The organism is Petrocella sp. (genome assembly GCF_059865615.1).
Genome location: NZ_JCBCDA010000001.1, coordinates 1 through 54815, shown reverse-complemented (window position 1 = coordinate 54815; position 54815 = coordinate 1). Strand labels below are relative to the sequence as shown.

The window sequence follows — 54815 nt, the reverse complement described above, 5'->3', positions numbered from 1 at the left end:
TCTTCTATAGTTATCAAAGTCACCTGGCTTTACATAGCCAAGCTCTATGGCTTTGTCGATGTGATGCTTGGCCCAGTAGCCTTCTTCATCTTGAAGAACATCATGGCCGGCTACGACCACCAAGCACTTGATAAACTGATCCACTTGAAGCGGGTTGGCCGGTTTGAATGTTCCGTCCGGATAGCCTTTTAGAATATCTCTTCCATCTTTTCCTATATGACTTAGATCTTCATTAAACCAATCCTTTTGACTCACATCCGAGTAGTTGGACGCCCCTTGTACCGAGTTACCCGCTAGACTGACGATCAAGATGATTATTGTTAACAAACTTAACATCATAAGTGTTTTCTTCATATACTTCTCCCCCATACTCAACTTTTTTGATTTTGCTATACCTATTTAGTATAGCTTTGATATGCGTGGGTGTAAAGCATTTTCTGGTATAATTGTGTATTTATATGGTTTATATTGTAATTATTTCCATTTATGGGAATTACTGTAAGGACATATTGTGTTTGTCATAAAGTTGTGACGTTAGAACAAAGAGGCTACGCCTCGCTTTGCAAAACAAATTGTTCCGGCAGGAAAGACTTCCTTGATAGTTACATAGCATAGACTTTCCTAGAGAACAAAAAAATAGTAATCTCAGACTTTCATCTTTGATTACTACCATCTTATAGTTTCTATTAAACTCTGCATATATTCAAGTGCAAAACTCTGTTACTACGCTTCCGGCATTACGATTGCTGCTATAAGATAAGCTAAGAAGCCGCCACCGGTCATCCAGAACAATACCATGACCAACCTCACCAAGGTTGGATCTACACTGAAATATTCAGCCAGACCACCACACACGCCAAAAAGCATTCTGTCTGTTCTCGAACGGTATAATTTTTTCTCCATATAATTCACCTCGCCTTAATATAATTATACTACATAATAAGTATAATCCAAAAAACTTAAAATAATCAATGAAAATGATTAGAGTATGATTAAGGCATCAAAACTATATAGTTGAACTTTCATAAATAAGATATAGTTACGAATGCTTTAACGTAATCTATATCTTGTTTATGAACTTAGTGAAACTTAGTTTTGAGGCTTTATTCTATGATTAAGGTGTTTTCTCAATCTCGTGAAGATGCAAACTCAGTTTTTTTGCTGTCTCAAGATAAAAATCATAAGTTTCTTGATCATACTTAAGGCGCTTTAAGGTCTCGCAAGGTATTAAAATACCTTCCTCTCGGTATGCAATTCCTTTCTTACTTAAATATACTTCAATCATACGGTCATCGTTACTGTTATGTTTGCGGTTAATCCAACCGTCCTTTTCAAGTCTTTTTAGTAAAGGACTTAAAGTACCTGTTTTTAGGTGGAGTTCTTCACTGATTTCCTTAAATGATAGACGATCATGCTCCCATAATAATACCATGACAATGTATTGTGGGTAAGTTAACTGATATGGTTTTAAAACCTCCTTGTACAATCGCGTCATTGCTCTTGAGGCTTGATATAATTGAAAACATAGATGTTCATTAAGTCCAAATTCTGACAAGGGAATTCCTTCTTTCATCTCAAGGCATATAAACTTATACAATACCATCTGCAGGATTTCTTAGCGATGAATAATCTTGTAGGCCAAGAGCTTAGAAATTCTATGAAAAGTTAAGTAACCAATCGTGCAAGATAGTTTTATTATATAGATATATGGTCCCCTTGTCAATAATGATTCTCATTTGTTGCTGCCTTGAACTATTTTAACTTATCAAGTAGCTCTTCTCTTAATGCTTCATAACCAGGTTTACCTAATAATGCGAATACATTTTTCTTATAGGCTTCAACACCTTCTTGGTCAAATGGGTTTACACCAAGTAAATATCCACTGATTCCACAAGCTTTTTCAAAGAAGTATATCATTTTCCCAAAGTAGAAGGGTGTTAACTCCGGTAAGCTGATGACCACATTGGGCACACCACCGTCAACATGTGCCAATAAGGTACCTTGGAAAGCTTTCTGGTTTACATAGTTGAAAGTTTCACCCGCTAAGTAATTCAAACCATCTAAATTTCCTTCATCTTCTTTTATTGTAACATCTTCTTGAGGCTTTTCTATGGTAACAACTGTTTCGAAAATATCTCTACGACCATCTTGAATGTATTGACCCATTGAATGTAGATCTGTTGAAAAATGTACAGCTGCAGGGAATATGCCTTTTTGGTCCTTACCTTCAGACTCGCCAAAAAGTTGCTTCCACCATTCTGCAACAAAGAACATAACCGGTTCATAATCCACTAATATTTCAGTGGTTTTTCCCTTATTATATAGTGCGTTGCGAACGGCTGCATACTGATAACATGGGTTTTTCCAAAGATTCGGATTACCATACTCTTCTCTTCCTGATAAAGCGCCTTCCATTAAGCCATCTATATCGATACCTGCTGCTGCAATCGGTAACAATCCAACCGGTGTGAGTACAGAGTACCTGCCTCCGACATCATCAGGAATAATGAATGTCTCATAACCTTCTGCTGTTGCTAGTTGACGAAGTGCGCCTCTAGACTGATCGGTAGTAGCAAAAATACGATTTTTGGCTTCTTCCTTACCATATTTATCTTCAATAAGACTTTTTAGTATTCTAAAGGCTATGGCCGGTTCTGTAGTTGTACCTGACTTACTGATTACATTGATACAGATTTGTTTGTTTTTTAAATAGTCAACCAGTTGACTTAAGTAAGTACCACTGATATTATGACCGGCAAAAACAATCTGTGGACCTTTACGATTTTGTTTGTCTTGAAGATTGTAAAATGCATTCGATAAGCCATCAATAACAGCTTTTGCACCTAAATAGGAGCCCCCTATACCTATGACAACTAATACCTCTGCCTTTTCTTGAATGGTTCTGGCTGCTTTTTTAATTCGGTTAAACTCCTCTTTATCATAATCTAAAGGTAAGTCAATCCAACCTAAAAATTCATTACCAAGTCCTGTTTTTTCATGAAGCACCTGATGTGCTGCTTCAACCATTTTTTCAAACCCCTTCAATTCATGATCCTTTACTGAACTTCTTGAATAATCTAATCCTAATTTCATGTTTTGTCCTCCTTTTATATCGTTTCATATGATGGTGTTTATCAGCATTTTGTATTAATTATAGTTGAACTTTCACATAGAATATCTCGTTAAAATTGTGTCCATGTATTCTAGCTTCTGTATGTAATCTAATGAAACTTAGTTTTGACTCTTTACCATTATATAGAATATATGATTCTATGTAAAGGCTTACATTAGACGCGTGGATGCTACCAAACATTATTATAAGTCATAACAATCCAAATAATTGCAATGGCCAAAACACAAATAATACCTGCTTTTAAAGTGGGATCAAGTTTTTTCTTTTTTCTATTGTTATTTTTCATAAGCATCTGTTTTTTCTTCCATCTAAGGTTAAAGTTTCAAAACTATAATAGAGACGTCAACACGTCTCTATTATAAAGCAATACTATTCATATGTAAATTGTCTGTACCGATTATACCTTCTATTAACCAAAGTGGTTTTGTCCAATAAAGAGAGTTCTTCAATTTTCTCAATTAATGCTTTTTTCATGACCTCTGCTGTTTGATCAAAATGAACCTCTATGCCTTCTTCAGGCTCGTCAATGATTTTTTCAATAACTTTTAGATTAAGCAAATCATTTGCTGTAATTTTCATTTCATCTACGATGAATGGGGCCTTAGATCCATCTTTATAAAGTATGCTGGCAAATCCCTCCGGTGATAAAATGGAATAGATGGCGTTCTCAAGCATCCAGACTTCATCAGATACCGCAAGTGCCAATGCGCCACCTGACCCACCTTCTCCAATAATAATGGATATAATAGGTACTTTAAGTGCTGACATCTCATAGAGATTCCTAGCAATCGCTTCACCTTGACCGCGTTCTTCCGCTTCAATACCACAAAAGGCACCCTGTGTATCTATTAGACAAATAATTGGGCGGTTAAACTTTTCTGCTTGTTTCATGAGTCTTAGCGCTTTTCTGTAGCCATCCGGAAGAGGGCTTCCAAAATGTCTCGCCATCTTATCTTTGAGCTTTTTACCCTTTTCTTGTGCTATAACGGTAACCTTTATATCACCGAGTTTTGCAAGCCCACCAACGATGGCCTTATCATCTGAGTATAAACGGTCACCATGTAGTTCTATAAAAGAATCAAATATGACATCCAAATATTCCAAAGATGTCGGACGATCTTTTTTTCTAGCTTTTAATACGCGATCCCATGCCTTCATTTTAAGATCCTCCTAACTATGCATTTTAAGAAGAACACTTAGAGTACTTCTCATATCTTCTCGGTGTACGATTTTATCTACAAAACCATGTTCCATTAAGAACTCCGCTGTCTGAAAACCATCAGGCAACTCTTGCTTAATAGTATCTCTAATGACTCTGGGGCCAGCAAATCCAATTAAACTTCCCGGTTCTGCCAAAATAATGTCACCTAGCATAGCAAAACTAGCCGTAACACCACCTGTCGTTGGATCTGTCAATACAGTTATATATAGCAAACCTGCATCTGAATGTCGTTTTATAGCTGCAGATGTTTTGGCCATCTGCATGAGCGATATGATTCCTTCTTGCATTCTAGCACCGCCTGATGCGGTATAGATGATAACCGGTAGCAAGGCCTCCGTCGCCATCTCAACCAATAATGTCACTTTTTCTCCTACAACCGCACCCATGCTACCCATTAAAAATCTTGAATCCATGACGCCTATGGCAACTTCTCTACCTTCAATCTTTCCTGTACCTGTCATTATGCCTTCATGAAGTTTTGTTTTGGTTTTTAAGGCCTTAATTTTTTCATCATATCCTTTAAAATTCAGTACATTGACTGTTTTAAGTTCTGTAAACATCTCTAAGAAAGTACCTTTATCAAGAATTGAATCCAGACGACTTTCGGCATCCATTCTAAAGTGTTTTTTACAGCTACCACATACAAAATCGCTGTCCTTTAATGCCTTTTTATAAATCAGTTCATGACAGTTCGGACATTTAATCCAAGAACCTGTTGGTACATTGGCTTCGTTTGTATTCTTTGGATTGGGTGTCAATTGAATATAATGGGGTTTTTTAAATATATTTTTCATAAATGCCACCTATCCTATTTTAAAAATTTGTCGCCTTGAATGTTCTCAATAAAACTTGTATTATAATTCCCAGAAATAAAATCCGGTTGATTAATAATTTCCATATGAAAGTCTATGTTGGTATCAATTCCAGACACCACAAATTCGCCAAGGGCGCTGTTCATCTTACGAATGGCATCCTCTCTCGTATCACCATGAACAATAAGCTTTGCCAACATTGAGTCATACAGTGGCGGTACTGCATAACCATTATAAATGGCCGAATCTATTCTTATACCATGACCACCCGGCATATGCAAATAATCTATGGTTCCCGGTGAAGGCCTAAATCCTTTTGAAGGGTTCTCTGCATTGATTCGGCATTCAATCGAATGTCCCCTTAATACGATATCCTTTTGTTTTAAGTTAAGTGGTTTTCCGCCTGCAATTTCTATTTGCTTCTTAATCAAGTCAATACCTGTGATCATCTCTGTAATCGGATGCTCTACTTGAATACGTGTGTTCATTTCCATAAAGAAAAATTCACCACTCTCTTCTAGTAAAAATTCAACCGTTCCGGCATTTCTATAGTTGATAGATTTCGCTGCCTTTACAGCAATGTCACCCATCGTTTTTCTAAGTTTTGGCGTAATTTTAGATGATGGTGCTTCTTCCACAATCTTCTGATGACGTCTTTGGATAGAGCAATCACGTTCACCAAGATGCACCGTATTACCATAATTATCTGCTAAGATCTGAAATTCAATATGGCTAGGATTAACAATATAACGTTCCATATACATAGCATCATCATCAAAGGATGCCTTTGCTTCCTTTTGTGCCATTATAAAATTTTTCTCAAGTTCGCCTTCATTTAATATAATGCGCATGCCTTTTCCGCCACCACCTGAAGATGCCTTGATAATCATGGGGTAGCCAATATCATTTGCTATTTTTTTAGCTTCTATTATACTTTTGACAATACCATCTGATCCCGGTACAACAGGAATACCTGCTTCAATCATGGTTTTTCTGGCTCTTGACTTATTGCCCATGGCTTCTATCATTTCTGATGAGGGACCTATGAGTATTATGTTAGAATCTTCACAAGCATGAGCAAAGGTCGGATTTTCCGATAAAAAACCAAAGCCAGGATGTATCGCGTTTGCCTTTGTTATAACTGCAGCGCTAATAACCCTTGTTATATCTAGGTAACTTTCTCTAGAATTAGCAGGTCCAATGCATATGGCTTCGTCTGCTAATTGTGTATGAAGCGCTTCTTTATCTGCTTCTGAATAAACTGCAACACTTTTTATGCCCATCTCACGACATGCTCTAATGATTCTAACAGCAATCTCACCTCGATTGGCAATTAATATTTTTTCAAACATGCAAGCCTCCTATTTTAACCGACAAAGAATTTAAGTTCACATTCCGTAGCAATTTTACCATCTACTGATGCCGTCGCCTTGCCGATACCGATGGGACCTTTAGATCTAATGATTTCTACTTCTAATTTCAGCACGTCACCCGGTACGACCTTTTGTTTGAATTTTGCTTTATCAATACCTGCAAAATACGCAATCTTACCTTTGTTTTCTTCTTTGGCTAATATAGCTACTGCGCCTGTTTGTGCTAAGGCTTCAATAATCAAGACACCTGGCATAACCGGTTCTGTCGGAAAATGTCCTTGAAAAAAATACTCGTTAAAAGTAACGTTTTTTGTAGCTATTGCACTTACACCAACCACCAATTCATCCACACGGTCAATCAATAAAAAGGGGGCTCTATGAGGAATGATTTCTTGTATTTGCTTAATATCTAACATATTATGCTCCTTATAAGGGTTTTATTTTAAAAAGTTGTTGGCCATATTCAACAGGAGACTCGTTTTGAACCATGATGGCAACAATCTCGCCATCTACTTCAGATTCGATCTCATTCATGAGCTTCATGGCCTCAATAATACATACGACATCACCTTTTTTAACACTATCTCCAACTTTTACATAAGTATTAGCTTCAGGGCTTGGCGCATTGTAATATGTTCCTACAATTGGTGAATCAATAGATAAAAAGTTCTCTTCTTCTTTTGATGTAGCCATTACCGTTTTTTCTTCATAATATGTATTACTAGATGTAACAGCTGATGTCTCTGCCATGTTCATATTGTTTTGCATAGGCGGTGTAGGATTAGTTGTTTCACTCAGTTGTCTTCCACCAATCTTATCAAATACCAAAAGGGTCCCTTCATGATTGATTTCTATATGAGCATATTCTGTTGTCTTTAAGCTTTCAATTAGATTAAATATTTCTTTCGTTTCCATAATAAACATAGCCTCCCAAACTTATTTATTCATATTTTTTAAACAGTAAAGTGGCGTTATGACCACCAAAGCCTAATGAATTGGATAAGGCCACATTCACCTTGGTGCTTCTTCCAACATTAGGTACATAATCGAGATCACATTCAGGATCCTTCGTCTCTTGATTGATTGTCGGATGTAGGTAATCCTCTTGAATAGATTTAATGCATACTACAGCTTCTATGCCGCCTGCTGCGCCTAGTAAATGCCCCGTCATTGATTTCGTTGAGTTAATCGCCACTTTATATGCGTGTTCACCTAGTGAAACTTTGATGGCTTCTGTCTCAAATTTATCGTTATAAGGGGTGCTCGTACCATGAGCATTGATATAATCAATATCTGTTGGTTTAAGTCCTGCCTCTTTAATTGCCAATGTCATGGCTTTCGCTCCGCCAATGCCTCCAGGCGCTGGAGATGTCATATGATATGCATCGGTTGTAGCTCCATATCCTGCAATTTCAGCCAAAATAGTCGCACCACGTTCCAAGGCATAGTCCAAAGCTTCAAGTACAAGTATGCCTGCACCTTCACCCATAACAAAACCATCTCGACCACCATCAAAAGGTCTGGATGCTTTTTGGGGGTCCGGATTAAGACTTAGTGCCGTTAGAGCACTAAATCCTGCAATACCCATTGGCGACAGACAACTTTCTGTACCCCCGGTTACGGCTACATCCATAATGCCAAACTTGATATTACGAAAGGCTTCACCAATGGAATGTGAACCTGAGGCACATGCTGACACGATACAGTGAGAAGGTCCTTTTAAACCATATTTTATAGCCACATTACCGGCTGCCATATTAACAATGATTTTGGGAATAATAAGTGGCGCTACTCTTTGGGGACCAAACTCCAACAAACGCTTTTCTTCTTCCTCAATCATGCCAAGGCTACCCATACCGGATCCAATAAATGTACCAATACGGTCACAATTATCTTCTGTCACTTTAAGGCCTGACATAGTAAGGGCTTCACCTGCTGCAATAACTGCAAACTGTGAAAATCGTTCCATGCGCTTGGCTTCTTTCCTATCTAAGAAGTCTTTCGGGTTATAATCTTTTAATTCAGCCGCTATTTTGACTGGATAGTCGGATGCATCAAATTGGGTGATCATACCCACACCTGAAATACCTTCTTTTAATGCTGACCAAAATTGGTCCACATTGTTTCCAATTGGTGTGATTGCACCTATACCTGTAACAACAACTCTTCTACTCATTCTTATACTCCTTCTCACATCTTTTTAATCTTGGTTAAAGGATCAAAACTAAGTTTCACTAAATCCACATAGAATATATAGATTACGTTAATACATTCGTAACAATATATTCTATGTGAGGGTTCAACTATTTAGTTTTGACACCTTAACCAATCTTCTATATATATAACCCACCATTGACACCAATAATCTGTCCTGTTATGTAATCCGCCTTATCTGATGCCAAAAATACAACCAAATCTGCAATATCCTTTGGCTCGCCAAGTCTGTTTAAAGGTATATTGGCAATCATTTCAGTCCTTGCTTGCTCAGGCATCTTATCCGTCATTGCCGTCTTAATAAACCCTGGTGCAATCGCATTTACTTTAATGCCCCTTGATGCAAATTCTCTTGCTAAAGTTTTTGTTAGACCAATAACACCAGCTTTTGAAGCCGAATAATTCACTTGACCCACATTACCCATAACACCAACAATAGATGCAATATTAATAATCTTACCTTCTTTTTGTTTAAGCATTTTTCTTGCTATATGCTTGCAACAATTGAAAGTTCCTTTTAAGTTGACATTAATAACTGCGTCGAACTCATCTTCGCTCATGCGCATAATCAGGTTATCTCTTGTTATACCTGCATTGTTAACCAAGACATCAATTCTACCAAAAATCTTAAACGCATCTTCCATCATTTTTTCCACGACGCCAAAATCACTGATATCACCATATAAAAGCTCACATCTGCTTCCAATAGTCTCAACTTGACTTTTCACTTCAAGTGCAGCTGCCTCATCAAAAATATAATTTAAAAGTATATCATGTCCTTCTTTAGCAAGTTCTAAGGCTATTACTTTACCAATACCGGTATTGCCCCCTGTTATAAGTGCTACTTTATAATCTGCCATTATTTAACCTCCATAAATGTTTTTAGTTTTTCTAGTCCATCTAGACCATTAACACTAATTATTTTTTTCTTGCGATCAATCTTCTTTATTAAGCCCGCCAAAGTGTTGCCCGGACCGATTTCTATGAAGGTGTCTACGCCAAGTGCAATCATTTCTTGCACATTGTTTTCCCATAAAACTGGTGACTTCACTTGTGTTATCAACAGATTTTTGATCTGACTTGTATCTGTAACCACTTTACCCGTCACATTACTGAGATACGGTGTTATATATTTATTGAAAACCACGGAATCAAGCCTTGATCTTAATTTGTCTGCAGCCCCAGCCATTAACTCACTATGAAAAGCTCCACTGACGTTTAAGGGTATGACTTTAATTCTTGCTGCTTCAAACAATGGATAACTTTTGTTTAGAGCATCCTTTTCACCAGCAATCACGATTTGATTACTGCTGTTGTAATTGGCTATGGTCAAATAACCCTCTACTTGATTAAAAACTTCTAATATGGCCTCCTGATTGGAGCCAATGATGGCAGCCATACCTCCATCTGTATCTAGAGCAGACTCTTGCATGTATTGACCTCTTTTTCTAACAATATCAATAGCTTCATCAAAACTCAATAACCCACTTGCCACGAGAGCACTATATTCACCTAGACTCAAGCCGGCAAGATAGTCCGCTTTGACACCCATGTCTTCTATGATTTTTAATGTAGCTATGGATACCGATAGCAATGCCACCTGGGTATAGGCTGTATCATTAATTTTTGTGTTTTCAGTGTTGCATAGCTCGTATAAGTCAAAATCTAATAAGTCATTGGCCTGGTCAAACACTTTCTTACTTTCAACGTAATTGGAAATAAACTCCTGACCCATGCCCATATGTTGAGCACCTTGGCCTGGAAAAATAAAAGCAATTTTACCCATTTTTATTCTCCTTGACACCTTTTTTTATTTAGGTAAAAAGAACCTCTATTTAAAATAAAAGTTCTTTTTACCTTTTTTGTCTATTGTTTAAGCATTTGCCTCAGCATAGTTAAGAACATCTTGAACGGTCTTAATATTAACCAATTCTTCATTTGGTATTGCAACACCGAATGCATCTTCAATACTCATTACTAATTCAAAAAGATCCAATGAATCCGCACCTAAGTCATCAATAAATGATGCTGTTGGCACTACCTTTGCTACATCTACATCTAATTCTTCTACAATGATTTCTACTAACGCTTCTAAAGTCATGTTATTGCCTCCTATAATCTATTATCTTAGTTTTTGTTATCAAAACACTTTATTTGAACCCTTTAATCAGGTTAAAGTGACAAAACTAATTAGTTGAACTTTTTCATTCAATATATCGTTATGAATGTATCAACATAATCTATATGTTGAATGAAATTTGGGAAACTTAGAAAACTTAGTTTTGATACTTTAACCAATCAAGGTATCCATTCATTAAAATTGTATCAAACTACAACCATATGTCAAACCTGCACCAAACCCTGCAATAAGAACCTTTTTTCCTGTCAGCATATTTTTTTCTGACATTTCAGATAATGCAATAGGTATTGATGCTGCAGATGTATTGCCATAAGCTTCCATGTTTATATAAAACTTGTCTATACTTATTTTCATGCGTTTTGCGATTTTAGTCACTATACGTACATTAGCCTGATGGAGTACAAAATAATCTACGTCTTCTTGATTGACTTGATTTTTTTCCATCATTTCATAAAGTACCTCAGGTACTTTTTTACAGGCAAACTGAAATACATCTTGTCCGTTCATCATTAGCTTATGCTCATTTTGCTCTTCATAAAAAGGTGTTTTATTACCAACATTCTTTGCATATAGGCATTCATATGCTTCGCCGATTGCATAATTAATAGAATCAATAATACCAACGTCATCTCCGGCTTCTAAAACAACTGCACCTGCACCGTCTCCAAATAATACACAAGTACTTCGATCTTCCCAATCGAGAATTTGAGATAGCTTCTCACTTCCAATGACTAAAGCATTTTTATATTTACCTGTTTTTATAAACTGATCTGCAACATCTATGCCATAAACAAAGCCTGAACATGCTGCATTTAAATCAAAACTCATAGCTTTAACAGCACCAATCGCTTTTTGAACAAGACACGCCATAGATGGTGTAGCATACTCCCCTGAAAAAGTTGCCACTATAATAAGATCAACATTTATAGGATCTAATCCTGCCTTTTCCAATGCTCTTAAAGCTGCGAAGCCCGCCATCTCATAAGAAGTTTCACTAACTGCAATATATCTATTTCTTATCCCTGTTCTCGAATAAATCCATTCATCATTCGTATCCATCAATTTAGAAAGATCGTTATTTGATACTTTGAGTTCTGGTACATAATGTCCAATGCCGGATATTTTAGCTGTTTTCATGATTGCTCCTTAAATCAAAAGTCTATACTTTTGTTATACATGTGATGTCTTATTATAGATATGTATTGATTTGAGTTTAGAATAGTTTGATAATCAAAGTATATCACTTTTTGGTTTTTTGTCAAGTTTTCTAACTAAATTCTAATCCTTTTATCTGGGTAAATGAATAAAACATTGGTATACTTACTTTATTAACAGAAGTATGAAAGGGGTCCTCTTATGACTCAATCAGAATTTTTAGCGTCCTTGGATGCTGCACTTATTAAGTATAATGTAAAAGATCGATTTCGTATTATTGCTCATTACAAAAATCAGCTGGAACAGGTCGAGTCCAATCCTGATGATTTAGAGAAAACCTTAGCACGTTTTGGTAATCCTGAACAATTAGCTGCCACCTACAGAAAAAAGGAAATGACTCAGCCTGTGGAGCCCCTTGGTATTAAGTTTTTAAAAAGCTTTTTCATTGGAATGGGACTACTGTTGTTTAATTTGATTTTCGTATTAGGCATCTATGCTGGTATATGGGGGGTCACCATAGGGTTTTTGGGTGGCGGTTTTGGTGCCTTTTTTTCTGGTATTGCGCTTTTATTTTCTACTTTTTTTCCCTTACCGAGTGTTTTTCGTTTGCCCTTATTCTTAATTGAACATCCCGTTTTGTTGGCGAATAGTGGTATTTTTTTAATAGGACTCGGTACTTTTTTTATGGTACTTTCCATATGGTTTATAAAATACTGGTGTATGTTAACTGTTAAGTATGTGAAATGGAATATTCAATTAATAAGAGGTGATCGTTATGAAAAATAGTTTTGATTCTATCATGGGGAAGGCACTATTGGCTTCTGTCGCTATTATAGCACTAGCTGCCCTAATAATAATTAGTTATATGGATAAGCACAATTTAAGTTTTAAGGAATTCTTTAATTCAAATATCATGGTTAGTCGGCTTGATAATATTACAATGAATATGGATTTTGATCTGGATGGTTTGAATTTTGATAGTAAGAACCCCTCAAGTCGGTTTAACACTAAACAAATATATGAGGAGAAAACCTTTGACGTCTTAGATAGGATAAAAATACTTGCAACAGCTGAAACCATCCTGTTTGTTCATGAAGATCGAGATGATATTAAAGTCATTTTTGATAGGGAGGTCCCAGATACCCCAAAATATAGAGTTGATTATAAAGCCACTCAAGTCAATCAAGAAATCTATATCAGCTCCAAATTAACTTTAAAGAATGTTTTTACAGATCGAACATACAATGGATCCATAACTTTATATGTACCTGAAGATTATCATTGTGATACTTTAATTATTGAAAAAACAATTTTTGAGTTAGGCGATTTAACCTTACCGAATCATCTAGATAACCTTAGTATTCGTTCGAATGTAGGTGAATTGAAGATAGATCTTGTACAACCCTTAGATCAATTAACGCTTAGCATCAATGCTGGTAACATTAACGTAAAGACCGAAGAGAGTCTAAATCAACTAGATTTGTCTATTAATACTGGGACATTACGACTTCATGCACTAAAAGAGATACAAAAATTTAAAGCATCTAATAATTTTGGCGATTTAGATTTTGTTTTTAGCCGTTCACCACTTGATGCAACGATAACCTCTAATGCAGGCGATATTCGGTTACAATTTATGGAACCTGTCCATCAGCTTGATGCGAAGGTAAATATCGGCAGTTTGGATTTGATACTACCTTTTAATGACGAAAGCAAAGTTTATAGCAATACTAAGCTAACTGAAATCTCTAGTAATATACCTGTGGTGTCAAATAGACCTGAGGCTAATATTTTCCTAAGTGTTGATGTGGGTAGTATTAGTATTAATAAAAAATCCTCATACTAGGGATTATCTTGTAATCTGTACATGTTAAATAATATCTCGTTTTTCTCTTAGATAGCAAAAAGCCATCACTTAAGTGATGGCTTTTTGCTATCTAAGTCTGCGAGCTTTATTAGTTTATTCGTAATCTGTGCATACTGATTAAGATTTAATGCTTCACCTCGAATTCTAACATCTAAATCCAAGGTCTCAAGTACATGTATAACTTGGTTTTTATCAAATTGAGGCTGGCTGTTAGTTAGACTATTAATCAATGTCTTTCTTCTTTGAGCAAACCCTCCCTTAATAATTTTGAAAAGAGTTGCTTCATCTATAACTGATACAGAAGGTGTCATGCGTCTTGTTAGTTTAATAACTGCCGAACTTACATTAGGTTTAGGCATAAAACAATCCGGTTTAACCATAGTAACCAATTCTGTTTGGGCATAATAGCTTGTTGCTAGAGACAGTGCACCATACGCCTTAGTCCCTGGAACCGCATCCATTCGTTCTGCCACTTCCTTTTGTATCATGACAGTAATGGAAGTTATTGGTAGCCTTTTTTCTAATAGATTCATAATAATGGGTGTTGTTATATAATATGGAAGATTCGCAACAACTTTAATCCGATTTACACCTTCTTCGGAAATTAGCTTATTAATATCTAACTTTAAAATATCCTCATTAATAATTCTTACGTTATCATAACCACTTAAAGTATCTTCTAGTACCGGTATTAACTTCTTATCTATCTCGATAGCTATTACTTTTTTGGCCGACTCTGCCATGGCTTGCGTTAGGCTACCTATTCCAGGACCAATTTCCAATACAACATCTTCTTTTGTAAGGGATGCACCTTGAATAATCTTATCTATAATATTGGAGTCAATTAAAAAATTCTGTCCAAATCTTTTTTGAAAATTAAATCCGTACTTTTCAATAATTGCCTTAGTTTCGCTTATATTTGCAATTCTTTTGATCAATTTATCCTCTTTCCTATGTCACCAAGATCTCTTAAAAATTGATTCTGGTTGTACTTACGACTTCTTTAAATACAGTCATGATTTTGGGGTCGAATTGGTCTTCTTCTTTTGACATGATTAAAATAGCCTCTTTTTTTGAATAGTCTTCCCTAAAAGGCCTTTTTTCAAGTAATGCATAGAAAACATCACATATCTTTAGTATTCTTGCACCTAAAGGTATTAATTCTCCTTTAAGTTTATCCGGATAACCTGAGCCATCATAATTCTCATGATGATGCATAATACTGCTTAAGACTTCATTGGATACATGACTTGCTTGTAAAAGCATTTGTGTACTTTTTATTGTATGTTGTTTTACATACTCATATTCATCATTGGTAAGGTCTCTTGAACTGCCGAAAACCTCGTTGTCCATAGATAGTTTACCCATATCAATAAATAAACCCGAAACCGCTACACTTTGACACATTTCTTCATCTAAGTCCATGCTATAGGCTAATTTTTCCGCTAGCTTACTTACTCTAATATTATGTTGAATAATTTCATAGGTTCCTTTTATGTTCATAAGACGCCTCCATTAAATTAGATCTCTTACAGCTAGGTCCTTCAGTATTACAGGCTTATTATAACAAACATATAATATTATTAACACTGTTATTTACATCGTCTGATTTATTTGATACAATTAAAATGTTCTATTTATTAGTATATTATGATATTTAAAAAATTTATATAAACTTTGATGAGGTGTTATTATGGAATTAGAAACATATAATGAAGTGGCTGAGTTATTAAAGGTTCTAGGTCATCCCGCAAGGCTATGCATAGTAGATGGTTTACTTGAGAATCCCGGATGTAATGTAACTTTTATGCAGAGTTGCCTAAGTATACCCCAATCGACTGTATCCCAACATCTAGCCAAGTTAAAAGCTGCACATATCATCGAAGGAAAACGTGAAGGACTGGAAATTAAGTATAAGGTCGTTAACCCTATGGCCATTGTTCTAGTAGAAGTCTTGCTTAAAAATCACCCACCATCACCCTTAAAGTAAAGGTTGATTTTTGTATCATTTAATGAATTTTTCATATACTTCCCATATAGCATTTTGATTATTTTCTGACTCTGTAATATAGTCCGCTGTAACCTTAACACCTTCATGGGCATTTTTTATGGCTATACCAAGACCAGCATATTTTATCATGGATACATCATTGAATCCATCACCAATAGCAACGACTTCTTCTTGTTTAATACCTAAGCTTTCAGCTAAATTTTTTACAGCCAAACCTTTATTTGCTTCCTTATGAAGAACTTCTATATAATGAGATTTGGAATAGAAAATATTAAATGTATCATCAAACTTTGCCATTAACTCAAGTCGTAATTCTTCTAGTGCCTCTCCAGCAACATGATTATAGAGCACTTTTATACTCTCTTTCACTTCCTTAAGATCACTTACTACCTTTACTTGCAATCCTGATAGCTTTTCATATTGTTGGGTTTTCTCTGTATATTTCTCAACCATAATCTCATCCATGTAAAGCTGTGTATCAATGTTATGTTGTCGACCAGCTTCTATTAATTCTTTTAGATCTTCTCCTGAAATTGGTTTATAGAATACTCTTTCACCATCAAGGCGGTCTATGACCGCACCATTATAAGAGATAATATAGTCTTCTTTTTCATGTACGCCGACGTCCTTAACATATTTCATCATAGAAGCCTTTGCTCTACCAGAGCAAAATACAACATGTATGCCCATCTTTTCCATTTCTATAATTGCTTTTTTATTGTCTTCACTAATTTCAAGATGATCATTTAATAATGTATCATCTAAGTCTATCGCCAGTAATTTATATTTCATAATATGCCTCTCTTAATCTCATTTATTAACACAGTCTAAATTTGTCAATAGCCATTTTAATAGTATCTTGTTCTTCTTTTGATAGTGCCTGCTCTGTCTTGCCTTTAATAATCTGTTTGGTAAAGAGATGACTACCCTCTCTTGTATTTATAGAATTTAATAAGAAACCATCTAAATTCTTATTTATTAGCACAATAACAGCGCTTAACTTACCTCCCATACCACCAAATGCATCGTATTTATGCATTGCAACACTTTCAAATGTCTTATTAAGGCTTTTATATATTTTTCTAATATCATCTTGAATAATCATCTTATCATTCATTAAGTTCTTAATACTTTCTTGATTGTTGATTAAGACATCTTCAATGTTAATTTCAGAGCTTAAAGATGTAAAACGTCTATACTTTTTCTTTAAGCGAGATATCGTAATAAATTGTATTAAAGTAGTTAATATTAGCAATGATGCAACGATGATTAAAATCGCAATAATATCTGTTGTATAGATGTTAATATATTGATATATTTCCATGTGCAATCTCCTATTAATCCTGTATTGTATGTATTAACTCTAATATTCTATTCAGTTCATCTTTGGAATAGTATTCTATCTCGATTTTTCCCACTTGTTCTGTTTTTTTAAGAATGGATACCTTTGTACCAAAAATTTTCTTTACATCATCCTCTATCTTTTTATAAACGGGATCAAGGGCAGATAAGGCTGTATCTTTTTTAACTTTTTTACTAGGATTAAAATGATTTTTAATAAGCTTTTCTGTTTCTCTTACACTGAGCTTTTCATCAAAAACTCTTGTTGCAATATCAAGTTGGGCATTTTGATCTTCTATCCTTAGCAAGGCTCTTGCATGACCACTTGATATCATTTCATCAATAATCATCTGTTGTACTTGTTTACAAAGATTTAGCAATCTTAAAGTGTTCGCAATTGCAGATCTGCTTTTTGATACCTTCTCGGCTATCTCATCTTGCTTAAGAGAAAACTCTCCAATCAAACGTTGATAAGCTAAAGCTTCTTCAATAGGATTTAGATTTTCTCTTTGAATATTTTCTATAAGGGATACTTCAAGAATCATTTCATCCGAATAATCTTTGACAATAACCGGTACTTCCTTAAGACCTGCTATTTTTGCCGCCCGCCATCTACGCTCACCGGCTATGATTTCATAATATTTATCCTTTTTTATAACAATCAATGGTTGAATAATACCATATTGGGTAATAGAATCCGCCAGCTCATGCAATGCATCCTCTTCAAAAACTTTCCTAGGTTGTTCTCTATTAGGCTCTATATTAGATATTCTTATATTTAAAGTACCACTTTTTCCATGGTCCAGTATTTCATCTTCAAGTTCGTCAGAAATAAGTGCATTCAACCCCTGACCCAGTCCTCTTTTTTTAGCCATGTTATACTCTCCTTTCAATGACTTCATCTGCCAATAGTCGGTAGCTTTCTGCACCTTTAGAATTAGAATCGTACAGGTTTATAGGTAAACCATAACTTGGTGCTTCTCCAAGTCTTACATTTCTTGGTATGATGGTTTGATATATATTCGTACGTCTAAGTTCTTTTTTTACTTCTTCAACAACCTGTATGGATAAATTTGTTCTTGCATCATACATCGTGAAAACTACACCTTCGATTTCTAAATCGGGATTGAGACGTTTTTTTACTAAATTAATTGTATGCATGAGTTGAGATAGTCCTTCAAGAGCAAAGAACTCACATTGAATAGGTACTAAAACTGTGTCTGCTGCTGTTAATGCATTCACTGTAAGTATGCTTAAGGACGGTGGACAATCAATAATAATGAAATCATACTCCAAAACAATAGTTTTGAGTATTTTTTTCATAATAAAGCTGTTTTCTTTTAAACCTATTAGTTCAACCTCCGCGCCGGCTAACTCTACATTCGCTGGTATCAAAGACAGATTGTCATAGATGTTTACCATAACGGTCTCTTCTAGTGACTGCGTACCGAGAAGTAGTTCATAGGTCGTGTTCTTTAGTTTGGTTTTGTCAATACCTAATCCTCTAGTTGTATTTCCTTGAGGATCAATGTCCAGTGTTAAAACTTTTTTCTTTTTTTCTGCGAGACAGGCCGAAAGATTAATCGCTGTCGTTGTTTTGCCAACCCCACCTTTCTGATTGGCAATCGCTATAATTCTACCCATATTCTACACCTGCTCTCATTTTCTTTTCTAATTATAGCACATTCACTTCAACTATTCATTATGTTTCACGTGAAACATTAGAAATCATCTTTAAAGTTCCAATCAATTGTTTCACGTGAAACCGGGTCTTTGACAGTTGCATAATCAAAAAAACGCTTAAAGCCTTGATAGGGCTTATTTTTTTTGTCAAATTTTGGAATTAATTGTTGCGTAATGTATCGTAAGTAATATAATATAAGATATTGGAGGTGTTTTGATTATGAGATTATTATATTCAAATTCTAAAAATGCTACTTCACTTTACGTGATAAAGGATATTATAGAAAATAATAAACGTACTACTAAGATTGTTGAAAAACTTGGAACTATTAAAGAGTTAGAGAAAAAACTGAATGGACAGGATCCTGAGGAATGGGCAAAAAAATATGTGGAAGAACTTATTAAAAAAGATAAAGAAGAGAAACGGGAAATCATTGTAAAACATTCCCCTACAAAGCTTATCACCAAAGGTGAGCAACATTTTTTTAACGGCAGTTACCTATTTCTACAAAAAATATACTATGAGCTTGGACTTCACAAAATATGTAAGGAAATATCTCAAAAATATAAAATTGATTTTGATCTTAACGCCATACTCTCACGGTTAATTTATGGCAGAATTATCTTCCCTTCGTCCAAACTTGCAACCAATCAGCTTTCTAAAAAGTTTATAGAACAGCCTAATTTGATCTACATCAAATATATAGAGCTCTTGAAGTTCTTGCTAAGGAGACAGACTTTATACAATCTTCATTATATGAAAATAGTCTGAAAATTTCTAAGAGGAACACCAATGTGCTTTACTATGATTGTACCAACTACTTCTTTGAAATAGAGCAAGAGAAAGGTAAGAAACGATACGGGGTCGGTAAGGACCACAAACCAAATCCGATTGTTAAAATGGGCTTATTTATGGATGGAGATGGTATCCCCCTTACATTTAGTATCTATAGTGGCAATACAAATGAGCAAACAACTCTTAAACCACTAGAGGAAAAAATTCTTAAAGACTTTGAGCTATCAAAGTTTATTGTCTGTACAGATGCCGGATTATCTTCAACGGACAATCGTAAATTTAACAATAAAGATGGTAGGGCTTTTATTACAACACAGTCTATCAAAAAGCTAAAAAAACATCTGAAACAATGGGCACTTGATACGACAGGCTGCCATCTTCCCGGAACTGATAAAACCTATGATATTAGCCTATGCGATCAGGATGAAACGGCCTATGAAAAATATAAAACGGTAACCTTTTACAAGGAACGTTGGATAAAAGAGGATGGTCTCGAACAGAAACTGATTGTTACTTATTCCTTAAAATACAAAGATTATCAAAGACGGATTCGAAATGGGCAGTTAGAACGTGCTGCTAAACTGATTGCAGATAGACCCTCTAATATTAAAAAGAAAAATCAAAATGATTATAAACGTTTCATCTCATCCACTAATGTAACAAAAGATGGAGAAATAGCTGATAAAGCCATCTATAGCATAGATGAAACTGCAATCGCCAAAGAAGAAATGTATGATGGCTTTTATGGTGTTTGCACAAATCTTGACGACGATCCTAATGAAATAGCTAAGGTGAATCATAGAAGATGGGAAATAGAAGAATGTTTTAGAATTATGAAAAGTGAGTTTAAAGCAAGACCAGTATTCCTAAGCAACGATGACAGGATAGAAGCACATTTCACCACTTGTTTTATAGCTCTAATGATTTACAGATTCCTCGAAAAGAAGCTTCATGAACAATTTACATGCCATGAAATTATGAAAGAATTACGAGAAATGAATTTTAAAGAAATTAAGAGGGAAGGTTATGAACCAATCTACACAAGAGCTGATTTTACCGATGCTTTACATGAAGCTTTCGGTTTTCGCACGGATTATCAGATTGTTACTACTCAAAAGATGAAAAATATTTTCAAAGAAACAAAAAAATAGAAACATTACGCACTTTTTGAACCAACATGAAATCCTGCAAAACCTTTAGTATCAAGATTCTACAGGATTTTTATTTTTATCAACTGTCAAAGATAGGATTATAGCACATTCACTTCAACTATTCATTATGTTTCACGTGAAACAATTGAAACTCATAGTATAAAGACTCATCGTTATACATCATCCCATGATAACTTTTTTGTGAAATTAGATAGTATTGATTGAACAAAAATACTCCGTACTTTATTTTTTAAAATAACTTTGGATTTAATATAAAATTCACCACCTTCATCCCACTTCTTTTGTACCACCCAAGTCTTGAGTTCACTTCTTTATAAATAGCTTCGTGATTGAATTTGCATCCATTTCGCTTTTGCAGTAAATACTACTTTTTTGAAAAGTCGTATGACTTTCTTTCTCCAACAAGTTCCTCCTCATTTCAAAGTTGCTTAATCTTAAAATTGGATTACTTCTGTTCTTTATTCCATCTCCATTACAGATGCTTCAAAACTACTACATCAGAATCTGCCCCATGCTTGCATCGGTGCCTTATCTTGTGGTTCTTCCACTAGACTTATTCCAGATTAACGACAACCCCTTTGTTTTAATGGAATCGCTATGCTTTCGACACCTTCATAAGCGGTTCACTTCTTCAATCATCTCCTTAATACTCACCTGATAATTCTCGACTGCCTTTTCCTTAAGGCTCATACCATGGCTTTTGGCCACAACGCCTTAAGGTAGTTTGAAACCTCCACCTGGATAGCGATTTCGGTGGCTTACCACTATCGTCTGCGTATCTTACGAAACGCAGTCCTCGTTGCTCCAATTCTTTATCTAACTTATCTAAATAGATGTTGGATCATACAATGAATTAGGTTTATTGTTGAACTGTCATTTATTAGAAAATTCATACATATCACTCCTCTAGATACAAACAATATCCCTCGGTTACGAACCTACTATGACCTCCTCTGACTCCCTCCCTAAACCTTTTTTGACCATATCTTTTAACAAGTGGGTAGGAGTCCCCTAAGGTAAGACACTAATCTTTCATTCCACAACCCCTTGATTTACAACTTCGGTTTACATTTATCATTTGAGCTTAAGTTTCTTGAGCAACCTCACCCACCTAATCGCCTTATCAAGTTTCTGTTCGTAGGGTTAAGAATTTTGCTACACCACTTCCTTCATCCATACCATTACTGATACCAACTTGTGGTTCGCTACACTTGGCGATAAACACCCGTGGCTAGATTAGTACTATGCCTGGCACACAAAAAAAGCCTCTAAGACATTATTCTTAGAGGCTTTTTTACTGGTTTTATGAATTTATCGTCAATAACATTAGTTGAAACTTCTAAAATAATTCTACAATAGCATTCTTTATTGCAAACACAGCAGCTTGCGTACGATCGGAAACTTCTATCTTCTTAAAAATATTAGATACGTGATTCTTAACTGTTTTTTCACTTATACATAATCTGTGGGCAATTTCTTTGTTAAGTAAGCCCTCAGTAATTAATTTAAGGACTTCTATTTCTCGTTTTGTTAATCTCGTATTATGTGCCGAACCAGTTTCCTCATTATTCATTTTTTTAAACAACAAAGATGCCATATTGGGTTGTATATAAGTTTCACCTACATAAACCGAACGAATGGCGCGTATAAGAACATCTGATTCAGAGTCCTTTAAAACATATCCTTTTACACCGATTTCTACAGCCTTATACAGGTATTCAACTTCATTGTGAATCGTTAATATTATTATGTTTGCACTAATATCATTTTGCTTCAAATAGGTTAAAACTTCAAGTCCATTACGCTCAGGCATATTAATGTCCAATAGAACAACATCGGGACTATATTCAATAATCTTTTCTATTGTTTCATTACCATTTCCTGCTTGAGCCACAACAATAATATCTTCTTCTAATTCTACTAATTGTTTTAAGCCTTCTCTTACCATAGAATGATCATCGGCTATCATAATTCTAATTTTACTCATCTCTCTCCTCCTTATTAATCAAGGGAACCCTTATATGTATTGAAGTACCTCTTCCTATTCTTGATACAATTTGAAAGTCACTGGATAAAAGATTCGCCCTTTCGCGCATCATAGACATTCCAAAACCTTTATTGTCTTTTAGACTCAACTTCATGTCACCAACCTCAAATCCAATACCATTATCCGTTATTTCAAGTTCTATACCAGTATCTTCGTATGTTAAATCTACACAAACTCTTGTGGCTTTAGAATACTTTAAAACATTATTCAGAGCTTCTTGTGTAATGCGGTATAAGGTTAAATTAACAACGGGATCAATTTCTTCTGTCTTATAATCATCACATTCCATTACATTAAACTCAATACTAAATCCCAAATCTTCACTCATTTTTTCAATAAGTCGTTCTATGGTTGGTATTAGACCGAGGTCATCAATCGACATCGGACGAAGGTTGTAAATCATGCGTCGGGTCTCATCTATAGTTCCTCTAATGTACATCTTTAAAGTCTGAAGTTCTAATTTTGTACGATCAATGTCAATATCCAACAATTTAATGCATAATTCTGTCTTTATAATGAGATTGGATAAACCTTGGGCCGGGCCATCGTGCATGTCTCTAGCTATTCTTTGTCTCTCTATCTCTTGAGCTTCTATTACTTTAAGGCCCCAAATTTCCTTATTCTGAATATCATCTATCTTTTCGGTTATTTTCTTCAGATCACCCGAAAGTACACTATAAGCTATTTCAAAATTATAAGAAAGTTTATCTGCTTTTTCAGATATTTTACGCACATATTTCAAATGTAACTCCAGTTCATTTCTTCTTTTGATTAAATTCATTTCTCTTTCTTTTTCCACAGCCAAGTCAACCCTCAACTTATCTGTGGCTTCATATATTTGCTGCATTTCTTCTTGGCTATAATTGCTAAAATTCTTATTGACCATTAAAAGCTTAGACTTGGACAATTTATACTTCTTTTCTAAAAAATCAACTCGATCAATCAGGTCAGTAGCTTCAATTTTTAGACGTAAAAACTCTTCTTCAAGCTCAAGATATTCTTGCCTTGCATAATCACTGATGTCTTTTATTTCTTTCACACTGTCCTTAATAGAATCAATGGTTTTGTCAATGATTTCGTCCAACTGATTAAACTGTTTCTTATACATGGTCACATTCCTTCATAGTAGGTTTTCATATGGTTAAAGTGTCAAAACCATAAAGTTGAACTTGTTACTTAAAATATATAGTTATGCAAGCATCAACATAACCTATATCTTGTAAGTAACAAGAGAAACCTAGTCTTGACACTTTAACCTTTCATATAATTATATCACTTTTTCAACATGGTGTACAAGGTTATGATATATTATTATCTTTATTTTTGAGTAATTGCAGGTTTACTATTGAAATAAAAATGATTTTCGGCCATAATAGTAGTAGTCAACATATTCTACTTGCTTTGAAGGGAGTTATTCTTTTGAAAAAATTTTCTCAAAAATTATTGCTTATAGGTTTTGGTACTTGCCTTCTGTTTTTATATAACCGACTAATTTTCTCAGTCTCCACTATAAAAGAGAAGTTATTCCATAGTCGGGCCCATTATTATCAATGGAAATTTGGCAAAATTTTCTATACGGTTCAAGGGAAAGGATCTAGCCTTCTTCTTATCCACGATACTTCCGCTGATAGTTCTTCTTTTGAATACAATAAGCTTATTGATTCATTGGCAAAAAAATACCGTGTATATGCCATAGATTTAATTGGCTATGGTAAATCGGATAAGCCAAAAATCACATACACTGCTTATCTTTTTGTTCAATTGCTCGTAGATTTTAGAAAAAATGTTATTCGGGAAAAAACCTCAGTTTTAACAAGTGGTAGAAGTAATGCCTATGCAACAATGGCTTGTTATCAAAATCCTGATGATTTTAATAGTTTAGTCTTTATAAACCCCGGAAGTTTTAATGAGCTTGCAAAAAATCCTAAACGTAAAGATAAACTTAATAAGTTCTTAATTGAATTGCCAATTATTGGTACAAGCTTTTATAATATTATATTTTCAAAGCTGATGATTCGAAGAAGTCTAAAACAAAAATTTTATAATCCTATGCATCTTAAATTAAACTATATTGATTCTTTAAGAGAAGCTGCCCATCTAAGTGGTAGCGCTTCTAAGTACACTTATGCTTCTGACTTATGCCATTTTAATAATGTTAATATCAAGGAGGCAATATCAAAAATTAACAATAATATTTTTATAATTCAAGGTACACGAATTATAGGTGATTATGAAGCTATCCTCTATGACTATAAGTTCCTAAATCCAGCTATTGAGGTTTCAACTATTGATCGTACTAAAAACTATCCACATTTAGAAAAACCTGAATCTACGTTAGAAATTCTTATGATATATCTTCATTAAAAATTATTGTTTAAAACTATTCATCTTATTTGTAAAAGAAAGACAAGCGCTTATATACGTTTATCTTTCTTTTATTACATCAAAATTATCTGATATTGATATGCTTTTTTAACTTTATTTCTATTGACAACTTTTTTGCAAACTTTTTTGATCAACCACCATTTTTATGTGCTCAATACCTTCTTCATAAAAAGGTTCCCTTATCGGTATAAAGCCAATGCCCTCATAAAATCCTTGTACTGACAGTTGTGCATGTACCTCAACTTCGTCTGCACCAATGCTAAAAGCTCGATCTATGAGCATTCTTACAACAAGATCACCATAATTATTGCCTCTGTGGTCCTTCAAAACCGCTACGCGTCCGATTAAAAATACCTCATTTATAAAGATCAATCTTCCTGTAGCAACAGGTAAGTCATCTTTCATTACTACAACATGATGGGCAAAATAATCATAAAAATCGCGTTCATACTGGATGTCTACACCTTGTTCCTCTGTAAACACTTTATATCTTATATCGCCACTTAACTGCAGAGCTTCATTTCCAAATACATATCGTGCTTCTATCATATATTCTTAATCCTCAATAGGAATTCGTATACTAATTTCATACGCTTCCTCTGTCTGCTTAATTTGATAATTAATATCTATTCCCGATTGTTTTACTATATCTACAGCTTGTTTAATAGTATTGGTAAATAAGCGAATATCTTTTAAATAACCTTTTACCATAGCTTTTTCTAAGACTTCTTCTTTATTTAAACTTTGATTGGCCAATATTTTACTAACGAGCTTTTCGCTTTGACTTACATTTAATTTTTCATTAATCATTCGTTCTAAAAGTACCAGCTGATCTTCTTCATTTTCAAGCTTCAATAATATTCTGCCATGGCGCTCCGTTAAATCAGCATTTAATAATACCTCTTGTACTTTTTGGGAAAGATTAAGTAATCTTAGTTTATTGGCTATGGTTGATTGACTCTTCCCTAGTTGATTTGCCAGTTCTTGTTGTTTTAATCCATAGTTTGAAATAAGTTGAGCAAACCCTTTAGCTTCTTCAATATAATTCAGGTTCTCGCGCTGTAGATTTTCAATTAGTGCAAGTATGGCACTGTCTTTTTCTGTAACATTTATTATTAATGCTGGAATACTCGTCATATACAATAATTTAGCTGCTCTTAATCTTCTTTCACCAGCCACTAACTCATATTGATTTGTTTCGATTAGTCGAACGCTAATAGGCTGCATAATACCGTACAATCTTATTGATTCTGCTAATTCAGATAGCATATCATCATCGAATCTATACCTAGGCTGATTAGGGTTAGGTCTTATGGATTCTATAGGTATTTGAAATACTTGATAAGATAAATCCGGATTCATTAAATAACCACCTTTATAAACATTGTTTGTCATTTCTTCATTATTATAGCATAGAAGTTATTTCCTGGGAAATAATTATAAGGGTTTCTTTAATGGTTTTCCTGAACGTCTTGGGTACCTCATATCTGTTTCAAATACTTTTCTTATCATTACAAAACCTCGATCTGTATTAGCATCTAATGATACATTTTCAACGACAAGTTCCAACATTCCTCCTAAAATATGTATGGCATTCTTACTTTGATCCAGTTCCTCAAGAGTTTTATTTCCTTTATAAGAAATAAAGAGACCCTTGTTAGAAATGAAAGGCAAACAATACTCACACAAAACATTTAACTGACTAACGGCCCGAGATACACACAAATCAAAAGATTCACGTAATTCTGTTCTAGCGAGATCTTCAGCACGACCATGTATCGCATAAATATTACTTAAGTCAAGTTTTTTTATAATATGATTTAAAAATACAACTCGCTTATTTAAAGCATCTAACAAAACAACCTCAATATGAGGGTATACTATTTTGAGTGGGATGCCAGGAAAACCAGCACCAGTTCCCACATCAATTAATTTTTTTACATCTTTGTAGTCCATCACTTTTGTTGAAAGAACACTATCCACGAAATGTTTTGAAAGAACTGCATCCTCTTCTAAGATGGTTGTTAAATTTATTTTATCGCTCCATAAGATAAGTTCACTATAGTAAATAGAAAACTGTTTTGCTTGCTGATCACTTAGATTAATACCAATAACTTTAAAACTTTCTATAATTTTATTTATGTTCATTATCATTTCCTATCTTAGATCTATATTGTTCTAAATATACCAATAACACGGATATATCTGCAGGAGAAACACCTGAAATACGAGATGCTTGTCCGATTGATATGGGTCTTACCGTATTCAATTTCTGTTTTGCTTCAAGTCTAAGGCTATAGACTTCATCGTAATTTATGGTTTCAGGTATATATTTCTGCTCTAGTTTTTTAAACTGTTCCACTTGTAGTTCTTGTCGTTTGATATAACCTTCATACTTTAATATTATCTCAACTTGTTCTATGATATCAGCTTCTAAAGGTAACCTTTCTATATCAATAACCCCTAATGATATATAATCAATTTCTGGCCTTTTTAGTAATTCTCCTAGGGTAGCACCAGATTTTAGAGGTGTACTGCCTCTCTCTTTCAAATAAGTTAAAACCTTCGGTTTTACACCAACTGTTGTATTTTTTAATCTTTTTACTTCTTGTTCAATTGCCCTTCTTTTAGCACAAAATTTTGCATACCGTAAATCTGTAATTAATCCAACCTTAAAACCAATATCTGTTAATCTTAAATCTGCATTATCTTGTCTTAACAACAATCTATACTCAGCTCTAGATGTCATCATTCTATATGGTTCTTTTGTTCCTTTTGTTACAAGATCATCTATCAAAACGCCAATATAGGCTTCTGAACGATTGATTACTACCATGTCTTTATGTAAAACTCTTTGCCCTGCATTTATACCCGCAATCAATCCTTGTGCAGCAGCTTCTTCATAACCAGAACTACCATTAAATTGGCCTGCACTAAATAAACCTTTAATTTCTTTGAACTCTAAAGTTGGATTTAACTGTAAAGAATCGATGCAATCGTATTCAATGGCATAGCCTGTTCTCATTATTTGACAATTTTCCATTCCTGGTATGGTTCTTAACATTGCTTTTTGAACATCTTCCGGTAAAGAGCTTGACATGCCTTGTACATACATTTCAGATGTATCTTCACCTTCCGGTTCAAGAAAGACTTGATGACGTTCTTTATCTGCAAATCTTACAACTTTATCCTCTATGGAAGGGCAATATCTTGGGCCCGTACCCTCAATGACACCGCTATAAAGTGGTGATCTACTTAAATTCTCTCTTATCTTTTCATGGGTGGCTGTATTGGTATAAGCAAGCCAACAAGGTATTTGTTCTCTTTCTATGTCTGATGAACTATTCTCAAAAGAAAATGGTACTACTTTTAAATCACCGTCTTGCGCTTCCATTTTGGTGAAGTCTATGGTGTTAGCATCAACTCTTGCTGGCGTCCCAGTTTTGAATCTATACATATTAATCCCATTTTTTTTAAGTACATCTGTTAAGTAGTTGGCCGCTTGAAGGCCATTGGGGCCACTATTTATTTCAACTTCTCCGTAGATACATTTTGCTTTAAGATAGGTTCCTGTAGCAATAATCACTGCCTTACCTTCATATATGGTGCCAGAAACAGTTTTTATACCTTTAACTTCCTGATTCTCAACTATAATATCCACAACTTCTGATTGACGTATATGTAAGTTCTCTTGTTGTTCTAAAGTCCTCTTCATTGTATAGGCATACTTATGTTTATCAGCCTGGGCTCGTAATGAATGAACAGCAGGTCCTTTTCCTGTATTTAACATCCTAGACTGAAGATATGTTTTATCAATGTTTCTGCCCATTTCTCCGCCTAAAGCATCTATTTCTCGTACCAAATGTCCTTTTGAGGTTCCACCTATACTAGGGTTACAAGGCAACATAGCTATACTATCTAAATTCACAGCAAATAATATGGTTTTAATACCTCGCCTTGCGCTTGCCAAAGCTGCCTCACAACCTGCATGACCACCACCTACAACAATTACTTCATATATTTCATTATTACTTATCATTATGTACTCCAATCTAATCAATAGTATGAGATTATTTACCTAAGCAGAAACGACTGAATATTTCTTTTATCATATCCTCATTAACTGTATCACCTGTTATAATACCTATGTTCTCATAAGCGTTTTTCAAATCTATAGACCAGCAATCTTCCGGCATCTTATTTTTAATTGACGCCAGTACCTCATTTAAACTAAGCAAAGCTTTTTCTAATGCATTCTTATGTCTTACATTTGTTATGTAAAGATCATTATTTACATCAATTTCACCAAGGTAAAACATATTCTTAATAGCATTTTCAAGTGCATCTATACCTTCTATATTTTTGGCAGAAATATCAATCATATAGCCATGATTTAATATAGCCTCTATGCTTTTTCGATCAATTTTTTCATCTAAATCCATCTTATTGAAAAGACAAATAACTTCTCTATCCTTAATTAATTCTATGATATGTAAATCTTCTTCATCCAAAGCTCTTGAAGCATCCAATACAAAAATTATTAAATCCGCTTCCTCAAGTTTTGATTTTGATCTCTGTATACCAATTTTTTCTATTTGATCTTCGGTTATTCTTATACCCGCTGTATCAACCAGCTTTAAAGGTATACCATGAATATTCATATATTCTTCTAATACGTCTCTGGTAGTACCTGGAATGTCTGTTACAATTGCTCTATCTTCTTTTAACATCGCATTAAGTAAAGAGGACTTGCCTACATTTGGCTTTCCTATTATCGCAGTACTTATGCCTTCTCTAATTAATTTTCCACTATCATAAGATTGCATCAATTCATAAATATCTTTAATAATTTTTTCAATATCTACTTTTACTTTGCTCTCGTTTAGTGCTTCTATATCATACTCCGGATAATCAATAGAAGCTTCTATATGTGCTATTAAATGAATTAATTGATTCATAATAAAAACTATCTTTTTACTTAATTGTCCATTGAGTTGGTTAACAGATGACTTTAAAGATAATTGAGTTTTTGAATTGATGATATCAATAACTGCCTCCGCCTGAGATAAATCAATACGTCCATTCATAAAAGCTCTTTTTGTAAATTCTCCTGGTTCAGAAAGCCTAGCTCCCATGGTCAAAACAAGCTTAAGAACATTCTCAAGTATCATAATTCCACCATGACAATTAATTTCTACCACATCTTCACGTGTGAAACTATGTGGCCCTTTCATAACAGATACGATAACTTCATCTATAATTTCATCGGTAGCTGGCATTATAATATGACCATAATGAATGGTATGAGACTTAACATGATCTAATTTTAAATTATTATGAACTGATTTGAAAATTTTATTGACGATTGCAATACTATCACCACCACTAATACGTATAATTCCTATACCTGAAGGGGATAAAGCTGTTGCAATGGAACAAATAGTATCATTTAACATATTAAGCTCCTTTATCTAATAAAACCCATGCCTTAGCATGGGTTTTTTGTTTCTGTATAAATTACGGCTTCTTTATAACTCTCTTATGATTGGTTTTTGACCCAGTAGATTCTTTTGGCTTATTCGTATTTTTTGATGATGGTGTTATGACAACTTTTCTATAAGGTTCATCACCTTCACTATGCGTTTCAACATTATTATTATTTTGTAAAGTTGAATGTATAATACGTCGCTCATAAGGATTCATAGGCTCTAATATAAATTTTCTCTTCGTAATTTTTACCTTATGTGCCAAATTCTTAGCCAAAGTTTCCAAAGTCTCTTTACGTCGATCTCTATAGTTTTCTGTGTCTAACTTAACACGTATATAACTATCTGCTTCTTTGTTTACAACCAAACTGACTAAATATTGTAAAGAATCTAATGTCTGTCCTCTTTTACCAATCAGTACACCCATACTAGGTCCACTTAAATCCACAGTCATATTGTTATGGTCATCTAAAGTAACCTGAATATTTACTTCAATATTCATTTTTTGAAATACTTCTTCTAAAAAGTCATAAGCAACTTGTTCAACATTGATTTTCTTATATACTCGGACTTTTGCTAACTTATTACTAAAAATACTCATTAAACCGCTAGGTCCTTTTTCAATAACTTCTACCGTAACCTGATCACTAGTAGCACCCATTTCAACCAGCGCTTCGGTTATAGCGTCTTCTACAGTTTTCGCTTGCTTCTCAACATACTTCATGAAGACCAATCCCTCCTATTTTTTCTCTTTATCTTTTAAATGACCATTAATGACAACTTGTTGTGCCCATTGGAATATACTACTAGCTAACCAATATAAGCCTAAACCTGCAGGCATTGTTGAAACAAAAAATGCCGTAATAAGTGGCATGGTGTACAACATGGATTTTTGTGTTGAATTCTGTTCTGTTGCAGCCGATGTTGTACTTGACTTCATAACCATGAATTGTACCACAACATTTAATAATGGTAGTAAAATTCCAATAGACATCAAGTTTGGTTTGTCTGCCAAATTTATTCCTAAAAACATATACATTTCTGTGATTTTTTCTAAGCTAGGTGTTATAAGATGAGCAACAGAGTTGAATTGTTCAATAAAAATTGTCCATTGCTCAGAACTGAATTTTGCCAAAACATCAATAACCATTGGAATTTTTGCTATATCAAAATTCTTTACCATTACTTCACTGGCCCATTGAGATAGTATGCTTTCAGATCCTTCTACAGGAACAACAATATGAGCAATATCTTCATATATTAAGCCTATACTTTTTATATAGGCCGGTAAATTTCTAAGTACCTGAAACAATGCAATAATAATTGGGAACTGTACCAAAACAGGGAGACAACCACCAAAAGGGCTTACACCGTGCTCTTTATATAGCTGGTTCATTTCCATTTGAAATTTCTGCTGAGATTCGGGATCTTTTTTGTTTTTATATTTATCTTGTATTTTTTTTAACTCAGGCTGTATTTTTTGCATTTCCTGCATTGATTTTTGTTGTTTAAATGCAAGAGGTAACATTAAGGTTCTAACAATTAAAGTAAATACAATAATACTTATACCTAAAGATTTGATGCCCATATTATTAAAAATATTATAAATTGTGTCCATAATAATGCCAAATAACTGAGCTATAGGCCCAATTATAAATGTTGTGTTTTGAGTGAGTAAAACCATGTGATCTAAAAACATGAATGAATCCTCCTAATTATAGTTACCTATATATTCTTTTACTTAAGTGGATCAAAACCACCTTTTGCAAAAGGATGACATCGTAATATCCTTTTGATAGATAAATAGCTTCCCTTTACAAATCCATATTTTTCATAGGCCTCCAAGGCATACATCGAACAAGTTGGTATATATATACAACTGGATTTTGTCATAGGTGATATGAACTTTCTATAAAACAGAACAATACCAATAGCAATTTTTCTCATTATACCATCTTTTCTCAAATAAATGAATTAATCCTATCATATCGAATTATAGTAGGATTTTAAAGTACTAATATTTTATTGAGTTTAGCCAAGTGCATTAATGCGCTTTCAATTTCATGATAATTGTTACCTTTTGCTGTATTTCTGGCGATAACTATGATATCGAAACCAATGCTGTATGATTTTGCATTCAACCTATAGGCTTCTTTTATAAGTCTTTTGACACGATGCCTAATTACACTATTACCTACTTTTTTACTGACAGAAATACCCAGTCTATTAATATTTCCATTATTCTTGATCACATACATGATTAACAATTTATTGGCTTTTGATTTTCCGGTTTGATAAACTTTTACAAATTCATTGTTTTTTAATGCTCTAATTTTATCACTCATAATTGAATATAAGAATAAAAGGCCACATAAATGCGGCCTATGCTGACAATTTCTTTCTGCCTTTAGCTCTTCTTCTAGCTAAAACATTTCTACCGCTCTTATTTTTCATTCTTTTTCGAAAGCCATGTTCTCTACTTCTCTGTCTTTTTTTAGGCTGATAAGTTCTTTTCATTGATATGCACCTCCTTATATAGTTCGTAAAAGCTATATCAAATTAATAATTATAATTAATTTGCTAAAATTGTTGCTTCAAAAGCACCATTTCAATTATAGTCACAAAACACTTAAGAGTCAAGAAAAAAAAAATTAAATAATTTTTATTTAGCTTATCCACATAAAAATAACAATCATTTGGTTTATTGTGGATAACTTGTTAAAATGTATTTATCCACATCATCAATAAAATATGTGGATAAACCCTTGTTTTTATTCTTATATTCTGTTTATTAATCTTTATATATACTACAAAATTCCCTTTAAAATAAGCGGTTATGACAATTTTAATAACTATTAAGTGTATGGTGTGTATAACCATAGTATAAAATAATTATACACACTTTCCACATTTTTTTTATATCTTTCATACACATTATAAATCTTTTTTAAGCAAAAACTTCAATTGAAATCCTTCTATTGATAGAGTATTATATATAATAGACTTCGTTTCTTTAAATAGGTCTTTTATAATATGTTTCAACTTTCCCTTATATTTTATTTCTAATCAAACAACTTGGTATAATTTAATGCGTTTGAAAGTTGGATGTTTTACCAGTATGTAAAAGAACTTCCTATTATAAGTTATTAACAGTTATATAACAATACACATTTATACGTATTGAATACTTGGTTAGAATTTTATTATCATGTTAATGGATGTATCCGTTAACATGATAATACTAATATCTCAAGTTATATATCTGTTATTAAATATATATGGTTAAAGGGTCAAAACTAAGTTTCACTAAATTCGCCTACCATATGTAGATTACGTTGATACATTCATAACTACATATGGTAGGTGAAAGTTCAACTATATAGTTTTGACGCCTTAACCATATATTGAGATAATAAAGCCTACTATGGTTAAAAGGTCAAAACCTAATTTTGAGACCTTAATCCTACTACTATACTATAATACAAAAGGGGGTATTTTAATGGATCATCCAATTATCAACAAGTGGGATGACATAAAAAATCTTTTAAGGTACGAATCGGATATATCCATTATATCTTACAAAACGTTTTTGGAAAAACTTGAACCCGTTAAAGTAATGGGTGATTTGATTATTCTAGAAGCAGATGATCAAATGGCCAAAAATGTTATTGAAAAGAAATACTATAAATCCATTCAAATCGCTATTAACGAAGTCATGGGAAAAATCTATGATATACAATTTGTTCTACCTAATCAAAATTTAGATTTTGATATTAAATCAAATTCAAACAACAATTTTATTGGTTTTTCTAATAACAATACCAATGATCAAAGAAATTTAAATGCCAGATATACTTTTGACACTTTTGTTGTAGGCAACAATAATAAATTTGCACATGCAGCTTCTTTAGCAGTTGCAGAATCACCTGCTGAGGCCTATAATCCACTTTTTATTTATGGTGGTGTTGGATTAGGAAAAACACATTTAATGCATTCCATAGCTCATTTCATACTAGATGATGATTCTAAAGCCAATGTTCTTTATGTTTCATCTGAAAAATTCACCAATGAACTTATTAACTCTATTCGAGATGATAAAAATGAAGAGTTTAGAAAAAAATATCGTAATATTGATGTCCTTCTAGTAGACGATATACAGTTCATTGCAGGAAAAGAAAGAACACAAGAAGAGTTTTTCCATACTTTTAACACCCTATATGAAGCAAAAAAACAAATTATTATATGTTCTGATCGACCACCAAAAGAAATCGAAACCTTAGAAGAACGATTAAGATCAAGATTTGAATGGGGCTTAATTGCAGATATACAAGCACCTGATTTTGAAACTAGGGTGGCTATTTTAAGGAAAAAAGCTCAAATTGAAAATTTAGATCTTCCAGATGATGTCATGCAATACGTAGCAAACAATGTTAAGTCTAATATTAGGGAACTTGAAGGTGCTGTTAATAAGATTTTGGCTTATTCTAGGCTTCTTTTACCAAAAGAAATAACAAAGGAAATGGCTGAAGCAGCTTTAAAAGACTTAATTTCGCCACAAGAAGACACAAAAATAACATTCAAACTTATTCTAGAAATCGTATCTGAGCACTATAATGTAACACCTGCAGATATAATATCCAAAAAACGACCTAGAGAAATTGCCTATCCGAGACAGATTGTTATGTATCTATGTCGTAAATTAACAGATATGTCACTACCAAAAGTTGGTGAAGAAATTGGAAGAAGAGATCATACAACTGTACTTCATGGTTATGAAAAAATAAAAACAGAACTCGTCACAGATATGACTCTAAAAAATACAATAGATATACTGACAAAAAAAATAACAGGTAAATAATAAATAAGACATCAAAAAGATAGTATTAAACTTACACCATTTAAAGCTGTGTATAACCTTTCATAAACTCTCGTATTGACTGTTAATAGTTATATTAGAACTATGACCATGTGGATTAAAATGAATAACTTTTTTATCTATTAACAGGGTTATTAGACTCTAAGAAACCTTACCTGCTTATGGCTAGAACACTTATACACATATTCACATCCCTTACTACTATCATTACTATAAAAAATCATATATTTTATCTTTTGCACAGGAGAGGAGTTTATCACATTATGAAAATTAATTGTCATAAAAATGACTTGCTTAATGGCGTCAATACTTCCCTTAAAGCTATTTCAACTCGAACAACTTTGCCCATTCTTCAATGTATACTTCTTCAAGCAACACAAAATGAATTTAAGCTTATTAGCAATGATTTAGAAATTGGTATTGAAAGTCATGTAAATGCGCATATAATTGAATCAGGAAGTGTGGCCATTGATGCACGAATATTCTCGGAAATAGTAAAAAAACTACCGGATGCTATGGTAGATATAACGGTAGATGAAAGCAATATGACGACTATTGTTTGTCAAAAATCCATATTTAATATACCAGGCCAATCTGGTACAGAATTTATTCAATTGCCTCAAGTAACTAAATATACAAGTATTTCCATTAAGCAAAGTGTTTTGAAGGATATGATTCATCAAACCTTGTTTAGTATTGCTATAAAAGAAATTAAGCCTATTTTGACAGGTGAGTTGATAGAAATCAAAGATAAGGCCCTTAGTATAATATCTATGGATGGCTATAGAATTTCTATTAGAAAAGTAGCTTTTACGGATGAGTTTGATTATACTGCTGTCGTTGTTCCTGGTAAAACTTTAAGTGAAATAAGTAAAATACTATCAAGTGATGAAGCTGATATGCTATCGATCTATTTTACGGATAAACATGTTTTGTTTGAGCTTGAAGAGAGTATTGTTGTGTCTAGATTGCTTGAAGGAGAGTATCCTAAGTATGCAAATATATTTTCAGGTGATTATGAAACACTGATTACAGTGAATCGTAAAGAATTAATGATGAGTATTGAAAGAGCAGCTTTAATAGCAAAGGAAAGTAAAAAAAGTCCAGTGAAATTTGAAATAAAAGAGGATATATTATTAATTACTTCTAATACGGAACTTGGTAATGTACATGAAGAACTAATGATTGTAAGAGAAGGTCAGCCTATTGATATCGCTTTTAATCCTAAGTATCTTTTGGATGCGTTGAAGGCTATTGAAGATGAAGAAATATGCATGCAGTTTACAAATGCATTGAATCCTTGTATTGTTAGACAAATTGAAGGTGAAGATTACAAATACTTAATATTGCCAATTAGATTGAATGGGTGATGATATGAAAGAAATTATAATTAATACGGAATTTATTAAATTGGGTGCATTATTAAAGTTGGCAGGTATTGCTGATTCAGGTGTTCATGCAAAAATAATGATTCTAAATGGAGAAGTAAAGTATAACGGACAAATAGAATATCAAAGAGGAAAAAAAGTAAGAGATGGTGATAAAATTGAAGTATCTGGTTTTGATTTAATTATTGTCAAATATGTTGTTGATAAAATATGATACCTTCATGAGGTGAACTTCATGTACATAAGACACTTGGAATTGAATAACTACAGGAATTATCAGGAAGCTGCTATTGATTTTAATCCAGGTATTAATATATTTTATGGTGATAATGCTCAAGGAAAGACAAATCTTATAGAGGCAATCTATTTGTGCGCAACTTCCAAGTCTCATCGATTAAGTAAAGATAAAGAATTAATTCGGATTAATGAAAAAGATGCTCATGTCTATATGGTTTTTGAAAAAAATGATATAATTGAAACCATAGATGTGCATTTAAAGAAAATCGGTAAAAAAAGTATAGCCGTTAACAAAAATCCTATTAAGAAACTTAATGAGTTATTTGGATTAATTAATATCATCATGTTTTCTCCTGAAGATTTAGGTTTAATAAAAAATGGACCAAAAGATAGAAGACGGTTTATTGATCTTGAGTTAAGTCAACTTAAACCATTATATATGTATTATTTAAGTCATTATCATAAAGTATTAAAGCAAAGAAATCAGTTATTGAAAAACAGCCATAATAGATCAGATATGCAAAATCTCTTGGATGTGTGGGATGATCAGTTGGTGAAGTATGGCACAACTATTATTGAAATGCGAAAAAATTTCATTGAGGATCTAAGACCAATATTGTATGAAAAACATTTACATTTATCAGGAAATAAAGAAACCATTGAAATGATATATGAAAATGATGTCAGTGTAGAAGATTTTAAGAAAAAATTGGCAGATGCAAGAACCGGTGATTTAAAAAAAGGAACAACGACAGTTGGTCCTCACAGAGATGATGTTCGCTTTGATATTAATAATACAGATATTAGAATTTATGGATCACAAGGGCAGCAAAGAACAGCAGCACTGGCTCTAAAATTATCTGAAATAGAGTTAATTAAAAAACAAGTTAATCATGCACCTATACTCTTACTTGATGATGTTTTATCCGAATTGGATTATCAAAGACAGCATTATTTAATTGAGCATTTAAAGGATATTCAAACTTTTATCACATGTACAGGTATTGATGATTTTATTAAAAATGAGTTAAGTGGCTATCATATATATAAAGTAAAAGATGCAAAAGTAATAAATGAGTCGGATTTGCATAAGTCTTAAGACTCATATATAATTAATTAGATGTGCATTTTTTCTGTTGCACGAATTTAGGAGGTCATTCATGAACATAAATCAAGAATATGATGCTACACAGATACAAATACTTGAAGGTTTAGAAGCAGTAAGAAAACGCCCGGGTATGTATATTGGTAGCACGTCATCAAGAGGTTTGCACCATTTGGTGTATGAAATAGTTGATAATGCAGTAGATGAAGCTTTAGCAGATCGATGTGATAAAATTGATGTGGTCATACACAAAGATAATTCCATATCTGTACTTGATAATGGTGAAGGTATTCCAACAGGTATGCACGAAAAAGGTGTATCCGCTGTTGAAGTTGTTTTTACTGTTCTTCATGCAGGTGGAAAATTTGGTGGTGGTAGTTATAAGGTTTCAGGTGGTCTGCATGGTGTTGGTGCATCGGTAGTCAATGCTTTGTCTGAATGGTTAGAAGTTACCGTTTATCAAAAAGGAGAAATTTATTCACAAAGATTTGAACGTGGTGAAGTTATTACGCCTTTGACTGTAATAGGCACCACAAAAAAACATGGTACTTATATTCATTTCAAACCGGATAATAAAATATTCGAAGAATTGGTTTATGATTTTGATACCCTTAAACAAAGAATTCAAGAAATGGCTTTTTTAACAAAAGGTCTAAAAATTAGTATAGAAGATCTTCGAGAAGGTGAAGAAAAAAAACAAGAATTCCATTATGAAGGTGGTATAAAAGAATTTGTAGCTTATAGAAATCGTCATAAAAATAAACTTTATGAAGAAATAATATATGCTGAAGGAACCGTAGAAGATGTTTATGTGGAAGTTGCTTTTCAGCATAATGATTCTTATGTTGAAAATATATTTAGTTTTGTTAATAATATTAATACCCCTGAAGGTGGTACGCATTTAACCGGTTTTAGAAATGCTTTAACTAAGACTATGAATGATTATGCTCGAAACAATAAAATGCTGAAAGATAATGAAAAAAATCTATCTGGAGAAGACATTAGAGAAGGTATAACATGTGTCATCAGTATAAAAGTAATCGACCCTCAGTTTGAAGGACAAACAAAACAAAAACTGGGCAATAGTGAAGCTAGGACTGCGGTTAATGACGTTTTATCAGAAAAATTAACATATTTTCTTGAACAAAATCCTCATGTAGCAAAAATAATTTTGGAAAAATCTATATTAGCAAATAGAGCAAGAGAAGCTGCAAGAAAAGCTAGGGATTTGACTAGAAGAAAGACAGCACTTGAGAATACTTCTCTCCCTGGTAAGCTAGCAGATTGTTCAGATAAGGATCCAAGAAACTGTGAAATATATATTGTCGAAGGTGATTCAGCTGGTGGATCAGCAAAATCAGCAAGATCTAGACAAACTCAAGCTATCTTGCCTCTTAGAGGAAAGATATTGAATGTTGAAAAAGCCAGACTAGATAAGATATTGGTAAACAATGAGATTAGAGCTATGATTACTGCTTTTGGTACAGGTATATCTGAAGAATTTAACTTAGATAAGTTAAGGTACCATAAGATTATAATTATGACAGACGCAGATGTAGATGGTGCACATATACGTACTTTATTATTGACTTTTTTCTATAGATATATGCCTGAATTGATTGAAACAGGAAAAGTATATATTGCACAACCACCTTTGTATAAAGTAACAAAAAATAAAAAAGGACAATATGTTTATAATGATCGTGCCCTTGAAAGACTATTAGATGAAGTGGGTAGGGAGGGTATCGTACTTCAACGTTATAAAGGTTTGGGTGAAATGGATGCAAACCAATTATGGGATACGACCATGGATCCAGATAACAGAATACTACTTAGGGTCGATATAGATGATGCAGCAACGGCTGACGAGATTTTTACAACATTAATGGGTGATAAAGTTGAACCTAGAAGAGCATTTATTGAAAGTCATGCAAAGCATGTAAAAAACTTAGATATATAAAGCATGATTGGTTGAAGGATCAAAACAAAGTTTAATAATATTCATATACAATATATTGTTTTAACACCTTAATCATGATAAAAGTGTTTATAATAGAAACCAGTTATGGAGGAAACATGAATGGATGATAACAATCAAATTGATAAAATCATATCAGTAGATCTTCAAGATGAAATGAAAAAGTCATATATTGACTATGCTATGAGTGTTATTGCATCAAGAGCATTACCGGATGTTAGAGATGGTTTAAAACCAGTACAGCGACGTATCTTATACTCTATGAGTGAGTTAAATCTTTCACCCGATAAACCTTATAGAAAATCCGCACGTATTGTTGGTGATACAATGGGTAAGTATCACCCTCATGGAGACAGTTCCATATATGAGACCATGGTTAGAATGGCTCAAGATTTTTCATATAGATATATGCTCGTAGATGGTCATGGTAATTATGGATCAGTCGATGGTGATAGTGCAGCAGCAATGCGTTACACTGAAGCAAAAATGAGTAGAATTGCCATGGAATTGTTAGCGGATATTGGTAAGGACACAGTAGACTTTGGTCCAAACTTCGATGAATCTTTAAAACAACCTTTGGTATTACCAGCTAGGTTTCCTAATCTATTGGTTAATGGTGTATCAGGAATAGCCGTTGGTATGGCAACCAACATACCACCTCATAACCTTGGTGAAGTTATAAACGGCGTAACAAGGATTATTGACAATAGAGTCATAGAAGACAGAGATACGGATATCGACGAGATATTAGAAGTCATAAAAGGACCGGATTTTCCAACTTCAGGTATTATACTGGGTACCCAAGGCATTGAACAAGCTTATAGAACCGGACGTGGCATTGTCAAGGTTAGAGCTGTAGCTAATATTGAAGCTATGTCTGGTGGAAAAAATAGAATAGTTATTACAGAGCTCCCTTATCAAGTCAATAAAGCGAAACTTATTGAAAAGATTGCCGATCTTGTAAAAGAAAAAAAAATAGAAGGAATATCGGATTTAAGAGATGAGTCTGACAGAAACGGTATGCATGTTGTTGTCGAATTAAAAAGAGATGCAAATGCAAATGTCGTATTAAATCAATTGTATAAACATACACAATTGCAGGATTCTTTTGGGATTAATATGTTGGCATTGGTAAATAACGAACCAAAAGTGCTTAATCTAAAAGAGGTGCTTGAGCATTACTTAAATCATCAAGTAGATGTTATAACGAGAAGAACCAAGTATGATCTAAAGAAAGCGGAAGAGCGTGCTCATATACTTGAAGGATTGCTTAAAGCCCTTGACTTTATTGATGAGGTAATTAAGGTGATTCGAGCATCTAATTCAACTGCTGATGCAAAATTAAATCTAATGGAAAGATTTGGGTTTTCAGAAATACAGTCTCAAGCTATTGTTGATTTACGACTTAGAGCTTTGACCGGTTTAGAACGAGAAAAACTCGAAAGTGAGTTTAATGAGCTTCAAGAAACCATTAAAGAATTAAAAGCTTTACTTGCAGATGAAAAATTATTGTATCAAAAGATTAAAGAAGAAATTTTGATTATAAAAGAAAAATATGATGATCCAAGAAGAACGGAGTTAACCTATGACTCCTCTGAAATAGATATGGAAGATCTTATAAAAAAGGAAAATACAGTTATAACCATGACTCGTCTTGGTTATGTAAAACGTATGCCAGCAGATACTTATAAAAGCCAAAAGCGTGGTGGCAAAGGTATAAAAGGTATGAAAACCATGGAAGATGACTTTGTAAAGGATATTTTCCTTACATCTACCCATCATTATTTGCTATTTTTTACGGATAAAGGTAAAGCATACCGATTGAAGGCATACGAAATACCAGAGTCTGGTAGAACAGCAAGAGGTACAGCTATTGTAAATCTATTACAACTTGATCCAGGTGAAAAAATTACGGCCGTCATTCCATTGAAATCGTATAAAGAAGACACTTATATAGTAATGGCAACAAAAAAAGGTGTTATAAAAAAATCTTCAATCATGGAGTATCAGAATATTAGACAAAATGGATTAATAGCAATAGGACTTAAGGATGAAGATAATCTGATTGAAGTTAAACTGACCAATGACCAAGAAGAAATCATTCTAGGAACAAAATATGGACAGTGTATTCGATTTGATGAAAAGGATGTACGTATAACTGGAAGAACATCTCAAGGTGTCAGGGGTATGAATTTAAATGAAGGTGATGAAGTCATAGGTATGCAACTAATATCTCAAGGAACTGATTTACTTATTGTATCTGAAGGCGGACTAGGTAAGAGAACTAAAATGGAACAGTTTACTGTTCAACATAGAGGCGGTAAAGGTGTTAAGTTCTATAAAATCAGTGAACGTTCTGGCAATGTTTTGGGTATGAAAGCGGTTAGAAAAGGTGATGAAATGATTATTATCACCACTGAAGGTATTGTCATTAGAATTCGAGTCAGTGATGTTTCAAGACTTGGAAGAATAACCTCAGGTGTTAAATTGATGAATTTCAAAAAAGATATTCGTATAGCAAGCATTGCAAGAATTAAAGTCGTGATTGATGAGGAACTCAAAAACGATTTTAGTGAAGCAGATATAATTGAATCAGAAATAGTTGAAGAAAATATCACAGATCATTAAAATTTGGAGTAAAACTGCATTCCATTATAGTTTTCTATAATGGAATGTTTTTTGATTCTCTAGGAAAGTCATACTCTAGCATTCAGATTTAAAACATAGCTGAATGCGTCAAGGTCCTTTCATATCGAACCCTTCAGAAATATGAGCAGAGCTCATAACGAAGCGAAGCTTCTTTTCTTCTATTAACGCTATGGTTAAGGATCATAACTAAACTCCACAAAATCCACATCTAACTTGACGCATATCTTTAATATCATTGTAATGAGGCTGACATTATCATTTGATATAATGGTAGTAAGTAAGACTATATTTTGAGATAGGAGATGGCAAAATCATGAAGCGATTTATAGTATGGATGCTAATAATACTTATAGCTATGAACTCGAGAGTATATGCAAGCAGCATAGAAAATCTGTTAAGAAATGATGCAGATGAGATTGAAAGAACCGTTAATGCCATCAATATATCAAGGGAAAACATGTCTTTAAGACCTTTAAGAGTTAATAATATTCTAAAAGAAATGGCTTTGACACATTCAAAATATATGAATCATAATAAAACTTTAACCAGTATGGAACAAGGAGGAAAGTTATATTTTAGAGGTCGATACCCATGGGACAGAGCTAATTATTATAAATACAATAAAACATATGTTTATGAATTTGTAAAAAAAGATCTAAATAATTATATGGAAGGCTATAATCAACTTATAAATGATCCTTTGACAAGAATTGTACTATTGGATAATCAATATTTAGATATAGGTATGAATAAAGAAAACAATTACTTTACATATATAGTAGGTGGTAGCGTGCGTACAGAAGAACAATTAGTTATCTACCCATATGATGGATTAAAAAACGTACCCATAAAATGGCTAGGAGATTCTCATGCACTGCTTTACAAGAATACCACAACGAATGGAAGCTATGGTATGCCGGTTACAGTGACATATTATGGGAATCCGATAGCAAAAGTAACCTCATTAAAAAGTACCATTGTTAGAAAAGATAATGGTAAGGCAGTGAATCATAGAGTAGTATTACCGACAGACTTTCATCAATTAAATAATAGCATAACATTACTCCCTCTAGAATCCTATGGTCAAAATACAACCTATCAAGTAAAAGTGAGCTTAATCTTACGATTGGAAAATGGATCTTTAAAGTATGTTAACGAAACAGTTGAATTTACAACAACAAGCAATGTCGTAAAAACAACAGATAGCAGATATATGACTAGGGCCCTTTTTGTTGAAAAAGTATTAAAAAATCAACATTTAGGTTTTACATTACAGGAACCATTAAAGCTTGAATTTAAAGATGTTAATATCAAATCAACTGAAAGTATATATATTTATACAGCTAGTCAAGAAAACTTGATTTCTGGTTTTCCGGACCAGACGTTTAGACCTTTAATAAATATTACAAAAGAACAAGCATACACCATACTTATAAAGGCATATGAAAAAAAATTCCCCAAGATTTCATTAAATAGTCAGGATCAATTAAATCAATATCTAGACCATGCAAATACGAGTAGTTGGGCCAGAGAATCCTTATTAAAAGCACAACAACTTGGTATATTGATACATACAAATAAAAAGATAGAACCACAAGCATATATAAAAGAAAATGAATTCGATCAAATAATGGCATTATTTAGTAAAGTTTTAAAAGAAAAGTAAAATAAAAAACGTAATCTGATTATAGATTGCGTTTTTTATTTGACCGGGTTATGATTTGCATCTAAAATAGGAATAAGTAACGATACAGTGTGGCTAAATAAAACATCAAGAGAAGTGGAACAAGAAAATATTGTCAAGGAGAGTAGTATGAGAAAAATAAATGTAGATGTGGTAAGAGAAACAGTAAAAAAATTATGTATGGAAGCAAATTACTATTGTAATAATGACATAATAGATGCTCTCAAAAAAAGTAAAAAAAATGAGACATCATCAATAGGTTCAAGTATATTGGATCAAATTCTAGAAAATGCGGATATCGCGAATAAGAAAAAAACGCCAATATGCCAAGATACAGGTATGGCCATAGTATTCTTGACTATCGGTCAAGAGATATACTTTGAAGGTGGGTTAATAGAAAAAGCTGTACAAGAAGGTGTTAGACAGGGATATAAAGAAGGTTTTCTTAGAAAATCTATTGTTAGGGATCCATTTGATAGAGTGAACACTGGGGATAATACACCTGCCATCATTTATTATGATATCGTAGAAGGTAATAAGTTGACCATAGAAGTAGCACCAAAAGGATTCGGAAGTGAGAATATGAGCCGAATTCATATGCTAAAACCTTCAGATGGCATTGAAGGTGCTAAAGAAGCAATTATTTCAACGGTAGACTTGGCAGGAGGAAATGCATGCCCACCTATGGTTATTGGAGTAGGTATTGGTGGATCTTTTGAAAAAGCAGCATTTCTTTCAAAAAAAGCTTTACTTAGGGATGTGGGTGAACATTCAGCCATTCCCTATGTCAAAGATTTGGAAATCGAACTATTAGAAAGAATCAATCAATTAGGAATTGGACCACAAGGACTTGGTGGTCGAACAACCGCTCTTGGGATTCATATAGAAGTATTTCCAACACATATTGCCGGTCTTCCTGTTGCGGTTAATATTGGTTGTCATGTAACACGTCATGCTAAAAAAATCATATAGGAGGCTCTATGAGAAAGAAAATAACAACGCCGTTAAATAAAGAAAAAATAATAGAATTAAGTGCAGGCGATGAAGTATTATTATCGGGAGAAGTTTATACATCAAGGGATGCAGGGCATAAAAGAATGATTGAGCAAATGGAAAGAGGCGAAAATTTGCCTTTTGATATAAAAGATGCCATTATTTACTACGTAGGGCCATCTCCAAATAAGCCTGGTGAGATTATAGGTTCGGCCGGTCCAACCACCAGCTATCGTATGGACGCGTATACGCCAAAGTTGCTAGATTCTGGACTTAGTGGTATGATTGGTAAAGGAGATAGAAATGAGGCGGTTATTTCAGCAATGATTAGAAATAAAGCCATTTACTTTGCGGCAGTTGGGGGTGCGGCAGCGTTAATTGCGGACAAAATAGTATCTTCAGAAATCATTGCCTATGATGACTTGGGAACAGAAGCATTAAGAAGACTTATTGTTAAAGATTTCCCATGTATTGTCGTTATTGATAGTGAAGGTCATAATTTATATAAGTCAGAAAAAGAAAAGTATAGAATAACAAATATGAACTAAGTAATTAAATAATTACATGCATAGGACATATTATGTTGTATCAACTTACAAGTTAAATTATACTAATACTAGACGTTTCTTAGAATCAATTGTAGGAAACATTTACAAATATTTAATATAATGGTTGGTTAAGGCGTCAAAACTATATAGTTGAACTTTCACATACAGTGTATGCAAATATAGTGAAACTTAGTTTTGACCCTTTAACCATAAAATGCAATGATTTTGAAGAATAAATATGTGTTCCAATTATATAGCCAAGTTAAATATGTATCTTCGAAAAGACATTCAGATATAAATAAGTCTTTGAAAGTTCATAATCGGTTTGGTTATATATGTAAAATAAAATGCACTTAAAAAAAGGGAGGTCAATTATGTTTAAGAAATTATTAACAATCGTTTTAGCTCTAACAATGATATTGTCATTGGCTCTTGTTTCAGGTTGCGCAAAAGATGAGCCAGAGGTTACCAGTGATCCGGTGACTGAAGCACCAGAAGAAACCCTAGAAGAAGAACCTGTAGAGACTATAGATTTTACAGTAGGGCTTGTAACAGACGTTGGTGGTATTGATGACAAATCATTTAACCAAGGAACTTGGGAAGGTATCCTAGAATTTGCAAATGCAACAGGTGCTCAAACAAAATATCTTCAATCCGATTCGGATGCAGATTATATTCCTAATCTTTCAAACTTCTCAGACGAAGAGTTGGACATTATCATAGCGCCAGGTTTCTTATTTGAAGCAGCTTTAACAGAAGTTGCAACGAATTTTCCAGATCAAAAATACCTAATTATTGATATGGTAATTGGTGACAAAGATAATGTTGCCAGTGCGGTATTTGCTGAAGCACAAGGCTCATTTCTTGTTGGTGTTGCAGCGGCACTAAAAGCTCAAGAAGCTGGAAAAGACACTGTAGGCTTTATTGGTGGAATGGACTTTGATCTTATTCAAAGATTCGAAGCTGGTTTTGAAGCTGGTGTAGAAGCCGTTGATCCTAATATGACTGTTTTGGTTGAGTACGCTGGTGACTTTTCAAATGCTCCAATAGGACAAACATTAGCAGCAAAAATGTATGATCAAGGAGCTTATGTTATATTCCACGCAGCTGGTGGTACTGGAAATGGCCTTATAAAAGAAGCTAGAGACCGTCGTACAAATGGAGACGATGTTTGGGCGATTGGTGTTGATAAAGACCAATATGAAGATGGTATCTATGAAGGCGATATGTCAGCTGTATTAACATCTATGATGAAACGTGTTGACGTAGCAGCACGTGATGTAGCTGAAATGACTTATAATGGTGAGTTCCCAGGTGGCGGAATTCTTGTATTTGACTTGTCGAATCAAGGTGTTGGTATACCAGAATCCAATCCAAACTTATCAGATGCGATTGTTGAAGAAGTTAAAGCATATGAAAGTAAAGTTGTTGCTGGCGAAGTTGAAGTATCAGTAGTACCAAATCGTTTAAAATAGTTTATTTTCTTAAACAAAGCCAAGACGATTTAGTCTTGGCTTTTTATCTTCAATCATCATGCTGTGTGGCATGATGACCATTGTTACTTAGAAATCTAGGTGGTGATGGTCATTATACTATTGTAACTATCCAAAAAATAGATTAATTCTAAAGATGACGAGGTGAAAAAATGAGATCTGTCTTAAATGATTTTGCATTAACAGCATCTGCAACCAATATGACTTATCAACAAAAACTTTTTTCAATGGCAAATATTGGAGAAAGACTTATTGATCCGAGAGAGTCATTAGGTTACACAGATGAAGAGATGAAGTATATTGAAAATGACATGATTTGTGATTTAAATGAAGGCTATTTACCTTATAGACCGAGATACATCGTACCTGACTATGATATATTTGTAAAAAATGGCTGTGAATTCTTAGACATTAAACCTCCAATAGACTTAGATCAACTACTAGATGGGCTTTTGATATTATATAGTCATGTACCATCCATCACATCATTTCCTGTGTATATAGGTAGATTGGATCAACTCATAGATCCTTTTATTCGTGATGAGGCCTCTGACTACATTAAAATAAAAAGATTTTTAAATCACATCGATAAAACAATTGTCGATTCTTTTTGTCATGGGAACATTGGTCCACATGAGACTAGAGCGGGTCACTTAATATTAAAAGCGGTAATTGAGTTACAGAACCCAACGCCTAATTTGACCTTACTATATGATGCAGCATTAACATCAAAAGATTTTGCCTTAGAAGCATTAAGGACATGTTTGCTTGCTGCAAAACCATCTTTCAGCAATCAAGTTATGTATCAAAAAGATGTCGGTAACCATGGAATTGTTAGTTGTTATAATGCATTGCCATTAGGGGGTGGTGCTTATACACTCTTAAGACTAAGACTTGGTACAATGGTTAAGAAAGCAACTTCAATAGAACATTTTATGGAATCAATATTGCCTATAGTTGCTCGGAATATGGCAACTATGATGGACAAGCGTGTCAAATATATGGTAGAGCAAAGTCATTTTTTTGAAACATCTTTTTTAATTAAAGAAGGTTTTATAAGTCAAGATAATTTTACAGCTATGTTTGGTATTGTAGGCTTAGCAGACGCAGTTAATCATTTATTAAAGTTAGAAAAGATAGAAGAAACATTTGGCCAATCAGATTTAGGTGATGAAATAGGCCATAAAATTTTATCGACACTTGAGCATATTGTAAGTCAGCATGAAGCGCCCTATCTTCAAAGAACCGATGGCCATTATCTACTTCATGCACAAGTTGGCGCGGACTTAAGTCCAGAAGATAAAGATAACACACCGGCACATCGTGTTAAAGTAGGTCAAGAACCTATATTGCCCCTTCACTTAACTCAATCGGCAACCTTCCATAAGTATTTTAAAGCAGGAACAGGTGACTTATTTGCATTCGACCAAACTTATCTAGATCATTTAGAAGCCCTTCTTGATATTATTCAGGGTTCATTTTCAGAAGGCTATCGTTATATTACGACTTATTTACAGAACTCTGATTTGATTAGAGTAACGGGATATTTGGTAAAGCGTAGTGATGTTGAGCGGTTCAATAATAATGAAGTTGTTTTAAGAGATACGGATATATTCGGTAGTGGTACCAATAATAATGCAAATGTATTTAATAGACAAACGAGGACTTTCGAGTGAATCAGAAGATTTTAGTGAATCAGATTATCCCATTTTCGAATGTAGATGGAGAAGGTAACCGATGTAGTATTTTTGTTCAAGGGTGTCAGCTAAATTGCCTCTATTGCCATAACAGTGAAACGATTCAAAAATGTAGGCATTGTGGCATTTGTGTTGAACACTGTCCAAGTAAAGCTTTAAGTATTGAGTCAGGATTAGTTCTATATAAAGAGAAATTATGTACAAAATGTGATAAGTGTATAATGATATGCCCATATCAATCAACTCCAAAAGCAAAGGAATATACCTTAGACGATTTAATGGTTTTAATAAAGAGTTATCGTCCATATATAAGAGGTGTAACTTTGTCTGGAGGTGAGCCTACCTTATATACTGATTTTTTAACGGGTTTATGTAAAAAAATAAGATCTCTCGGGTTAACCGTATATATTGACTCTAATGGCTTCTTTGATTTTGAAGCGACGTTACCTTTGATCAATAATATTGACGGTTTTTTATTGGATATCAAAGCGGTCGATAACATTGAACAACTATGTGGTGTAAAGGGTCAGACTCATTTGATAAACCTAGAAAAGTTACTTGAAATAGATAAAGTCATTGAAGTTAGGACGGTTCTTCTAAATAAGCACATGGATCAAATTAATACACTAAATAAGGTGGTTGATCGATTAAAGGGATATAATCATGTATCTTATAGACTAATAAGAGCCCATGTCACAGGATTAAAAAAGGCACAAGCGGCATTAATCGGTGATGCTATCATGAAAGATGAGGAATTTCTAGCGTATGGCACTTATTTGAGTCAAAAAGGGTTCCATAACTTTAAGTTACAGAGTTAATAGTGAAGGGATTACGGTATTATCAGTCATAATGGTAAAGGTATCAAAAATCAGTTTTGACCCTTTAACCACCTTATAATATAAGTTATTAAAAATTAGACAGGAGAAGTGTTATGGAATACGTAGTTGAAATGCTGAATATCACTAAAGAATTTCCAGGCATAAAAGCAAACGATGATGTAACCTTACGGGTCGAAAAGGGAGAAATTCACGCGTTGCTGGGAGAAAATGGTGCGGGAAAATCAACCTTAATGAGTGTCTTGTTTGGATTATATCAGGCAGAAAAAGGAACAATTAAAATTCACGGTAAAGAAGTTGATATCAGCAATCCAAACGTGGCAAATAAAAATGGCATTGGTATGGTACATCAACATTTTAAGCTTGTCCACAATTTTACAGTTACAGAAAATATTATTTTAGGCTTAGAGCCTACTAAATCTTTTAGGCGTATAGATATTGAAAAAGCTGCTAACAAAGTATTGGAAATCAGTCAAAAGTATGGCTTAAAAGTAGACCCTCATTCAAAAATTGAGGACATTACTGTTGGTATGCAACAAAGGGTAGAAATACTAAAAATGCTCTATAGAAATGCAGAAATATTAATTTTCGATGAACCTACGGCGGTATTAACACCTCAAGAGATCAAAGAGTTAATGGGTATTATGCGTGAGTTGGTTAAAGAAGGAAAATCTATTGTACTCATCACTCATAAGTTAAAAGAAATATCTATGGTAGCTGACCATTGTACAGTATTAAGGAGAGGTCGATATATTGGAACTGTTAAAGTATCAGAGACTACTGAAGAACAGATGGCTGAGATGATGGTAGGTCGTGAAGTTAGTTTTGAAGTAGATAAAGAACCTGCTACGCCTTCAGATATTGTGTTAAAAATTGAAAATCTAAATATAAAAAATTCCAGAAATCTTATGGCGGTTAAAAATCTTAATCTTGAAGTAAAAGCCGGAGAAATACTATGTGTGGCAGGTATTGATGGGAATGGCCAATCAGAATTAATTAAGGGTATAACAGGGCTAGAAAAGATTGAATCGGGCAAGATATTATTTGACGGAGAGGATATATCTTCCGATTCTATTAGAAAGAGAACCCTAAAAGGCATTGGACACATTCCTGAAGACCGACATAAATATGGACTGGTTTTAGATTTCTCCTTAGAAAAAAATATGGCTCTTCAAAGTTATTTTCAAGAACCGTTGTCAAAGAAAGGTATTTTGCAACCAGAGGCTATACGAAAGCATTCAGACTTTTTAATTGAAGAATTCGACATAAGAAGTGGACAAGGCAGTGTTACAAGTGCAAGATCCATGTCTGGAGGTAATCAGCAAAAAGCCATTATCGCTAGAGAAGTAGAACGTTCTCCAAGGCTATTAATAGCAGCGCAACCAACTAGAGGGTTAGATGTAGGTGCAATAGAATATATTCATCAACGTCTGGTTAGGGAACGAGATGGTGGAAAAGCAGTTTTACTCATGTCTTTAGAGATGGAAGAAGTATTGAATCTTTCTGACCGTATTGCGGTAATATATGAGGGCGAGATTGTCGGCATCGTTGATGCAAATAAAACAAATGAGAACGAGCTTGGTTTGATGATGGCCGGTTCAAGAAAGGGGAAAGTTGATTAGATTATGAAGAAATTTATCGATTTCATCACAAATGAGAAGAATCATAAGTTTGTCATTCCTGCGATTGCTATTTTTTTAGGTTTCTTTGTAGGATCAATTATCCTAATCCTAACAGGACAAAATCCAATCAAATTATTCACTTCTTTAATTAGAGGTGTTCTTGGGATTGATATTAGCCGTATTGGAAGTGGAAGAAGTATTTTTAATTCTAGATATGTTGGAGAGTATTTTGTGTCAGCGATGCCTATTATACTAACGGGTTTATCTGTAGCATTTGCGTTTAGAACAGGCTTGTTCAACATTGGTGCAGAAGGACAACTTTTAGTTGGTTCTTTTGCCTCAGTGGCAGTAGGTGTGACCTTAGACCTTCCAGGTTTTATATTATTACCAGTGGTTATACTTTCTGGTACCTTAGCGGGTGCCATATGGGGATTTGTACCAGGTATACTTAAGGCCAAATTCAACGTACATGAGGTTGTTGTCACCATTATGATGAATTACACAGCATTGTATTTAACCAATTATTACTTAAAACAATTACCAGGTAGTGATAATGTAAAATCCGTGTCACTACCTGCAGGCGCAACCTTAAAAAGTGATTTTCTAGTTGAAATGACCAATAGATCCAGGTTACATTGGGGCTTTATCCTCATAATTATAGCTATTTTCATATTCTGGTATATTATTGAAAAGACAACCTTTGGTTATGAACTAAAAGCTGTAGGATATAACCCTCATGCAGCTAAATATGCTGGGATGAAGGTGGAACGCAATGCAGCCTTGTCTATGGCCATTGCAGGAGCTTTTTCCGGCTTAGCCGGAACTGTTATTGCAATTGGTACTTTTGGTTACGGTCGAGTACTTGGAAGCTTTGAAAATTATGGTTTTGAAGGTATAGCCGTCGCACTTGTTGGTGGGAACACTGCCTTAGGTTCTCTGTTTGGTGGTTTACTTTTTGGGTCACTAAACGCTGCTCAACCGGTTATGCAATCCAGTGGTATACCTAGAGATATTGCCATAATTATCAGTTCTACAATTATATTGTTTGTAGCGATGCAAAATGGTATAAAAATTATTCTAAAACGTATAAAGGGGGCAAAGTAAAATGGATATACTTTACTCGATGTTAGCTTTGACGTTAATTTATTCAACACCGATTATTATCACAGCGATTGGTGGTATGTTTTCAGAACGTAGCGGTGTTGTAAATATTGCCCTTGAAGGTATGATGATGATTGGTGGTTTTACTGCCGCAACGACCATTGTATTTCTAGAAGGAACAACCAGTTTTGCACCATGGATATCCTTGCTGATTGGTGCATTGGCTGGAGGGTTTATATCTGTTATACATGCTTATTTGAGTATACATTTAAGCAGTGATCAGGTCATATCTGGTACTGCCATTAATATACTTGCAGGTGGTTTAACCATTTACTTATCACAAATTATTTTTGGACAACAAAGAACACAAACCTTTAGACAAGGTTTTGTTAAAAGAACATATAGTGAATTAAGTGAGATTCCAATTATTGGAAAAATCTTCTTTACCAATATGTATCCAACTGTATTTTTGGCATTGGCTTTGGTTTTAATTAGTTGGTATGTGCTCTATAAAACCCCTTTTGGACTTAGACTAAGAGCAACAGGTGAACATCCTCATGCTGTTGATAGTATGGGTATCAGTGTCTATAAGATGCGTTATATTGGTGTTATACTATCTGGATGTCTTGCTGGACTGGGTGGTGGGGTTATGGTATTAACTCAAGATACTCAGTTTACAATCATGAGTATTCATGGTACTGGATTTATTGCTCTTGCAGCTTTAATTTTTGGTAAGTGGAAACCGCTAGGTCTTTTAGGTGCAAGTTTATTTTTTGGATTCTCGCAGATTCTTAGCATTTATTCAACCAGTATTGGCTTCTTGTCAAAATTACCAATGGAATATTTTAAATCATTGCCTTATATTCTAACTGTTATTGCACTGGTCGTATTTAGTAATAAGGCAGTTGGTCCTAAAGCCGCAGGGGAACCTTATGACAAAGGTCAACGATAGAACCAATTAATTATAAGGTTAAGGCGTCAAAACTATATAGTTGAACTTTCACATACCATATATAGTTACGAATATATTAACCTAATCTATGTATGGTATGTGAATTTAGTGAAACTTAGTTAGACCCTTTAACCATTATAATGAAGAAAAACTAGAAAAGAAGATGTCGCTTCTAATTGACATCTTCTTTTCTTCTATATATAGTACATTTATCTAGTGTTTCCTACCATATATAGATATACGTTTAGAAGATGAAAAAGCCTTGTATTATAGGATTTTGGAAGTACTTTTATAAAAGTAAAAAACTTGGTAAAATGTATTGACATGCGTCCTTTGCTTTAGTATAATTACTTTTGCGCCTGTAAAACATAGCGTTTATTATAATTAAATACTTCAAGTAGATTATGAATTTATGCTTGAAAAAGATAATTCAGTTTGGAGAAGTACTCAAGTGGCTGAAGAGGTGCCCCTGCTAAGGGTATAGATCGTTTACGCGGTGCGAGGGTTCAAATCCCTCCTTCTCCGTTTATTGTTTTTATATGGCTAAAAAATAAGCTAAAAACAACAATAAAATAATTAAAAATCTTGTTGACTTAGGTAGTCATACATGATATAATTCTCTCTGTTGCCCCAAGAGGTAACGAAGTAGAAAGCAAGAAGTGAAGCCTTATAGACAGAGGGCTGTAAAAGACCTGAACATTGAAAACTGAACAGTAAACCAACCTATCAAAAAGTAATTTAAAACGGACGCTATGTAATTCATTATGTAGCAAAAGCAAGCTTGGTTTTTTAGTAACAAGAGCGCAAGCTCAAGTCAAA

At 33.8% G+C, this 54815-nt stretch carries 50 protein-coding genes, 1 tRNA gene and 2 pseudogenes; 21 read left to right on the top strand and 32 right to left on the bottom strand.

Annotated features, from left to right (window positions below; all coding sequences use genetic code 11):
• The 14 genes and pseudogenes from AC6F8J_RS00265 to AC6F8J_RS00200 all read right to left on the bottom strand — a co-directional run.
• On the bottom strand, positions 1 to 354 hold a 354-nt coding region (locus tag AC6F8J_RS00265; RefSeq protein WP_500720229.1), incomplete at its 3' end, for an S-layer homology domain-containing protein.
• 369 nt (positions 355 to 723) lie between these two features.
• Positions 724 to 903 carry a PspC domain-containing protein gene (locus AC6F8J_RS00260; RefSeq protein WP_275843816.1) on the bottom strand — a complete coding sequence of 60 codons (180 nt, stop codon included), beginning with the start codon at positions 901 to 903 and terminating at the stop codon, positions 724 to 726.
• Between the two features lie 211 nt (positions 904 to 1114).
• Complete coding sequence (locus AC6F8J_RS00255) at positions 1115 to 1573, bottom strand: transcriptional regulator, SarA/Rot family (RefSeq protein WP_500720226.1); 459 nt, start codon at positions 1571 to 1573, stop codon at positions 1115 to 1117.
• Between the two features lie 179 nt (positions 1574 to 1752).
• Complete coding sequence (locus AC6F8J_RS00250; RefSeq protein WP_500720224.1) at positions 1753 to 3093, bottom strand: glucose-6-phosphate isomerase; 1341 nt, start codon at positions 3091 to 3093, stop codon at positions 1753 to 1755.
• 209 nt (positions 3094 to 3302) lie between these two features.
• Positions 3303 to 3425, bottom strand: a complete 123-nt coding sequence (locus AC6F8J_RS00245; RefSeq protein ID WP_500720223.1) for a hypothetical protein — start codon at positions 3423 to 3425, stop codon at positions 3303 to 3305.
• 77 nt (positions 3426 to 3502) lie between these two features.
• Positions 3503 to 5149 (bottom strand): annotated as a pseudogene (accD, locus tag AC6F8J_RS00240) (acetyl-CoA carboxylase, carboxyltransferase subunit beta).
• 14 nt (positions 5150 to 5163) lie between these two features.
• The gene (locus tag AC6F8J_RS00235) at positions 5164 to 6519 is read right to left on the bottom strand and encodes an acetyl-CoA carboxylase biotin carboxylase subunit (protein WP_500720221.1); all 1356 of its coding nucleotides are present in this window, start codon (positions 6517 to 6519) and stop codon (positions 5164 to 5166) included.
• Between the two features lie 14 nt (positions 6520 to 6533).
• A complete protein-coding gene (fabZ, locus tag AC6F8J_RS00230) occupies positions 6534 to 6956 on the bottom strand; it encodes a 3-hydroxyacyl-ACP dehydratase FabZ (RefSeq protein ID WP_500720219.1) in 423 nt (140 codons plus the stop codon).
• A gap of 10 nt (positions 6957 to 6966) precedes the next feature.
• Positions 6967 to 7455, bottom strand: a complete 489-nt coding sequence (accB, locus tag AC6F8J_RS00225) for an acetyl-CoA carboxylase biotin carboxyl carrier protein (protein WP_500720218.1) — start codon at positions 7453 to 7455, stop codon at positions 6967 to 6969.
• A gap of 25 nt (positions 7456 to 7480) precedes the next feature.
• Positions 7481 to 8716 (bottom strand): beta-ketoacyl-ACP synthase II, encoded by a 1236-nt coding sequence (gene fabF / locus AC6F8J_RS00220; RefSeq protein ID WP_500720216.1) that lies wholly within the window; start codon positions 8714 to 8716, stop codon positions 7481 to 7483.
• A gap of 157 nt (positions 8717 to 8873) precedes the next feature.
• Positions 8874 to 9614: a 3-oxoacyl-[acyl-carrier-protein] reductase gene (gene fabG, locus AC6F8J_RS00215; RefSeq protein WP_500720215.1), complete on the bottom strand. Its 741-nt coding sequence runs from the start codon at positions 9612 to 9614 to the stop codon at positions 8874 to 8876.
• Positions 9614 to 10540 (bottom strand): ACP S-malonyltransferase, encoded by a 927-nt coding sequence (fabD, locus tag AC6F8J_RS00210; protein ID WP_500720214.1) that lies wholly within the window; start codon positions 10538 to 10540, stop codon positions 9614 to 9616. Before fabD ends, fabG begins: the two co-directional genes overlap by 1 nt.
• Before the next feature lie 87 nt (positions 10541 to 10627).
• Positions 10628 to 10855, bottom strand: coding sequence for an acyl carrier protein (acpP, locus tag AC6F8J_RS00205; protein WP_500720212.1), 228 nt, complete (start codon positions 10853 to 10855; stop codon positions 10628 to 10630).
• A 213-nt stretch (positions 10856 to 11068) separates the two neighbouring features.
• Positions 11069 to 12031 carry a beta-ketoacyl-ACP synthase 3 gene (locus AC6F8J_RS00200; protein ID WP_500720211.1) on the bottom strand — a complete coding sequence of 321 codons (963 nt, stop codon included), beginning with the start codon at positions 12029 to 12031 and terminating at the stop codon, positions 11069 to 11071.
• A 219-nt stretch (positions 12032 to 12250) separates the two neighbouring features.
• On the opposite strand from AC6F8J_RS00200, the gene AC6F8J_RS00195 reads away from it, so the two are divergent.
• Positions 12251 to 12835 (top strand): DUF1700 domain-containing protein, encoded by a 585-nt coding sequence (locus AC6F8J_RS00195; protein WP_500720210.1) that lies wholly within the window; start codon positions 12251 to 12253, stop codon positions 12833 to 12835.
• Positions 12825 to 13895 (top strand): DUF4097 family beta strand repeat-containing protein, encoded by a 1071-nt coding sequence (locus AC6F8J_RS00190; protein ID WP_500720208.1) that lies wholly within the window; start codon positions 12825 to 12827, stop codon positions 13893 to 13895. The genes AC6F8J_RS00195 and AC6F8J_RS00190 overlap by 11 nt, the downstream gene beginning before the upstream one ends.
• Before the next feature lie 65 nt (positions 13896 to 13960).
• Here AC6F8J_RS00190 and rsmA read toward each other — a convergent pair whose 3' ends face one another.
• Together rsmA and AC6F8J_RS00180 are read right to left on the bottom strand one after the other, a co-directional pair.
• Positions 13961 to 14851, bottom strand: coding sequence for a 16S rRNA (adenine(1518)-N(6)/adenine(1519)-N(6))-dimethyltransferase RsmA (rsmA, locus tag AC6F8J_RS00185; RefSeq protein ID WP_500720233.1), 891 nt, complete (start codon positions 14849 to 14851; stop codon positions 13961 to 13963).
• Positions 14852 to 14885: 34 nt separating this feature from the next.
• Complete coding sequence (locus AC6F8J_RS00180; protein ID WP_500720206.1) at positions 14886 to 15419, bottom strand: HD domain-containing phosphohydrolase; 534 nt, start codon at positions 15417 to 15419, stop codon at positions 14886 to 14888.
• A 190-nt stretch (positions 15420 to 15609) separates the two neighbouring features.
• Here AC6F8J_RS00180 and AC6F8J_RS00175 point away from each other — a divergent pair, with 190 nt between their 5' ends.
• Positions 15610 to 15906 (top strand): metalloregulator ArsR/SmtB family transcription factor, encoded by a 297-nt coding sequence (locus AC6F8J_RS00175; RefSeq protein ID WP_500720205.1) that lies wholly within the window; start codon positions 15610 to 15612, stop codon positions 15904 to 15906.
• 15 nt (positions 15907 to 15921) lie between these two features.
• Here AC6F8J_RS00175 and AC6F8J_RS00170 read toward each other — a convergent pair whose 3' ends face one another.
• Genes AC6F8J_RS00170 through AC6F8J_RS00155 form a run of 4 tightly spaced genes read right to left on the bottom strand, consistent with a single transcriptional unit; the run spans position 15922 to position 18912 of the window.
• Positions 15922 to 16719, bottom strand: coding sequence for a Cof-type HAD-IIB family hydrolase (locus tag AC6F8J_RS00170; RefSeq protein ID WP_500720203.1), 798 nt, complete (start codon positions 16717 to 16719; stop codon positions 15922 to 15924).
• Positions 16720 to 16744: 25 nt separating this feature from the next.
• Positions 16745 to 17251, bottom strand: coding sequence for a DUF4446 family protein (locus AC6F8J_RS00165; RefSeq protein WP_500720202.1), 507 nt, complete (start codon positions 17249 to 17251; stop codon positions 16745 to 16747).
• Between the two features lie 13 nt (positions 17252 to 17264).
• On the bottom strand, positions 17265 to 18143 hold the full coding sequence (locus tag AC6F8J_RS00160; RefSeq protein WP_500720201.1) for a ParB/RepB/Spo0J family partition protein: 879 nt from the start codon (positions 18141 to 18143) through the stop codon (positions 17265 to 17267).
• Position 18144: 1 nt separating this feature from the next.
• Positions 18145 to 18912, bottom strand: coding sequence for an AAA family ATPase (locus AC6F8J_RS00155; protein ID WP_500720199.1), 768 nt, complete (start codon positions 18910 to 18912; stop codon positions 18145 to 18147).
• Positions 18913 to 19171: 259 nt separating this feature from the next.
• Between AC6F8J_RS00155 and AC6F8J_RS00150 the strand changes: the two are divergent.
• Positions 19172 to 20898: pseudogene (locus AC6F8J_RS00150) on the top strand (IS1634 family transposase).
• A gap of 1360 nt (positions 20899 to 22258) precedes the next feature.
• Here AC6F8J_RS00150 and AC6F8J_RS00145 read toward each other — a convergent pair.
• Together AC6F8J_RS00145 and AC6F8J_RS00140 are read right to left on the bottom strand one after the other, a co-directional pair.
• On the bottom strand, positions 22259 to 22906 hold the full coding sequence (locus tag AC6F8J_RS00145; RefSeq protein WP_500720198.1) for a response regulator: 648 nt from the start codon (positions 22904 to 22906) through the stop codon (positions 22259 to 22261).
• Entirely contained in the window at positions 22899 to 24074 is a 1176-nt protein-coding gene (locus AC6F8J_RS00140) for a histidine kinase (protein WP_500720197.1), read from the bottom strand. The genes AC6F8J_RS00145 and AC6F8J_RS00140 overlap by 8 nt, the downstream gene beginning before the upstream one ends.
• 311 nt (positions 24075 to 24385) lie before the next feature.
• Between AC6F8J_RS00140 and AC6F8J_RS00135 the strand changes: the two genes are divergently transcribed.
• Positions 24386 to 25330 carry an alpha/beta fold hydrolase gene (locus tag AC6F8J_RS00135; RefSeq protein ID WP_500720194.1) on the top strand — a complete coding sequence of 315 codons (945 nt, stop codon included), beginning with the start codon at positions 24386 to 24388 and terminating at the stop codon, positions 25328 to 25330.
• Positions 25331 to 25450: 120 nt separating this feature from the next.
• On the opposite strand, the gene AC6F8J_RS00130 is transcribed toward AC6F8J_RS00135, so the two are convergent.
• From AC6F8J_RS00130 to rpmH, 10 genes are all read right to left on the bottom strand, one after another.
• Positions 25451 to 25900, bottom strand: coding sequence for a GNAT family N-acetyltransferase (locus AC6F8J_RS00130; RefSeq protein ID WP_500720193.1), 450 nt, complete (start codon positions 25898 to 25900; stop codon positions 25451 to 25453).
• Between the two features lie 6 nt (positions 25901 to 25906).
• Complete coding sequence (locus AC6F8J_RS00125) at positions 25907 to 26713, bottom strand: ParB/RepB/Spo0J family partition protein (RefSeq protein ID WP_500720191.1); 807 nt, start codon at positions 26711 to 26713, stop codon at positions 25907 to 25909.
• Between the two features lie 75 nt (positions 26714 to 26788).
• A complete protein-coding gene (gene rsmG / locus AC6F8J_RS00120; RefSeq protein ID WP_500720190.1) occupies positions 26789 to 27499 on the bottom strand; it encodes a 16S rRNA (guanine(527)-N(7))-methyltransferase RsmG in 711 nt (236 codons plus the stop codon).
• Positions 27486 to 29390 (bottom strand): tRNA uridine-5-carboxymethylaminomethyl(34) synthesis enzyme MnmG, encoded by a 1905-nt coding sequence (gene mnmG, locus AC6F8J_RS00115; protein WP_500720188.1) that lies wholly within the window; start codon positions 29388 to 29390, stop codon positions 27486 to 27488. Before mnmG ends, rsmG begins: the two co-directional genes overlap by 14 nt.
• Positions 29391 to 29421: 31 nt before the next feature.
• Positions 29422 to 30807, bottom strand: a complete 1386-nt coding sequence (gene mnmE, locus AC6F8J_RS00110; protein WP_500720187.1) for a tRNA uridine-5-carboxymethylaminomethyl(34) synthesis GTPase MnmE — start codon at positions 30805 to 30807, stop codon at positions 29422 to 29424.
• 61 nt (positions 30808 to 30868) lie between these two features.
• Positions 30869 to 31561, bottom strand: a complete 693-nt coding sequence (jag, locus tag AC6F8J_RS00105) for an RNA-binding cell elongation regulator Jag/EloR (protein WP_500720185.1) — start codon at positions 31559 to 31561, stop codon at positions 30869 to 30871.
• Between the two features lie 15 nt (positions 31562 to 31576).
• On the bottom strand, positions 31577 to 32536 hold the full coding sequence (locus tag AC6F8J_RS00100; RefSeq protein WP_500720184.1) for a membrane protein insertase YidC: 960 nt from the start codon (positions 32534 to 32536) through the stop codon (positions 31577 to 31579).
• Between the two features lie 38 nt (positions 32537 to 32574).
• Complete coding sequence (gene yidD / locus AC6F8J_RS00095) at positions 32575 to 32784, bottom strand: membrane protein insertion efficiency factor YidD (protein ID WP_500720182.1); 210 nt, start codon at positions 32782 to 32784, stop codon at positions 32575 to 32577.
• 59 nt (positions 32785 to 32843) lie between these two features.
• A complete protein-coding gene (gene rnpA / locus AC6F8J_RS00090; protein ID WP_500720180.1) occupies positions 32844 to 33182 on the bottom strand; it encodes a ribonuclease P protein component in 339 nt (112 codons plus the stop codon).
• 37 nt (positions 33183 to 33219) lie between these two features.
• Positions 33220 to 33354, bottom strand: coding sequence for a 50S ribosomal protein L34 (gene rpmH, locus AC6F8J_RS00085; protein ID WP_275842328.1), 135 nt, complete (start codon positions 33352 to 33354; stop codon positions 33220 to 33222).
• 982 nt (positions 33355 to 34336) lie between these two features.
• Between rpmH and dnaA the strand changes: the two genes are divergently transcribed.
• From dnaA to AC6F8J_RS00005, 16 genes are all read left to right on the top strand, one after another.
• A complete protein-coding gene (gene dnaA / locus AC6F8J_RS00080; RefSeq protein WP_500720178.1) occupies positions 34337 to 35695 on the top strand; it encodes a chromosomal replication initiator protein DnaA in 1359 nt (452 codons plus the stop codon).
• A gap of 281 nt (positions 35696 to 35976) precedes the next feature.
• Positions 35977 to 37083 carry a DNA polymerase III subunit beta gene (dnaN, locus tag AC6F8J_RS00075; protein ID WP_500720177.1) on the top strand — a complete coding sequence of 369 codons (1107 nt, stop codon included), beginning with the start codon at positions 35977 to 35979 and terminating at the stop codon, positions 37081 to 37083.
• A gap of 4 nt (positions 37084 to 37087) precedes the next feature.
• Positions 37088 to 37315: an RNA-binding S4 domain-containing protein gene (locus AC6F8J_RS00070; RefSeq protein ID WP_500720175.1), complete on the top strand. Its 228-nt coding sequence runs from the start codon at positions 37088 to 37090 to the stop codon at positions 37313 to 37315.
• Positions 37316 to 37336: 21 nt separating this feature from the next.
• Complete coding sequence (gene recF, locus AC6F8J_RS00065; protein WP_500720173.1) at positions 37337 to 38437, top strand: DNA replication/repair protein RecF; 1101 nt, start codon at positions 37337 to 37339, stop codon at positions 38435 to 38437.
• Between the two features lie 67 nt (positions 38438 to 38504).
• Positions 38505 to 40403: a DNA topoisomerase (ATP-hydrolyzing) subunit B gene (gene gyrB / locus AC6F8J_RS00060; RefSeq protein ID WP_500720231.1), complete on the top strand. Its 1899-nt coding sequence runs from the start codon at positions 38505 to 38507 to the stop codon at positions 40401 to 40403.
• Between the two features lie 120 nt (positions 40404 to 40523).
• Positions 40524 to 43049 carry a DNA gyrase subunit A gene (gyrA, locus tag AC6F8J_RS00055; RefSeq protein ID WP_500720172.1) on the top strand — a complete coding sequence of 842 codons (2526 nt, stop codon included), beginning with the start codon at positions 40524 to 40526 and terminating at the stop codon, positions 43047 to 43049.
• Positions 43050 to 43383: 334 nt separating this feature from the next.
• A complete protein-coding gene (locus AC6F8J_RS00050) occupies positions 43384 to 44736 on the top strand; it encodes an S-layer homology domain-containing protein (protein WP_500720170.1) in 1353 nt (450 codons plus the stop codon).
• A 147-nt stretch (positions 44737 to 44883) separates the two neighbouring features.
• Positions 44884 to 45726, top strand: a complete 843-nt coding sequence (locus AC6F8J_RS00045) for a fumarate hydratase (RefSeq protein ID WP_500720169.1) — start codon at positions 44884 to 44886, stop codon at positions 45724 to 45726.
• Between the two features lie 8 nt (positions 45727 to 45734).
• Entirely contained in the window at positions 45735 to 46295 is a 561-nt protein-coding gene (locus tag AC6F8J_RS00040) for a Fe-S-containing hydro-lyase (RefSeq protein WP_500720168.1), read from the top strand.
• A gap of 374 nt (positions 46296 to 46669) precedes the next feature.
• Positions 46670 to 47770 carry a BMP family ABC transporter substrate-binding protein gene (locus AC6F8J_RS00035; protein WP_500720166.1) on the top strand — a complete coding sequence of 367 codons (1101 nt, stop codon included), beginning with the start codon at positions 46670 to 46672 and terminating at the stop codon, positions 47768 to 47770.
• Between the two features lie 170 nt (positions 47771 to 47940).
• Positions 47941 to 49464 (top strand): YjjI family glycine radical enzyme, encoded by a 1524-nt coding sequence (locus tag AC6F8J_RS00030; RefSeq protein WP_500720164.1) that lies wholly within the window; start codon positions 47941 to 47943, stop codon positions 49462 to 49464.
• Positions 49461 to 50303 carry a YjjW family glycine radical enzyme activase gene (locus tag AC6F8J_RS00025; protein ID WP_500720163.1) on the top strand — a complete coding sequence of 281 codons (843 nt, stop codon included), beginning with the start codon at positions 49461 to 49463 and terminating at the stop codon, positions 50301 to 50303. The genes AC6F8J_RS00030 and AC6F8J_RS00025 overlap by 4 nt, the downstream gene beginning before the upstream one ends.
• Before the next feature lie 113 nt (positions 50304 to 50416).
• Positions 50417 to 51943, top strand: coding sequence for an ATP-binding cassette domain-containing protein (locus AC6F8J_RS00020; RefSeq protein ID WP_500720161.1), 1527 nt, complete (start codon positions 50417 to 50419; stop codon positions 51941 to 51943).
• 3 nt (positions 51944 to 51946) lie between these two features.
• Positions 51947 to 53047, top strand: coding sequence for an ABC transporter permease subunit (locus AC6F8J_RS00015; RefSeq protein ID WP_500720160.1), 1101 nt, complete (start codon positions 51947 to 51949; stop codon positions 53045 to 53047).
• Between the two features lies 1 nt (position 53048).
• Positions 53049 to 53996: an ABC transporter permease subunit gene (locus AC6F8J_RS00010; RefSeq protein ID WP_500720159.1), complete on the top strand. Its 948-nt coding sequence runs from the start codon at positions 53049 to 53051 to the stop codon at positions 53994 to 53996.
• A 437-nt stretch (positions 53997 to 54433) separates the two neighbouring features.
• Positions 54434 to 54521: transfer RNA gene (locus AC6F8J_RS00005), tRNA-Ser, on the top strand.
• Positions 54522 to 54815 lie beyond the last annotated feature (294 nt).

Bases quoted from the DNA above. Each gene is read 5' to 3' on its own strand.
- AC6F8J_RS00260 (WP_275843816.1), bottom strand. From the start codon at position 903: ATGGAGAAAAAATTATACCGTTCGAGAACAGACAGAATGCTTTTTGGC.
- AC6F8J_RS00255 (WP_500720226.1), bottom strand. From the start codon at position 1,573: ATGAAAGAAGGAATTCCCTTGTCAGAATTTGGACTTAATGAACATCTA.
- AC6F8J_RS00250 (WP_500720224.1), bottom strand. From the start codon at position 3,093: ATGAAATTAGGATTAGATTATTCAAGAAGTTCAGTAAAGGATCATGAA.
- AC6F8J_RS00245 (WP_500720223.1), bottom strand. From the start codon at position 3,425: ATGCTTATGAAAAATAACAATAGAAAAAAGAAAAAACTTGATCCCACT.
- AC6F8J_RS00235 (WP_500720221.1), bottom strand. From the start codon at position 6,519: ATGTTTGAAAAAATATTAATTGCCAATCGAGGTGAGATTGCTGTTAGA.
- fabZ (WP_500720219.1), bottom strand. From the start codon at position 6,956: ATGTTAGATATTAAGCAAATACAAGAAATCATTCCTCATAGAGCCCCC.
- accB (WP_500720218.1), bottom strand. From the start codon at position 7,455: ATGGAAACGAAAGAAATATTTAATCTAATTGAAAGCTTAAAGACAACA.
- fabF (WP_500720216.1), bottom strand. From the start codon at position 8,716: ATGAGTAGAAGAGTTGTTGTTACAGGTATAGGTGCAATCACACCAATT.
- fabG (WP_500720215.1), bottom strand. From the start codon at position 9,614: ATGGCAGATTATAAAGTAGCACTTATAACAGGGGGCAATACCGGTATT.
- fabD (WP_500720214.1), bottom strand. From the start codon at position 10,540: ATGGGTAAAATTGCTTTTATTTTTCCAGGCCAAGGTGCTCAACATATG.
- acpP (WP_500720212.1), bottom strand. From the start codon at position 10,855: ATGACTTTAGAAGCGTTAGTAGAAATCATTGTAGAAGAATTAGATGTA.
- AC6F8J_RS00200 (WP_500720211.1), bottom strand. From the start codon at position 12,031: ATGAAAACAGCTAAAATATCCGGCATTGGACATTATGTACCAGAACTC.
- AC6F8J_RS00195 (WP_500720210.1), top strand. From the start codon at position 12,251: ATGACTCAATCAGAATTTTTAGCGTCCTTGGATGCTGCACTTATTAAG.
- AC6F8J_RS00190 (WP_500720208.1), top strand. From the start codon at position 12,825: ATGAAAAATAGTTTTGATTCTATCATGGGGAAGGCACTATTGGCTTCT.
- AC6F8J_RS00180 (WP_500720206.1), bottom strand. From the start codon at position 15,419: ATGAACATAAAAGGAACCTATGAAATTATTCAACATAATATTAGAGTA.
- AC6F8J_RS00175 (WP_500720205.1), top strand. From the start codon at position 15,610: ATGGAATTAGAAACATATAATGAAGTGGCTGAGTTATTAAAGGTTCTA.
- AC6F8J_RS00170 (WP_500720203.1), bottom strand. From the start codon at position 16,719: ATGAAATATAAATTACTGGCGATAGACTTAGATGATACATTATTAAAT.
- AC6F8J_RS00165 (WP_500720202.1), bottom strand. From the start codon at position 17,251: ATGGAAATATATCAATATATTAACATCTATACAACAGATATTATTGCG.
- AC6F8J_RS00160 (WP_500720201.1), bottom strand. From the start codon at position 18,143: ATGGCTAAAAAAAGAGGACTGGGTCAGGGGTTGAATGCACTTATTTCT.
- AC6F8J_RS00155 (WP_500720199.1), bottom strand. From the start codon at position 18,912: ATGGGTAGAATTATAGCGATTGCCAATCAGAAAGGTGGGGTTGGCAAA.
- AC6F8J_RS00145 (WP_500720198.1), bottom strand. From the start codon at position 22,906: ATGAGTAAAATTAGAATTATGATAGCCGATGATCATTCTATGGTAAGA.
- AC6F8J_RS00140 (WP_500720197.1), bottom strand. From the start codon at position 24,074: ATGTATAAGAAACAGTTTAATCAGTTGGACGAAATCATTGACAAAACC.
- AC6F8J_RS00130 (WP_500720193.1), bottom strand. From the start codon at position 25,900: ATGATAGAAGCACGATATGTATTTGGAAATGAAGCTCTGCAGTTAAGT.
- AC6F8J_RS00125 (WP_500720191.1), bottom strand. From the start codon at position 26,713: ATGAATCCGGATTTATCTTATCAAGTATTTCAAATACCTATAGAATCC.
- rsmG (WP_500720190.1), bottom strand. From the start codon at position 27,499: ATGAACATAAATAAAATTATAGAAAGTTTTAAAGTTATTGGTATTAAT.
- mnmG (WP_500720188.1), bottom strand. From the start codon at position 29,390: ATGATAAGTAATAATGAAATATATGAAGTAATTGTTGTAGGTGGTGGT.
- mnmE (WP_500720187.1), bottom strand. From the start codon at position 30,807: ATGTTAAATGATACTATTTGTTCCATTGCAACAGCTTTATCCCCTTCA.
- jag (WP_500720185.1), bottom strand. From the start codon at position 31,561: ATGAAGTATGTTGAGAAGCAAGCGAAAACTGTAGAAGACGCTATAACC.
- AC6F8J_RS00100 (WP_500720184.1), bottom strand. From the start codon at position 32,536: ATGTTTTTAGATCACATGGTTTTACTCACTCAAAACACAACATTTATA.
- yidD (WP_500720182.1), bottom strand. From the start codon at position 32,784: ATGAGAAAAATTGCTATTGGTATTGTTCTGTTTTATAGAAAGTTCATA.
- rnpA (WP_500720180.1), bottom strand. From the start codon at position 33,182: ATGAGTGATAAAATTAGAGCATTAAAAAACAATGAATTTGTAAAAGTT.
- rpmH (WP_275842328.1), bottom strand. From the start codon at position 33,354: ATGAAAAGAACTTATCAGCCTAAAAAAAGACAGAGAAGTAGAGAACAT.
- dnaA (WP_500720178.1), top strand. From the start codon at position 34,337: ATGGATCATCCAATTATCAACAAGTGGGATGACATAAAAAATCTTTTA.
- dnaN (WP_500720177.1), top strand. From the start codon at position 35,977: ATGAAAATTAATTGTCATAAAAATGACTTGCTTAATGGCGTCAATACT.
- AC6F8J_RS00070 (WP_500720175.1), top strand. From the start codon at position 37,088: ATGAAAGAAATTATAATTAATACGGAATTTATTAAATTGGGTGCATTA.
- recF (WP_500720173.1), top strand. From the start codon at position 37,337: ATGTACATAAGACACTTGGAATTGAATAACTACAGGAATTATCAGGAA.
- gyrA (WP_500720172.1), top strand. From the start codon at position 40,524: ATGGATGATAACAATCAAATTGATAAAATCATATCAGTAGATCTTCAA.
- AC6F8J_RS00050 (WP_500720170.1), top strand. From the start codon at position 43,384: ATGAAGCGATTTATAGTATGGATGCTAATAATACTTATAGCTATGAAC.
- AC6F8J_RS00045 (WP_500720169.1), top strand. From the start codon at position 44,884: ATGAGAAAAATAAATGTAGATGTGGTAAGAGAAACAGTAAAAAAATTA.
- AC6F8J_RS00040 (WP_500720168.1), top strand. From the start codon at position 45,735: ATGAGAAAGAAAATAACAACGCCGTTAAATAAAGAAAAAATAATAGAA.
- AC6F8J_RS00035 (WP_500720166.1), top strand. From the start codon at position 46,670: ATGTTTAAGAAATTATTAACAATCGTTTTAGCTCTAACAATGATATTG.
- AC6F8J_RS00030 (WP_500720164.1), top strand. From the start codon at position 47,941: ATGAGATCTGTCTTAAATGATTTTGCATTAACAGCATCTGCAACCAAT.
- AC6F8J_RS00020 (WP_500720161.1), top strand. From the start codon at position 50,417: ATGGAATACGTAGTTGAAATGCTGAATATCACTAAAGAATTTCCAGGC.
- AC6F8J_RS00015 (WP_500720160.1), top strand. From the start codon at position 51,947: ATGAAGAAATTTATCGATTTCATCACAAATGAGAAGAATCATAAGTTT.
- AC6F8J_RS00010 (WP_500720159.1), top strand. From the start codon at position 53,049: ATGGATATACTTTACTCGATGTTAGCTTTGACGTTAATTTATTCAACA.